Raw genomic sequence first — 44602 nt, 5'->3', positions numbered from 1 at the left:
TTTCTTGTAACGGCGGGTTTGATGATATTTGTACCGAAGCTGATGCCCTTTCTATCGTCTATGCCCCGATGGCTGGCCGGCACGGTGGGGGTGACATTAGCTGCTCAACTGGTGTCCTTCCCGCTTACGATATATTATTTCAATCAATTTTCCCTGTTATCTATATTTGCCAACTTACTGCTTGTTCCCCTGATCAGTCTGATCGTACTGCCAATGGGTATGATAGCAGTGATTGCTTCGACCGTGTGGCTGACAGGTGGTAAATGGATAGCTGTGCCTATTGAGTGGCTAAATTCATTCACTTTTTCGATTGTAGAGTGGATGAATAATTGGGCGAGCTCTCTTACCATATGGCCTTCGCCGAAGCTGTGGTGGATTACCGCTTATTTTATTCTTTTATTCATGCTGCTGGATCGGGGAAGCAAGCGAAGACAGGCTATGCTCGGTACAAGGAAAAATCCTGACGATACAGTCCCGTTATCCGGAAATGATGTATATCGTAAGCCGGAAGATAGAGAGTATATCGCTTCACCTGAGCTTAGTTTTTCAGAGCGACTCAGATCATTAGGCCTCTACCGATTAGCTGATCTATGGGAGAGGTTTGGAGACCGAATGGCAGCAACAACACTTGCCGGTTTGTTCTTACTCTTGCTCTTTGCCGGATATCACGGGCCTGCGAAGCAGGGGAACGGCTGGGTACAGTTTCTGGATGTGGGCCAAGGTGATTCTATTTTGGTGTCTACGCCTGAAGGAAAGCATATATTAATCGATGCCGGAGGGACGACAAGCTTCAGAAAAGAGAAGGATGCGTGGAAGGAACGCAGCCAGCCGTTCGAAGTCGGTGAAAAGGTAGTTGTGCCCTTACTGAAAAAACGCGGAGTACACTCGCTTGATATGGTCGTGATTACTCATAATCATCAGGATCATAGCGGAGGGCTGCAGGCAGTTTTGGAGCAAATTCCGGTGAAATCAATCCTTTTTAATGGGACATGGACAGAATCGAAGGCATTTGAGCAATTGATGAAAACGGCTGTTGTTCAGGATATCCCTATATATCAAGCTTACAGCGGAACGGTTTATCATCCCGATCCTTTTACAGAATTGCGGTTCCTGAACACAGGGCTGAAAGCGGAAGAACAGACGGTATTGCCTGTAGTGGAGAATCAGAATCATGAGTCTCTTGTATTTGAGCTGCGAATGAATGAGGCCCGGTTTCTCTTTACAGGCGATGCTGATGAAAAAGCAGAGCAGCGTATACTGACCGAACAAGCCAGGGGCATAACGAAAAATCACGACGACGACGACGAAGAAATCCGGCCGCTTGATGTGCTTAAGGCAGGACATCATGGAAGTAAGACTTCTACATCGGAAGAATGGCTTAAAGCATGGAAGCCAGGAGCCGCGGTCATATCCGCCGGTGTCAATAATATGTACCGTCATCCTCACCCGGATGTCGTCAATCGCCTGCAGCGTTATGGGACTCTTGTTTACCGTACGGATTTGAGAGGCGAAATTCAAATGAAGGTATCTCGCAAAGGAAAAATAGAGGTGCGTACAAAATTAAGGACTGATGACGGAATCAGATAAATTTGGTATAGTTAGATGAAGTTTCCTCAAAATTATTAGGAAACATTTTGCAACATATTAATCATATCAATCGTCTGTATGTATGCAGGGAGAGGGGGATCCACTGTGGTGGAGCAGGGACTCATCAGAGCCGCTCAATCGGGCGATCGCGACGCTCTAATTACCCTATTGCGAGAGATCGAGCAACCAGTGTATCGAACTGCTTATTATATTCTGAACAATGAACAGGATGCTTTAGATGCCTCACAGGAAGCATTGATTCGTATTTATACGAAGATCACTTCTTATGAAGAAAAGGCCCAGTTTAAAACATGGGTGCAGCGGATTGTGACTAACATTTGTATTGATAAGTTCCGGAGAACGAAACCGACGGTCTCTATCGATGAGCACGATCTGGATTTTCAGGATCGGCAGGATGTAGAGAAAGAAGTGATGACAGGGTATCTGGCTCAAGACATTCAAGATGCGATCAATCAATTGTCAGATCATCACCGCACTGTTATTGTACTGAGATATTTGCAGGATTTGTCTTATAACGAAATAGCTGATTGTCTGAACCTCCCTCTGAATACGGTGAAGTCATACCTATTCAGGGCTAGACAGCAGCTTCAGAACATGCTCCATGAGCATCAGAAGGGTGGTGTATCAGGATGAATTGTCAAGAGGTGGAGGAATACATGCAGAGGTACTTGGATCAGGACCTTGATTCAGAGGAAACTGCGCAAATGTACCGCCATGTTGCGGTTTGTCCGGCTTGCGCGGAGAAATTCAATATTTTGAAATCTCTCTCGAAGGATTTGGAAGAGCTTCCGCCCGTCACACCGCCTTATAGTTTAGTTGATGCGATACTTCCGAAACTTGAAGCCATTGATCAAAGTCGAATGGAAAATACTGAGGAAGTCGACTACCGCGGACCGGCAGTGATGGTACCTGAGCTTCAGCGTAAAGGACGCAAATCAAAATGGTGGAATACGGTAGCAGGCAGAACCGTAATGGGTACTGCAGCTGCAGCTTTCATTCTCGGGGTTGCTATTTTCACTTACAAACCGGAAGTGCTCTCTAATGCAGAGATGCCTTTTAAAGAAGAGGCAAGTATGCCAACAAGCAATGGGAGCAATGGAAGTAATGGAAGTAACGGGAGCATTGAAAGTCAGGAATTGACTGAAACGATGAAAACGGAAACGGACTCTGTTAATAATGATAGAGAAGTTTCGACAAAAGATGCCAATCAACCGTTGGCAGCTTCCGAAGAACCTGCAGAAGTGAAACCGAATAAGACCAGACCAGAGGAAACTGCTTCCCCTTCCAGGAAGCCTGTGGAATCGAGTGCTGCTCCCCAAAAGAAAGACGCGGTTAATGAATCGCAATCAAACGATGGGGCGGCTCCGGCTGACACTGGTTCAATGATTGGTAAAAAGGAAGAGCCTAACAATCATAATATAACGGAAAATTCTGTTCCTCCACAGGAAACACAGGATCAGAAGACCGTACCTCCTCAAGAGGTGCAGCAGAATCCCCAGGCTCCGGCAGATGTCCAAGACAACCAAATAGCTAGTGAAAAGAAAGATGTAAATGTGGATAGACCAGAAGAAGAGGCGGGCATAATAAATATATATAGAATTTCTAGAATGGGACCGCCCCGATGGTCGTCACCTGACGGCCTTTACAGCGCATCGCTGGAAATCGACCAATTGATCATATATCGTTTTTCTCCAAATATAGATCAATTGCCCGAGATGATTAAGTCTCTTCGGCTGGAAGGGGAATGGTTAGGAGGGGAATGGTCCTCCGATAGCAAGGTCTTTACGTATACGGTTCTCGTTGATCAAAAAGAGGTTAAGCATGAATTTAAAGTGGATCAGCCTGTTGAAGCAACTGAACCACCGGTTGGATCGACCCAGAATGGCGAGACCGTCCCAACGAAGCCTGCAGCCAAACCATAGTAAAAACTTAGTCATCGAAGCACAATGAGCAAGGCATATGAATAAGCTGATTGTAGATAAAAGTGTTATATAACTAACGACCGTCGTATGACCGGCGGCGGAGTGTTTCTAGAGCACTCTGTCCGGCGTTTATATAGATGTGTTGGGACAAAAAGACCTCGTTGTTAACATGACGAGGTCTTTTTGCTGTCGGATAATCAACAGTTTCCTCGCCCCGGAGCTGCTTTTTTGGTATAGTGGTGTACGAAGATGAAAAGGGGGACTACAGAATGGATGCCAAAACGGCGGCTAAGGCGGTCAAGCAGGGGCAGGTATCCCCGGTTTACCTGTTATACGGTAGTGAGAAATATCAAATGAAGGAATTCGCTGCGCTGCTGGAATCAGAGCTTCTTACCAAAGAAGATAAAGATTTCGCGCTTATTCATATGGATTTAGGCGAAACACCTATTCAGTCTGTGGTTGAAGAGGCTGAAACGGTGCCTTTTATGGTGCCGAGAAAGCTGATCTTTGCAAGAGATACTTCCTTGTTTACCGCGGGTAAGGATAATAACAAGATAGAGCATAAGATTGAAGCTCTGCTTGATTATTTGGAGAATCCGGCCGATTATAGTGTAATTGTGTTTATGGTCCAGTCTGAAAAGCTGGATGAACGAAAAAAAATAGTGAAAGCTGTTAAGAAAAAAGGAACAGCACTTGCGTTCTTGCCTCTGAACGGTGATGAATTACTGAAATGGGTGGAGAAGAAGGCTTTGAAGCAGAACTGTTCTTTCGCTCCGGGAGCTGCAGATGCTCTTGTACGAAATGCAGGTACATCACTTCAGACTTTGTCCGGGGAAGTAGACAAGCTGTGCTTATATGCTGGAGCTGGCGGGACCATAGACGAGACCACAGTGAACCGTATGGTAGCCAGGAGTACAGAGCAAAACGTGTTTGTACTTGTTGAGGATATCGCGAATCTAAGAATTGATAAAGCATTAGCCATCTACTATGAACTCCTGAAGCAGCGGGAGGAGCCTATCAAGATTGCAGCTTTAATTACGAGACAATTCCGGATCATTCTTCAAGTAAAGACGCTGTCTAAGCAAAGTTATTCCCAGCAGCAAATCGCTTCTCAGCTTGGAATTCATCCGTATGCCGTAAAAATTGCCGGAGAGCAGGCCAGAAAATTTGAAGCGTCCCGCCTGGAGAATATTCTGAATCACCTTGGGGATTTGGATTATAAGATGAAGACAGGCGGAGTGGACAAGGCTCTCGGGCTGGAGTTGTTTCTGCTTCGGCTTGGGGCTTAAACCCCGGCCCTACCGCTATATAAATCAAAAAACCCTGATCAGCAAAAGCTGTTCAGGGTTTTCCATTTCTTATTCAGAAACGCTTCTTATGCTTGGGAAGAAAGAGCGTTCAGTTTTTTCGCCAGACGGGACTTCTTGCGGGCAGCCGCATTTTTATGAATCAGGCCCTTCGTAACGGCTTTGTCAAGCTTTTGCGAAGCAGCTTGGAAAGCAGCTTTAGCAGTTTCAACTTCCGTACCAGCCAGCGCTGCGTCAGCATTCTTAACTGCTGTACGAAGTGCGGATTTTTGAGAAATGTTGAGTGCATGGCGTTTGTCGTTTGTTTTGACGCGTTTCACCGCGGATTTAATGTTTGGCATTACATTCACCTCCTGTAAGGCATTTCAATAGAGCGAAATGTTTCACAACTTAAAATAGTTTAGCATGGGGGGTTACAAAAAGCAATACTAAGAAAGAATGACTGCAGGGCTTTTTGTATACTTTTGTATAATCTTTCCCCATCTCCAGCACACTAGCTTTATTACGATGCAGGAGAGTGAATGAGCATGGAATTGGATTTACGGCATTATTCGATTCGTACCGACCTGGCAATTGAATCGAGAGAGCTTGCTTCGGGTCCAGAGAATCCGGTTATTCCCGGGGTTTTGGAAGACATCAAGCAGGAGGATGGAATCAAGATTACTCGACTTGATGTTCAGAATGAAGCTGCATCACAACGAATTGGGAGAGTTAAAGGAAATTATGTCACTCTTGAGGTTCCCGATTTGCGCAAAGGAGATACAGGGCTGCAAGAACAGGTAGCAACGGTGTTCGCACGCGAGTTTGAAGATTTCATTCAGCGAATTGGTATAGGGAAAAATGCATCCATTCTGATTGTTGGGCTCGGCAACTGGAATGTAACACCCGATTCGCTCGGCCCGCTCGTTGTGGAGAATGTGATGGTGACAAGGCATTACTTTGAATTGATGCCTGACCGGGTGGCGCCCGGATATCGCCAGGTAAGCGCTGTAGCCCCAGGGGTGCTTGGCATAACGGGAATTGAATCCAGCGAAATCGTGCATGGCATTGTTGAACGGACACGGCCGGATGCGATTATAGCGATTGATGCTCTGGCTTCGAGGTCGCTTGAACGCGTGAATACAACAATTCAAATTGCGGATATCGGTATTCATCCGGGGTCCGGGATCGGGAATAAACGCAAGGGGCTTACAAAAGAAATACTTGGAGTCCCCTGCATAGCTATCGGCGTTCCGACAGTATGCTATGCATCAACCATTGTGAACAATGCCATTGAGATGATGAAGAGCCATTTTGGCCATGGGGCTCCCGAGACGGGTCAAATCATGGGCATGCTTCGTGATATTCCAGAGAATGAGCGCCTCGCTTTGGTGAAAGAGGTATTGGAACCGCTTGGACATGACCTCATCGTGACACCGAAAGAAATTGACGAGTTCATTGAAGATATCGCCAACATTGTTGCCAGCGGCTTGAACGCTGCACTGCATGAAGCGGTTGACCCTGGTAATGTCGGTGCATATACTCACTAGACTCTAATATACGACAGGCTGCTCTTGAAGTCTTGGATAGACACAGAGAGCGGCTTTTTTTTGTTCTATTATTTTCAAATGAAATTCTTTTATTTGTTCTATCGATTCTTAGCGGCTCATAGATTTGAAATATACGAGATTACAGAGTTGCTTTGGACAAGCTGTTTTGAAGTGACTGAACGATCCGCTATTGAAGGAGGGCACCGGTATGAATAACCGTAAATTTCGCATTTGGAACATAGCCAGATTAAAAAGAAGAGTGATGGAAGGATTAAGCATGGGGCGTACCTTAGTGCTGTTGATGCTTGGTTCCCTGCTGTTTTTTCTGCTTCTTGGGTTTGGGGGCATGGCGGAAAAAGGACTTAATACCTCGCCGGTATCGTCCATGAAGGGCTTAGCCGCATCGTTATCCAGCCGTTTTTTTGTTGATATGATCGGAATGGAAATGCCGCATATGGCCCCGGAAAAGGAAATCTTAACACTTTCTGCTGAAAAAATGACGCCGTTCGTATTTGAGCTTCTGACAAGTGTAAATCCGAGAGATCCGAAAAGCCTACTGGCCAGCGAGGTGCCGGGGATGAAGGGGAATCAGCCTGTTCCGCTTAGAACCGCTTCGGGCAATGAACAGGGGGAAGCACCCGCGGATTATCGTCCGGACCCTTCGACACCTGCCGAACCGAACGATCAGTTAGGAATACAGCCTGGTGAATCACAGAATGATCCGGTCTCGCCCCCTTCCGTTAACCAACCGGGAAGCACGACTAAGGATGGGAAGCCGGAGAAGACGCCTGCGAAGAAAAATGTTTTAATCTACCATTCCCATCCGCAGGAATCGTTCAATCCTTTATTGGGGAAGCAAAGCAGTAATCCGGGTTCTTCTTCACCGAACAAAAATATTATGCTTGTAGGCAGTATGGTAGCCAAAAGACTTGAAGCAAAAGGCGTAGGAACAGTACATGATAAGAGTGACTATCAAAGCACCGTACCGAACTATAACTGGAATTTTTCATATAAATATTCGCGTCAAGCCGTCAAGGCGGCACTTGCACAGAATGAAGACCTTACATATTTGATCGATATCCATCGGGATTCCCAGCGTCATGGCAAAACAACAACGAAGATCAACGGAGTCAATTACGCTCAAGTGTATTTTATCATTGGTCACGCGAACAAGAATTGGCGGCAGAATGAAGAGTTTGCAAATAAAATCCATCAGCTGATGGAAAAATCGTATTCGGGTGTATCCAGGGGAGTATGGGGGAAGTCTGCAGATCAGGGAAATGGTGAATACAATCAGTCATTGTCTCCTAACAGTATTTTAATAGAGATCGGGGGCATTGATAATACGAAGGATGAGTTGAAGCGTACCGCTGATTTGCTGGCCGATATGATTGCGGAGGTTTACTGGCAGGATCAGAAAGCTCAGAAAGCCAGTGCAATGAAAGATACAACGAATGAACACAAACAGGGCGGAAATAAGGACGGCGCTGCCTCATAGAATTATAGATATATCTGATGTACGAAGAACGAGGAGGGGGAAGTAGAGATGTACAAAGCCGGAAAAAAGCTGGCTGCCATAATCATATGGGCTGGAATCGGTGTGCTGATAGGAATGCAGCTGGGAGGTACAGACGACTCTCCGGTTCAGAACGGCCGGTTATTCGGACAAATGGTGCAATCCACACAGCAGCAGCGTCAAAGCAATGCCTATGCTTCTCCTGAACCTAAGCAGGAGAGTGCTCCTGCAGCTTCAATCGTGGAAGAAGAACCCCGGTTTGAACCGATCCCGCGTGACATTTTGCTGCCTCAAGGGTCGAAGCCGCCTGCAGATGTACTTGCAGATAAAACAGCCGGCCTCCTGCAGCAGCTTTCCAATCAAAGCATTCGCTGGGTCGTATCGATCTTCGGATCTATTACGGATTGAACCGGAATGTATGTTCATGCCATTGCTGTGCACTCAACCAACTGTTATAATAAATTGATTCAAACATCTGGTGGTTGTTGGGGGTAAGGCATGACTGACGTACAAGCAAGACAACAAAAAATTCGTAATTTTTCTATCATTGCACATATAGACCATGGTAAATCGACATTGGCAGACCGGATTTTGGAGTATACCGGAGCGCTGACTTCCCGTGAAATGCAGGAGCAGGTACTGGATCAGATGGATCTGGAAAGAGAGCGCGGTATCACCATTAAACTGCAGGCGGTTCGTCTGAATTACAAAGCCGACGACGGCGAGGAGTACATTTTGAACCTGATTGATACTCCGGGACACGTCGACTTTACGTATGAGGTATCCCGAAGCCTGGCTGCCTGTGAAGGCGCGCTGCTTGTCGTGGATGCTGCTCAGGGAATTGAAGCACAGACACTCGCCAACGTATATTTGGCGCTGGACAATGATCTGGAAATTCTGCCTGTCATTAACAAAATCGATCTTCCAAGTGCCGATCCTGAACGGGTGAAGCAGGAAGTGGAGGATGTCATCGGGCTGGATGCCAGCGATGCTGTACTCGCTTCCGCGAAGGCGGGAATCGGGATCAAGGAAATCCTGGAGCAGGTCGTTCAGAAAGTGCCTGCACCTACGGGCAATCCTGAAGAGCCGCTGAAGGCGCTGATATTTGACTCCCATTATGATCCGTATAAAGGTGTCATTGTATATGTGCGCGTAATTGATGGCAGCATCAAAGCGGGCTCCAAGATCAAGATGATGGCAACGGAGAAGACGTTCGAGGTGATCGAGGTAGGAGCGTTCAAGCCGCGTATGACTATCGTGGACGAGCTGAATGTCGGAGATGTTGGCTTTATCGTGGCAGGCATCAAGAGCGTTGGCGATACACAGGTCGGTGATACGGTAACGGATGCCAAGCGCCCTACGGCAGAGCCGCTCCCGGGTTACCGCAAAATCAACCCGATGGTGTTCTGCGGACTGTATCCTATCGAAACGTCAGACTATAACGATCTGCGCGAGGCGCTTGAGAAGCTGCAGCTTAATGATGCATCGCTCACTTTCGAGCCGGAGACTTCCAGTGCACTTGGATTCGGTTTCCGCTGCGGATTCCTGGGCCTGCTCCACATGGATGTTATCCAGGAGCGGATTGAGCGCGAGTTTAACATACCTCTGATTACGACTGCGCCGAGTGTAATATATCGTATTACGCAGACGAATGGAGAACAGATCCAGATCGATAACCCTTCCCATTTTCCTGAGGTAGGCAAGGTCGATTATGTTGAAGAGCCTTTTGTTAAAGCAGCTATTATTGTCCCGAACGATTATGTCGGAGCAATCATGGAACTTTGCCAGAACAAACGCGGCGAATTCGTCAACATGGAGTATCTCGATACGACACGTGTTACGATTACGTATGAAATCCCGCTGTCTGAAATCGTGTATGATTTCTTTGACCAATTGAAGTCCAGCACCAAAGGATACGCTTCGTTTGATTATGAACTGTCAGGTTACCGGACTTCAAATCTTGTCAAAATGGATATTCTGCTTAACGGGGAACAGGTAGATGCCTTGTCCTTTATCGTACACCGTGACAGAGCATTCCATCGTGGCCGGTCAATCTGTGAGAAGCTCCGCGGGTTGATTCCGCGCCAAATGTTCGAAGTGCCGATCCAGGCATCTGTAGGAACCAAGATTGTGGCACGTGAAACGGTTAAGGCAATGCGCAAGAACGTTCTTGCCAAATGTTACGGCGGCGACATCTCGCGGAAACGGAAGCTGCTTGAGAAGCAGAAAGAGGGTAAGAAGCGGATGAAGCAGGTCGGAAGTGTTGAAGTACCGCAGGAAGCGTTTATGGCTGTACTGAAAATCGACGACTAAGCTAACGTGAATTAATATAGTGAGGAAATAACTGTGAGAGGAAAGCCGTCCATGGCTTTCCTTTTCTTTCATGATTGAGAAGTTGATAAGGATAGTCCAAAGATAAGAAGAATGCTTATAAGTAAGGCTAAGCAAGGAGGAATTTTATGACGACGCCTATGATAAACGGAGACAGCAAACGTACGGAAGCTGTATATATTCACATCCCGTTTTGCACAAATAAATGTTTTTACTGTGATTTTAATTCGTACGTATTGAAGGATCAGCCTGTCATGGATTATCTGCAGGCCCTGGAGCGCGAAATGGAACTGACCGTCAAGGCATCTCCTCCAGGCGTGATCAAGAGTATTTTTGTAGGCGGCGGTACGCCAACTGTATTAAAACCGAAGGAAATGGAATATTTCCTGAAGACAGTGAAGGATCATTTTACCGCGTGGGACGGTAACATTGAGTTTTCGATGGAGGCCAATCCTGGAACGACGGATCTGGAAAAGCTGTCTGTTATGCGTGAAGGCGGCGTGAACCGGGTCAGCTTCGGGGTGCAGGCATTTCAGAACAATCTCCTTACAGGTATAGGACGTATTCACAACACAGATGACGTTTATCGCAGTCTGGAAAATGCGAAGAAGGCCGGGTTTGACAACATGTCGATTGATCTCATGTTTGGGCTGCCAAACCAGACGATTGACATGCTATCGGAGAGTGTGACTAAAGCGCTGGAACTCGGCTTGCCTCACTATTCTATATACAGCCTGAAGGTGGAAGAGAATACCCTGTTCCATACGCTTTACCAGAAGAATCAGCTGCCTCTTCCGGATGAGGAAGCTGAGCTGAACATGTATCTGCTGCTCATGAACCGGATGAAAGAGGCCGGGTATAAGCAATATGAGATCAGTAATTTCGCCAAGCCTGGCTTTGAAAGCAAGCACAACATGACTTACTGGCTTAATGAAGATTACTATGGGCTGGGAGCGGGGGCTCACGGCTATGTTGGGCGTCAGCGTCATATGAATATTAAAGGAGTAAATCCTTATATCGAAGCTGTGAAAAAGGGTCTCCCGCGTCTGGAGAGCTTCCAGGTCTCAACAGAGGAAGCGATGGAGGATTTCTTGATGGTCGGCTTGAGAGTATTGGATGGAGTTTCCCGGAGCCGTTTTGAACAGCAGTTTAACGCTTCCCTTGATGTGATTTTTGCCCGTCCGCTCCACAAGATGGTTCATGCAGGATTGCTGGATGCAACCGATGAAGGCTATAAGCTGAGTGACAAGGGGATTTTATTCGGTAATGAAGTATTTGCTGAATTTATAGGCAGTCTGGCAGGTAAATAATCTATTGAACTTCCATACGCTCTGATGTATATTTATTCATAACATAACGGAGCGTGTAAAGGGGAGACGGAAGATATGCCTGCCGTATGCAGAAAAGCAAGGTTGGAGGATGTAGAGCCGCTATATCAGATGATTCAAGGTTATGCGGAGCAAGGAATTATGCTTCCCCGGTCGCGTAATGTGCTGGAGAAGCAGATTGAAGAGTTTGTGGTAGCTGAATGGGATGGAATGGTTATTGGCTGCGGATCTTTATGCCAGCTCGGCAATGATCTGGTAGAAATTCGGTCTCTCGGCATATCTGAAGGTTACAAAGGTAAAGGAATCGGTTCCATGCTGGTGGATTCACTTATGACTGAGGCCAAAAGACGTGAAATTCCAAAGGTGATGGCTTTAACATATGAAGTTTCTTTCTTTATAAAGAACGGTTTTTCGATAGTTAAGAAGGAAATTTTCCCCGAAAAAGTTTGGACGGACTGCATCTACTGTAAGAAGCAGCATGCTTGTGATGAAATAGCTGTGCTGAAATTATTGGATTGATTTGAATCAGAATAACTGCTCAGAAGATGCCAAACTGACTTGACAATACTCCGGTCGGTTTGGTATTTTTGTAATATCGGTTAGCACTCGTTGGCGATGAGTGCTAACGATTAGGAAAACTGCAGTTAGCAAGGAGGGAGCGACATGTTAACAGATCGTCAACGCATGATTTTAGGTGCGATCGTCGATGACTATATTCGGTCAGCAGAGCCGGTTGGGTCCAGAAGCATTTCTAAACGTGGGGATGTGGGCTATAGCCCTGCGACGATTCGTAATGAGATGGCTGATTTGGAGGAGCTGGGTTTTCTGGAGCAGCCTCACACCTCAGCTGGACGTATTCCTTCACATAAGGGATATCGTTATTATGTAGATCATCTTACGTCGTCGTTTTCACTGAATCCTTCCGAACTGCAAATGATGAAAGCTTTTTTTGCCGAGAAGCTGAATGCCATGGAGCAGATGATTCAGCATGCGGCAGGTATTTTGTCACAGATGACGAATTACACTTCCATCCTTCTCGGACCGGAAGTTTTTCATACGTCTTTGCGGCATTTCCAATTACTTCCGCTGGGAGATAATAAGGCAGTAGCTATTATAGTAACGAGTACCGGCCAAGTAGAGAATAAGACGGTTACAATCCCGCCGGGTGTGTCTGTATCGGAAATGGAGCAGGTGGTTAACCTTTTAAACAGTAAACTGGCTAATGTGCCTTTCTATAAACTGAAGACAAGGCTGTTCTCTGAGCTGGGTCAAGAAATGCAGCGGCATATTGATCACTACGAAGAGCTTATGAGTGTACTTGATGTGGTGCTCGGCAGTACCGATCAGGAACAGAAAGTGTATTTGAGCGGTACAACCAATATGCTGAATCAGCCGGAATTTAAAGATGTAGACAAGGTAAGGAATATCTTTGAGCTGCTGGAGCAGACGCCTACACTGATGAAGATGATGGCACCGATGCCGGGAGAAACAGGGATTCAGGTACGTATCGGTACAGAAAACGATCATGAAGCGATTGCGAACTGCAGTCTCATTACAGCAACGTATTCCGCAAATGGTGAAACTCTTGGAACCATTGGTATCCTGGGGCCGACCCGAATGGAATATGCTCGTGTGATCGGAATTATGAATGTGTTATCGCATGATCTCACAAAATTGTTATCACAATGGTACAGATAAGGAGTGAGCGTGATGAGCCAGGGACCACAGCAGCATGGAGACGGTGATGACCGCCACTCCACGCTGATCAATAACAGTAATGCGGTTCGGGCTGTCACTTCCGCCGTTGAAGGAACACTGGGCCCCAAGGGGCTTGATGTTATGCTCGTAGGGTCCCGTGGAGAGGTTGTAATCACGAACGACGGGGTAACCATTCTGGATAAGATGGATGTGTCCCATCCGGCCGCCCGCCTTCTTATCCAGGTAGCCAGAGCCCAGCAAGAAAAAATCGGTGATGGTACAACAACAGCTACCGTATTGGCGGGGGCTTTGGTCCAGGAAGGTGTCGCCCAGATCGTCCGTGGTGTTCCCGCGTCCAAAGTTGTGGAAGGTATGAGACAAGGCATAGAGATGGCACTTCGTTTTCTATCGGACAGGGTACGGGTAATAGAGGGGCTGGATGATCCCTTGCTTGAAAGGACAGCATTTGTGGCCGGGCGTGAACGGCGGGACGTCGTCGGGCTGGTCATGGAGGCTGCTGCCAAAGCGGGGATTGATCAGTTAAGAAATCCTTCGTATTCACTGGCTGACAGTGTTATCGCACTGGAAAAAGCAGAAAATGAGGTGTTTGAGGGAATACTGCTAAGACAGAAGCCTTTGTTAGCGAGGGAACAGCAGGTTTATAGCGACGCCAAGGTACTTGTCCTGCAGGACGCATTAGAACCGGACAATCTAGACGAAGAGCTGCTGACAACCGAAGCAGGTTTTGCAAGATATATGGATCTGCGCAGCGTATTTGCCTCTGACCTGGAACGTTTATCAGAGCTATCTGTGAAGCTGATCCTTTTGGAAAAAGGAATTCATCCGGACGCTGAACAGTTTTGTCTTGATCACGGCATTATGGTTGTGCCTCGTGTTGCACGGGTTGATCTTCGCCGGGTTTGTGACATGACGGGTGCGGTGCCTGTGCGTCGTACCGCGTTACATAAAGACCCGGAACAACTGCGGTCCGTTCTTGGGTTTACACCTCAAGCTGAATATGATGAGTCATTGGAGCGAGTTCGTCTTCAAGGCGGCAATTCCGGAGAACGTGTTGTTTCCATTATTATTGGTGCAAGCACATCAGAAGTTGTGGGCGAAGCTGCACGCATAGCGTGTGATGCGGCTTCAGCTTTGCAGGCTGCTGTTGTGGGCGGAGTTCTTCCGGGAGGCGGAACAAGCGAGCTGTCGGTATCGTACGAGCTTGAGCGTCACAGGGAGGTTCAGAAGGGGATGGAGGCTTTTGGAATCGAAGCTGTTTCTACAGCGCTTAGACGTCCGATGTCACAGATTCTGCTGAATGCCGGCTATAATCCACTAGAGAAGATGGAAGAGGTAAGGGCAGCTCAAATTCGCCTGGGAACTGATTCCATGGGCGTTGATTGTGATACGGGGGTAATTATTAATTATGAAGATAGAGGGATCGTAGACCCTGCTCCTGTAAAGCTTCATGGCTTACGTGCAGCCGGGGAAGTGGCAGCAGCCGTTCTTCGAATTCACCATGTGATTAAAATGCGCGAACCAGGCGGTACAGCCGGAGAGTAATTCTAAGGCAAACTGATATATATTTTATAAGGAGGTGGAAGGCATCTTGAATAAAGACCAAAACAAGGTTCAAGATACAGTAAATGAAGAAACCCTGGAGCATGCTGTTCCAGAAACCGGAGAGCATTCCGGCACGCAAGGGACTGACGAGCAGTCTTCTGTGAAAGAGAATGCGGAAGGAAGCCTTCAAGTTGAAGTGGAGAAACTGAAAAATGAACTTTCGGAGCAGCAGCAGCGCGCATTACGGGCTCAAGCAGATTTTGATAACTTCCGTAAGCGTACGCTGAAAGAGAAGGAAGAGCTCGCAAAATATGCATCTTCCAAATTAATTACGGAGCTGCTGCCGGTAATCGACAATTTTGAGCGCGCATTAGCAGCTACAGAAGAAAACCCGGAGTTTGAATCCTTCTCTAAAGGTGTTAACATGATCTTCCGTCAGCTTGAAAATATTTTGCAAGCAGAAGGACTGACACCAATGAACTGCGTCGGCCAACCTTTTAATCCGGAATTCCATCAAGCAATTATGCAGGTGGAAAGCGAGGAATATGAAGAAGGTATCGTCGTGGAAGAGGTTCAGAAAGGCTTCATGCTGAAAGATAAGGTGCTTCGACCGGCAATGGTTAAGGTAAGCATGTAACAGGCTTTATCCATCGCCCGCTTTAAATAAACTATTAGTTAATACGAGCCACACACCGCAGTTTATGTGTGTGTAATATGAAGGAGGATATTTTCTCATGAGTAAAGTAATTGGTATTGACCTTGGAACAACAAACTCCTGCGTAGCGGTAATGGAGGGCGGCGAGGCTGTTGTTATCCCGAATCCTGAAGGCGGACGTACGACTCCATCGGTTGTAGGTTTCAAGAAAGACGGAGAGCGTATTGTTGGTGATACAGCGAAACGCCAGGCGATCACGAATCCGGATCGTACAATCAGCTCCATCAAACGTCATATGGGTACTAACCATAAAGAAACAATTGACGGTAAGGATTACACACCTCAGGAAATTTCTGCGATTATTTTGCAAAAGCTGAAATCAGATGCTGAAGCTTACTTGGGCCAACCTGTAACTCAGGCTGTAATCACTGTTCCTGCATATTTTAACGATAGTCAGCGTCAAGCTACTAAAGATGCTGGTAAAATTGCCGGACTCGAGGTTCTGCGGATCGTCAATGAGCCAACAGCAGCAGCTTTGGCTTACGGTATGGAGAAATCGGAAGACCAAACGATTCTTGTATATGACCTTGGCGGCGGTACGTTCGACGTTTCCATCCTGGAACTTGGCGATGGCTTCTTCGAAGTTAAAGCGACAAGCGGTGACAACAGCCTCGGCGGTGATGACTTTGACCAAGTAATCATCGACTACCTCGTTGCTGAATTCAAAAAAGAACAGGGTATCGACCTGAGCAAGGATAAAGCTGCAGTTCAGCGCTTGAAAGATGCCGCTGAAAAAGCGAAGAAAGAATTGTCCGGTATTTTGACAACAACCATCTCCTTGCCGTTCATCACGGTAGCTGATGGCGTGCCTCAGCACTTGGAAGTGAACCTGACTCGTGCGAAGTTTGAAGAATTGTCCGCTTCTCTCGTAGAGCGCACACTCGGCCCAACTCGCCAAGCTCTGAGCGATGCAGGCATGACTGCAAATGATATTAACAAAATCGTTCTTGTTGGTGGCTCTACTCGTATTCCTGCAGTTCAGGAAGCAATCAAAAAGCTGACAGGCAAAGAGCCTCATAAAGGCGTTAATCCGGATGAAGTTGTTGCACTTGGTGCAGCCGTTCAAGCTGGTGTACTTACAGGGGATGTAAAAGACGTTGTTCTTCTTGACGTAACTCCACTCTCCCTTGGTATCGAAACAGCTGGCGGAGTATTCACGAAAATGATCGAACGGAATACAACGATTCCTACAAGTAAATCCCAGGTATTCTCGACGTATGCAGACAACCAGCCAAGCGTTGAAATCCATGTACTGCAAGGTGAACGTCAAATGGCAGCAGGCAACAAAACCCTCGGCCGCTTTATGCTTGGAGACATTCCTCCGGCTCCACGTGGCATACCGCAAATCGAAGTTACATTTGACATCGACGCAAACGGTATTGTTAACGTATCGGCAACTGATAAAGGTACAGGCAAGAGCCAAAAAATCACCATTACTTCTTCGAGCGGCTTGAGTGATGAAGAAGTAGAAAAAATGATGAAGGATGCTGAGCTTCACGCTGAAGAAGACCGTAAGCGTAAAGAGCTTGTAGAGGCTCGCAACAATGCCGATCAGCTCGTATACACGACTGAGAAAACGCTGAAGGATCTTGGCGACAAAGTGGATGCTTCCGAAATCGATAAAGCGAACGAAGCTAAAGAGAAAGTGAAAAAGGCTCTGGAATCCGATAACCTGGAGGAAATCAATGCTGCGACTGAAGCCTTGACAGAAATCGTTCAGCAGCTGTCCGTGAAGCTGTATGAACAGGCTGCTCAAGCTGAGCAAGCTGGCGGTGCTGGTGAAGCTCAAGAAGGCGCTCCTAAAAAGGATAATGTTGTTGATGCTGAATACGAGGTTGTTGACGAGGATAAGAACAAAGGTTAATCTGGATAAAATGGCTTAAAGGGAAAGTCAAAGCGCGAATCCCGCACTTTGACTTTCCTTTTGTCCAAACATATGAGTAATAAGTGAAGTGGGGGTGAGACCGTGGCTGAAAAGCGTGATTATTATGAGGTGCTTGGTGTTGGCAAGGATGCGTCGGATGATGAGATTAAAAAGGCGTATCGGAAGTTGGCGCGCCAATACCATCCTGACGTAAACAAAGCCGAAGATGCAGAGGCCAAGTTTAAGGAAGTAAAGGAAGCTTACGACGTATTGAGCGACAGTCAGAATCGTGCCCGTTACGATCAATATGGACATATAGATCCGAACCAAGGCATGGGCGGAGGTTTCTCCGGCGACTTTGGCGGCGGTTTTGGTGATATTTTTGATATGTTCTTTGGCGGCGGTGGCCGCCGGGATCCGAACGCACCACAGCGGGGGAACGATCTGCAATATACGATGACCGTAGAATTTAAAGAGGCTGTGTTCGGTAAGGAAATGGACATTACGATTCCGAGAACGGAAACTTGTGATACATGTGACGGGTCTGGAGCAAAGCCAGGCACGAAGCCGCAAACCTGCGGCGTCTGCCACGGCAGTGGACAGCAGGAGGTTGTGCAGAACACTCCATTTGGTCGTATGGTGAATCGCCGTGCCTGCTCCAACTGTAACGGAACCGGAAAAATCATCAAAGAGCGCTGTACGACCTGCCAAGGTAACGGTAAAGTCAAGAAGCAGCGCAAGATTCATGTTCGGGTTCCTGCAGGTGTCGATGACGGAGCTCAGCTGCGTATGAGTGGCGAAGGAGAAAGCGGACTTCGCGGAGGACCTTCGGGTGATCTGTATATTATTATCCGCGTCAAACCGCATGAATTCTTCGAACGCGAAGGCGATGATATTTACTGTGAAGTGCCGCTTACCTTTGCTCAGGCGGCGCTCGGAGACGAGATCGAAATTCCGACTCTTACTGAAAAAGTGAAGCTGAAGATTCCTGCAGGTACACAGACAGGCACGTTCTTCCGCTTGAAAGGAAAAGGAGTTCCGCGTCTTCGTGGTCTTGGCCAGGGAGATCAGCATGTGAAGGTGGTCGTTGTTACACCAAGCAAGCTGAGTGATGAACAGAAGGAGCTGCTGCGTCAGTTCGCATCCCTGGATGGTGAACAGACTCATGAGCATGAGCAGTCTTTTTTTGATCGTGTGAAAAAAGCATTCCGCGGTGATTGATTAGGAGTTTTCTCTTTTTAAAAAAAATAGCTGGACAGACAATACGCATGGTAGTGTTAAGGGGGTTATCCCTGCACTACCATGTTTTTTTGTTTGTTGAATGGGTATGCACGAAGCATCTGAAAATTCAGAATAATTCTGATCTAAATGAAACATTCTAAAACGAGTTCGGTTAGCGGATTTCTAACTCAGAAAATGTAATGAAGGTGATCATGATGGCAGAAAAAAATATTTTAGCGTACTTTAAATCTCCGGATGAAGCGCAGGGAGTGGCACGAAAGCTTGAGGCATTAAGGGTTGTGGATATGTCAATTGACCGGTTCAGTGCCTATCCAGGCGGCGAAGAGAATGGTATCATGCATCCGATTACCGGTGATATTGTAAGCTTGGCATCGATGACGCTGAACTCTTCACTCTCTAATCGATCAGCCGGGATATTAGGCGCAGCAGATCCTTCAGCAAGTGGGATGAGTGCCTCTGAGGATGGAACGCATGGACGAGACATTTTGCTAACGGTTGTTTTGGATGAGAGTGTGTTTCATCAAGCCTTAAACATTATTGAAGAGGCCGGCGGCCTTGTTTAATCAGACCAGATAAGTCAAAGGAGAGTAACGGATGCGTAGAGTGAAAAAAGGAAAAATTGCGGATAAGACAGAGAAACTGCTCGCGCTTCAATCTGCAAAAGCAGAAGATGTAGAGTTTTCCGCTCTTGAAGCTGATACAGATGATGTAGAGGCTCTGCGCCGCAGCGAGGCTGCAGATAAACGGCAGCTTAAAGAAATGTTTGATAACCATGAGCATGAGCACTAGCCTTTTCTAATGACTATAGAGTGTTGGCCGCTCAAGGTCCTTTCAGCGAAATGACGTTCCGCTGAGAGGGCCTTGTTTTGTGAAAAGAGACGATTAAATAATACTTAAATTTTGTAACAAGGGTCCTCTGTATAGTACAATGTTACCTATGTGAGCATTTTTGCATAATGCTGTTGTAAAAACGAGGAGGATCACGTAAAAAATGTTATGGCATGAATTAACAATACATACCACTGAGGAGTCGGTGGAGATGATATCCAATTTCCTGCATGAAGCAGGAGCCGGCGGAGTTTCAATTGAGGAGTCCGGTACATTAAATAAAAAGCGGAGCACCCCCCATGGAGAATGGTTTGGTGATGTTCCTTTTAATGATATTCCAGAAGGCCAAGCTGTAATCAAAGGATACTTTTCAGAAGATATGAATCTTGAAGAGATCAAGGATGAAATAGCTCCCCGGGTGGAGGAGCTTTCACTGTTTGGCATTAACACAGGGGAAGTTCGTTATGAACTTAAGACGGTGAATGAAGAAGAATGGGCAACCGCGTGGAAACAGTATTTTAAACCGATACGTGTCTCGGAACGGCTTACAATCAGGCCAAGTTGGGAAGAATATACTCCAGAATCTGCAGATGAGCGAATTATTGAATTGGACCCTGGAATGGCCTTTGGCACAGGAGCACATCCAACCACCTCGCTTTGTCTTCGCGCTTTGGACAGTGTTATTCAAGGTGGTGAGGAAGTCATCGATGTGGGTACGGGATCGGGGATTCTGTCCATCGGAGCGGTTCATCTTGGTGCCTCCAAAGTACTCGCTTTGGATCTAGACCCTGTTGCTGTGCATAGTGCGATCGAGAATACACAGTTAAATGGTATGGAGAATCAGATCGTTGTTAAAGAGAGCGATTTATTGACCGTGATCACAGACGGCGGCATGGAGGAACTTGGAGTTAAACTGCCGGTTAAGCTCGTTGTCGCTAACATTCTGGCTGAAGTTATTTTGCTGTTTACAGATGATGTTTACGCGGCTCTACAGCCCGGCGGTTACTATATTGCATCCGGTATCTATAAGAATAAAGTTGATGTTGTTGAGCAAGCGCTCGTATCTTCCGGGTTTGAGATTGAGAAGATACACCGTGAGGATGACTGGGTTGCGTTTGTGGCAAGGAAGAGGTAAGCATGGAGATTTTGGATCAATTATTGTTTTACCCGTTGGAACGACTTCCGTTTTACCTTCTTACCCTGATTATTGCGTTTACACTTCATGAGTTCTCCCATGCCTATTTTGCGAATAAATTTGGTGATCCAACAGCCAAGCTGTTAGGCAGGGTTACATTAAATCCTGCTGTTCACTTTGATTTTCTAGGGATTATCCTCTTGCTCTTTGCAGGCTTCGGCTGGGCGAGACCTGTGCCGGTAAATCGGGATAACTTTAGCAATCCGCGAAAGATGGGCATTATTGTCTCTATTGCTGGACCCCTCAGCAACTTTTTATTAGGGGTCGTGGGTTGTGTTATATATGCTGGCATGATTCAATTCGGGGTTATCGACGGTATTAGTAACGCTAAAGCAGTCCAAGGTATCCACTTCTTCTTTGATACCTTTATTGTACTCAATTTCTTCTTGTTCCTGTTCAATCTGGTTCCGCTGCCTCCGTTGGATGGATACCGGATCGTTGAGGATCTGGTTCCGCCGCGTGTTCGTGCGAAACTGCAGCAGTTCGAGCAATGGTCTATTATGATCTTTTTGTTAATTATCATTCTTCCAGGCTTCCAAAATTACACGATCAGACCACTGTATGATGGTGCATACAGGTTATCGGTCTACTTCTTAAAATCATTCAATACGATCTTTGGAGGATAAATTAAGGCTTGGTGCCACGGATTTTCTCTGGTCAGGTTGAATGAAAAGTTGTATGATGGGGTTTGGCGATTTTGAGATAGGTGAGGATAAGGATATGCAGCGATATTTCGTTTCACCCGAGCAGTTTAAGGAAGACCGCGTGGAAGTAACCGGAGAAGATGCGAGACATATTTCGAAAGTTATGCGCGGCAAGCCTGGAGATGCATTCATCGTAAGCGATGGTGTGTCCAGAGAAGCGCTGGTGGAGATTGAAAGTATAGAGCAGACAAGTGTTACTGCCGTTATTACCGAGTTATTGGAAATGAATCATGAGCCTCGTTTGAAGGTAACGATTGCACAAAGTCTTCCGAAGGGCGACAAGATGGAGACCGTTATCCAGAAGTGCACGGAAATCGGTGCAGTAACGTTTGTTCCGTTCATATCGGAGCGCACCATCGTTCAGTATGATGCCAAGAAGGAAGGCAAACGATTGGAGAGATGGCGCAAAATTGCCAAAGAAGCAGCGGAGCAGGCTCATCGCAATATCATTCCTGCAGTTGAACAACCGCTTGCGTGGAAACAATTGCTGGGTTCATTTTCTCATTACGACAAAGTTTGCTTTTGTTATGAGAAGGAGCATGGCTCCCAGCTTAGAGACGTTCTAAAGCCATTTACAGCACAGTCGTTACAGGAGCCGGGGTCTGCGGCCAGCCTGCTGCTGCTTGTCGGTCCTGAAGGTGGATTCACAGAAGAAGAGTGCAGAACGGCTGAAGAGGCTGGTGCAGTTTCTGTGGGGCTTGGACGCCGTATTTTACGCTGCGAGACAGCAGGGATGACTGCACTGGCATGCGCGTTATATGAATCTGGAGAAATGGGGGGAGTTTGAATATGCCATCCGTAGCGTTTTATACGTTGGGTTGCAAAGTCAATTTTTACGATACCGAAGCCATCTGGCAGCTTTTCAAGAATGAAGGCTACGAACAGGTGGATTTCGAACAAACCGCTGATGTTTATTTGATTAATACCTGCCATGTTACGAATACGGGGGACAAGAAGAGCCGGCAGATGATTCGCCGTGCTATTCGTCGGAATCCTGACGCGATTGTAGCGGTAACAGGCTGTTATGCTCAGACATCACCTGCGGAAATTTTGGACATACCTGGTGTGGATCTTGTTATCGGTAATCAGGATCGCGATAAAATGATGACTTATATCCACGAAATTGAGAAGTCAAGACAACCGATTAATGCGGTTCGTAATATTATGAAGACTCGGGCATTCGAGGAGATGGATGTGCCGGATTTCGCAGAGCGGACACGCGCCTTCCTGAAAATTCAGGATGGATGCAACAATTTCTGTACCTTCTGTATTATCCCATGGTCCCGGGGATTGTCTCGAAGCCGCGATCCGAAGAGTATTATTCAGCAGGCCGAGCAGCTGGTCAAAGCCGGTTATAAGGAGATTGTCCTGACTGGTATTCATACGGGCGGATACGGAGATGATCTGGAGAACTACCGTCTGTCTGATCTGTTATGGGATTTAGACCGCGTAGAAGGTCTGGAGCGTATTCGGATCAGTTCGATTGAAGCAAGTCAAATCGACGATAAAATGCTGGAAGTGCTTAATAAATCATCTAAAATGTGCCGTCATCTGCACATTCCGCTGCAAGCCGGGGACGATACTGTATTGAAACGCATGAGACGTAAATATACTACAGAAGAATTCCTGAACAAGATGAAGCTGATCCGCAAGGCCATGCCGGATGTGGCAATTACTACGGATGTCATTGTTGGTTTCCCGGGTGAAACCGATGAAATGTTCCAGAACGGCTATCAGCTTATGAAAGAGATTGGATTTTCAGAAATGCATGTCTTCCCTTATTCGAAGCGCACAGGTACACCTGCTGCTAGAATGGAAGATCAAGTAGATGAGGAATTGAAGAATGAACGTGTTCATCAACTGATTGATTTGTCGGAGCAGCTGCAGCTTTCGTATGCTGAGCAATTCGTAGGTCAGGTGCTGGATGTCATTCCTGAACGGGAGTACAAAGGTTCTCCGGATGGTGGTAAAATGCAAGGATACAGCGGGAATTACCTGCAGCTTGTATTTGACGGCGGTCCTGAACTTGAGGGACAAATTTGCCGTGTGAAGGTAACCAAGGCCGGTGTAAATGAATGTGAAGGCGAACTGGTTAGCGTTGGGGAGAACGGATTAGCGGCTGCGGCCCAATAGTACCGGAACAGCCCCTGATAATTGACAAGGATTTCATCTCCATTAATGGAGTGAAATCCTTGTTGCACATGAAGGAGGATACAGATATGAACCGAAAGGAAATTTCTGCGGGTGGTGTAGTATATCGCCATCAGAATGGAGCGCTTCAAATCCAATTAATTCAAGACCGTTATGGGAAAACCTCTCTAGCTAAAGGCAAAATGGAAGCCGGCGAAACAATCGAGCAAACGGCATTACGGGAAATCTGGGAAGAGACAGGCATCGTAGGCAAGATTATCTCTCCAGTCGATATTATTGCTTATAAATACAATCATCCCGAATACGGTGTGGTCGATAAAGAAGTCCATTATTATTTAGTTGAAGCTAAAGAAGGCAGCTTAAAGCCGCAGATTGAAGAAATTAACGCCGTAGAATGGTATGAGCCTCAAGCAGCCTGGAACAAGCAGCGCCAAAGCGGATACAGCAATAATGACATCATTTTACGAAAAGCGCTTGAGCTGTTAAAGATAGATGTTTAATGCGGGTCACTGGATGTCCTGCGCCATATTGGCAAATAACATAGGGGCAATGCGAGCAGGGAACATACAATATTAAAAATCGTCTGGGAATGGGCGATTTGACTGCCGGAATCTGAAGATAATAAGCCGGAAAGGGTAGTCAGGACGTTAATCAGAGGAGCAAACAGAAGAGCTCCTCCTATATTTAATCCCAGATGCGCCCAGGCTACAAATCTCCCCGCTCTCGTGCTGCCTATCGCGGCGATGAGGGCAGTTACACATGTACCGACATTAGAGCCGATTACGATGGCTACTCCAATAGCAGGTGGCAGGACACCGCTTACGGCAAGACTCATGGCCATTGCGATAACTGCAGCGCTGCTGTGTATAAGAGCTGTAAGTGCGGCTCCAGCCAGAATCCCCCATAATACACTCTGCGAGGCATATTGGAGGAACCATCTAAAGACACCAAGCTGCTGGAGATAGGGCCCAATGGACTGCATGATCCGGATCCCGAGCAGAATAAGGGAGAATCCAGCAAGGGCCAGACAGATGAACTGTGTTCTTTCAAGCCTGCTCCGCAGTTTAAATAGTCCAAGTGGAAGCCGGTCATTTAGAATGACGGCGGCCGCCCAGACCAAAAGCGAAAGGATAAACAGCGGTAGGGCAGCTTGACCGATTTGGAGACTGATCAACTCGGTTGTCAGGGTTGTGCCGATATTGGTGCCCAGTATGATGCCCAGTGTTCCTGCATAATTCAGGAGCCCGGCATTGGCGAAGCCGATCGTCAGTACCGTGACAGCTGTGCTGCTCTGAAGCAGAGCCGTAAGACCTGTGCTTGTTATCATTCCTTTTAGAGGGGTGGACGCCGCCTTATTCAGCCATTGATGCAGTTTTGGACCGGCAAATCGCTGTAGCGATACCTCCATTACCTTCATACCCAGCAGAAACACGACAAGGCCATATATGACCGGGAACCAGAGTCCAGAAATCATCAGATTCTCCTTTTATTGTTTTGAAATGACGACGTGAGTCGTTATTGTATATTAATTACGTATATGTTCCTGGAAAGACAAGCATGCATTGATTGTCACAGGGAAAGAAATCAGGGAGTGAAGTGAAGAATGCCATCGGTCATTTTAGATCGCAGCCGCAAGAAAAGATTAGAGCAGAGTCATCCATGGATTTTTAAAAGTGAAATCGCTACGGTTGAAGGAAATCCGGAGCCGGGTGAGCTGGTTCAGGTGAAGAATCACCAGGGCCGTTTTCTGGCAACCGGTTATTATAATCCCAATTCACAAATTACGGTAAGAGTTGTCTCATACCAGCCGCTTGAAAAAATGGACCGCCATTTTTTTGTGACCAGATTCAAAGAGTGCCTGTCTCACCGCGAGCGTTTTATCGGTGACGAAAATGCATACCGGCTTGTTTACGGTGAAGCGGATTTTCTCCCCGGCTTAATTGTAGACCGGTTTGCAGACGTGCTCGTTGTACAGCTGCTTACGCTTGGAATGGACAGCTGCCGTGACAGCATAGTGGAAGCACTGGTAGAAGTAATGAAGCCTGCCGGAATTTATGAGCGCAGCGATGTGTCTGTAAGGGAACTGGAAGGGCTTGAACAGCGCAAAGGTGTGCTGTACGGGGAGTGCCCTCGTCATGTTACGGTTACGGAAAACGGTTTGAAGATTAAGGTCGATATCGTGGAGGGACAGAAGACGGGCTACTTTTTTGACCAGCGTGAGAATAGAGCCTCCATTAAACCGCTTATGACCGGATGGGGGAGCCGGAGCGGCATTACGATGCAGGAGATTGAAGAGGAAGGACAAGCTCGTATTGTTCCGGTCAACAAGAGCGGGAAAGAGGTCACTTTCCCTTACTGGGACGGAGCTACGGTTCTTGAATGCTTCTCACATACAGGAAGCTTTACACTCCACGCCTGCAAATATGGTGCGAAGAAGGTAACCTGCCTGGATATTTCCGCGCATGCGATTGACAGTGCCAGAGAGAATGTGGAACTGAATGGTTTTCAGGATCGCGTTGAATTCGTTGTGGACGATGCATTTCAATTTCTCCGCACACAAGTCAAAGGGGTAGAAGAGCGGGAAGAGCGTGCCAGAGGTGAGCACAAAGTTGATACCTCGAAGCCTTTGACAGCTGGCGGCGGGCGTACCTGGGATGTAGTGATTCTTGATCCTCCTGCCTTTGCCAAGAGCAAGGGGGCGGTTAAGGGAGCCTGCCGGGGCTATAAAGATATCAACCTTCACGGTATGAAGCTTGTGAATGAGGGCGGCTACCTTGTTACAGCGAGCTGTTCCTACCATATGAGACCGGATCTGTTCCTGGAAACGATTCGAGACGCGGCTCAGGATGCGGGCAAAATCCTCCGCCTTGTAGAGTGGCGTGCTGCTGGTAAGGATCATCCTCAAATTTTGGGTGTGGACGAAGGCCATTATTTGAAATTTGCTGTGTTCGAAGTACGCAGTAAATCCACCCTTTAGAATAACTTTTTTATATGAGTATGACGGCTTGATTAAGCGATGGAATTACTGCTTAATCAGGCCGTTTTTCGTATACTTACATACTGCTGAACAGGGATTTCTTATATGTGTTTCTTATGGCAATGCAATCCAAACGTATGTTCCATAGCCAAGCAATTATGCTATACTTACAAGATACCGTCTTGTAATTCACAGTTAATTATTCGACTTTAACTTTTGATATAGATGTTTACATTTATCGAAATTCAGGCTAGAGGGCTGAGGAGGTATAAGATGTCGCTGCATTTTGTCATCGGGCGTTCGGGAAGCGGAAAGAGCACCGCCATATTTGAAGAAATTACGAAACGGCTGAAGGAGGATCCACAAGGTAATCCAATCATCCTAATTGTGCCGGAGCAAGCCTCCTTTCAGACGGAGAACAGACTGGTAAACTCAGGGGTTATTAAGGGAAGCCTTCGGGCTCAGGTATTGAGCTTTCGCCGTCTGGCCTATCGTGTCATGCAGGAAACAGGCGGAGCTGCCAAGATTCCAATTAGCGAGGAAGGCAAGCGTATGCTGCTATATAAGATCATTCAGCGGCGCAAAGATGAACTCAAATTGTTCGGTGCTTCCGGAGATCAGCTTGGTTTTGTAGGCAAGCTCAGTGATTTATATACCGAGATGAAACGATACTGCATTGATTCTACCTGTGTTGAAGACCAGCTTGCACATTTGATAGGCGAGTCAGGCAGCCCCCCAATGCTCAGACGGAAGCTGGAAGATGTATTAACGCTGTACCGGGATTTTGAGCACGAGTTATCCCCGCTTTATATGGATGAAGAAGATACACTGGTTACTCTTGCCGAAGGGATTAGCCGTTCTTCGTATATTTGTAACGCAGAGATTTGGATTGATGGTTTTCATGGTTTTACTCCGCAGGAGTATATCGTGCTTAGGGAATTGATACAGCATGCCTCGTCCGTAACGACAGCACTGACATTAGACAAGCCGTATATGAACGGCATGGTTCCGCATGAGCTGGATTTATTCCATCCTACAGCGGTGACTTATATTAAGCTTCAAGGTGTGGCAGAGGAACTTGGCGCTGAGACAACATATACACTGCTTCAACCAGATCGGCTGCCACGATTTAAGAATTGCGCTCAGCTGGCACATCTGGAACGGGGTTATGACAGAAAAATAAGATGGAAGCAATCGGACAGCGATGAGGCTGAATCCGCCTCGGGCTTGTCTATATATGCTGCCGCTAACCGCCGTGCAGAGGTGGAGGGCGCACTTCGCGAGATGCTCAGATTATCGCGGGAGGAAGGAGCAAGATATCGGGAGATGGCTGTGTTTGCTCGTAATCTGGGAGATTATGAGTCTTTAATCGGACCGTTGTTCCGGGAATATAACGTACCTTTCTTCCTGGACCAGAAGCGAAGTGAGCTTCATCACCCGCTTGTAGAATTCATTCGTTCAGCACTAGATGTAGTCTATCGGCGCTGGCGGTATGAGGATGTATTCCGCTGTGTAAAAACAGATCTCCTGCTTCCGCTGGACGGCTCGTTGTCCCGAGAAGATATGGATGCCCTAGAGAACCACGTACTGGCTTCCGGTATTCATGGGTCGCGCTGGACAGATGGCCGCCCCTGGAGGGGAATCCCGAGTCTCTCACTGGAAGATGCTGCAGGGGGAGAGGAGAACCGCCAGGCTAAAGGTCTGAGTCGCATTGAGGCGTGCCGGTCCGCTATTACCGGTCCGCTGTATGCTTTTGAGAAAAGGATGAAAAAGAGCACAACAGCACTTGATAAATGCACAGCGATTTACAAGCTTCTCCAGGAGGCTCATGTTCCGGAAAAGCTTGAGCTGATGAGCCGCTCATCACTTGAGGAAGGCAAACCTGAAGAAGCAAGAGAGCATCGGCAAATCTGGGGGGCAATCCTGGATCTGCTGGATCAGGTTGTTGAAATGATGGGAAGCGAGAAGCTAAGCACGGAAATATTTACAGGTATATTGGATACGGGGCTAACGGAGCTCAAAATGTCGCTTGTTCCCCCTTCACTTGACCAGGTGCTGGTGGGCAGCATGGATCATACTCGCTCAGGGGGCGTCAAATACGTCTTCTTACTTGGCGTGAATGACGGGGTTGTACCAGCCCAGTTTCAGGATGACGGAATATTGACAGAACAGGAGCGGGTCACGCTTGAGGACTCAGGAATGGAGCTGGCTCCTAATATTTCAAGAAGAATCCTGGATGAACGTTTTCTAATTTACATCGCTCTAACCAGCGCCAGTCATCAGCTGTGGGTCAGTTACCCGGCGGCAGATCATGAAGGCAAGACTCTTCTTCCTTCTGAGGTCATCAGGCATTTGAAGAGTATGTTCCAGTTGAAGGAGCAGGTGCTGTTAGCTCAGCCTCATGGAGAGCAGTCACATGAGGAACAGGGACGATTCGTAGCCGGAAGCGGAAAATCGCTTGCTTTTCTCGTTGCCAGACTTCGTGACTGGAGGAATGGGGAAAGCCTGCCGCCATTATGGTGGGAAGTATACAATTGGTTTGCAAGGAATGAAGAATGGAGAGGTCACCTTGGTAATATGTTGTCCTCGCTCTCATACCGTAATGAAACCAAGGGGCTTCGCAATGAGACAAGCCGGCGTTTATATGGCGGTAAGCTCCGGACAAGCGTATCGCGGATGGAGCGTTTTGTAGCTTGTCCTTTCTCGCATTTTGCGTCCCATGGACTGAAGCTGCGGGAACGTCAGCTTTACCGGCTTCAGGCTCCAGATATCGGGCAGCTGTTTCATGCTTCGCTAACCGACATGGCTGCAAGATTTAAGGAGCAGCACCGGAGCTGGGGCGATCTCAGCGCGGATGAATGTCTCCGGGAAGCGGAGGCTTCTGTAGACCGGCTTGTACCGCTTCTGCAAGGAGAGATATTGCTTAGTTCCAAAAGATACGGATATATATCCCGCAAACTTAAAAATATCGTCGGCCGGGCTTCTGTTATATTAGGTGAGCAATCTCGCCGGGGAAGCTTCGAGCCTGTCGGCCTTGAGCTGGATTTCGGGCCTGATAAGCCGATTCCGCCGCTTGTATTCGAGCTTCCGGGTGGGGTAACCATGGAGGTGGTAGGCCGTATTGACCGGGTGGATATGGCGCGTGGTGAGAACGGGATTTTACTGCGGGTTATTGATTATAAATCAAGCCAGAAGGATTTGAAATTACACGAGGTTTATTACGGATTGTCGCTGCAGATGCTTACTTATTTGGACGTGCTGCTTACATTTGCTGAAGATTGGCTTGGCGAGTCAGCCGAACCTGCAGGCACTTTATATTTTCATGTGCATGATCCGGTGCTTCAGTCCCCGAACGGGATGAATGCGGATCAGGCAGCAGAGGAGCTGCTGAAACGATTCAAAATGAAAGGTCTGCTGCTCGCTGACCGTGAAGCTGTCTCCTTGATGGATTCTTCGCTGGAAAAAGGCCATTCGGCCATTCTTCCTGTTGCGGTTAAGGCAGATGGGAGTTTTTACAGCAGCGCAGCTGTGGCCACGCCGGATCAATGGAAGACACTTCTGAGAGCTGTAAGAGAGAATATTGTACAGATCGGCTCACGGATAACCGGCGGAGAAGTAGCTATCGAGCCTTACCGGATCGGGCAAGAGACGGCTTGTACCCACTGCTCATATCGGTCGGTTTGTCAGTTCGATGAATCCATGGAAGGTAATCACTATCAGCTTTTAGGTAAGCCGGGTAGAGCGCAGGTGTGGGATCTGCTTGAACAGATGAAAGGAGAGAACAACGGTGAACGGAATCATGACTAAACCAGAAGGCAGCATGTGGAGCGATGATCAATGGAAAGCGATAGCTCTTAGCGGAGACGATATTTTGGTTGCAGCTGCCGCAGGTTCCGGTAAAACCGCCGTGCTGGTTGAGCGTATAATCCGAAGAATATCGGATGAGAGCGCTGGCTTTAGCGTGGATCGTCTCCTTGTTGCAACATTCACAAAAGCCGCTGCCGCAGAGATGCGTGAACGCATACGGGAAGCACTGGATAAGGAGCTGGACAAGGATCAGGATAATGAGTATCTCCGCAGACAGCTTGCACTGCTTGGACGGGCGTCGATCACAACGCTTCATTCTTTTTGCATGGAAGTGATAAGACGTTACTATCAGCTGATTCCTCTTGATCCAGGTTTCCGGATATTAAATGAGAATGAAGCTGAGTTGATGCGGCAGGACATCCTGGAGGAGCTGTTTGAGGAGAAGTACGGTGATGCCGAGCAGGGCGGATTATTCCTGCAGCTCGCAGACTGGTTTAGTGGTGAGAGAAGTGATGATGCATTGTATCGTCTTGTACAGCGGCTCTATAGCTTCTCCCGCAGCCATCCCTGGCCGGATCGGTGGCTCCGTGATATGGCAGCCGAATTTCAGGTGACGGATACTGCCGCTCTTGGGGAAACGGCTTGGGTACGAAGCATTCTGGCTGATGCCAAGCTGGCGCTTGCAGGAGCGCTTGGCTTGCTCGAACAGGCGCGATCTGTTGCCCTGCAGCCGGGAGGACCTGCTCCCTATGCAGTCAATATTGATGAGGACAAAGCTTTGGTTGTTTCACTGCTTGAAGCTGTGGACAGCAAACCGTGGGAACAACTGTATGAGGTGTTTCGGGATGTTACCTTCGGTAAACTGAAATCAGTTCGTAAGGATGACGTGCTGCCTGAGCTGCAAGAGCGTGTTAAAGAGCTGCGGGACGCCGTGAAAAAGACATTAAATGAGTTGAAAACAGCTCTGTTTGGCCGCCCTGCATCTGAATTTTTGAAAGAACTCCAAACAGCGGCTCCACTTATGAATGAGCTGGTGGAGACGGTTATTACGTTTGCAGATCGATACCGCGCGGCCAAAGCAGCCAAAAGCACAGTGGATTTTAATGATCTGGAGCATTATTGTCTTCAAATTTTGAGGCATCCCGACTCCGAACCAGGTCAGCTTATGCCTTCGGATGCAGCCCTTGAATATCGCCAGCAGTTTGATGAAGTGCTGCTTGATGAATATCAGGATACCAATAGTGTTCAGGAGGATATTGTCCGGCTGATTTCGAGGGAATCGCCGGGCAACCGGTTTATGGTGGGAGATGTGAAGCAGAGCATTTACCGTTTCCGATTGGCCGAACCCGGATTATTTTTGGATAAATACAAGAACTACGGGACTGAAGCCGATGAGAAAAATGCTCCCGGAAGCCCGGAACTCCTAAGTTCTTCTGGAGTACGGATTGATTTGGCACGAAATTTCAGAAGCCGCATGGAAGTTGTGGACGCTGTAAATATGCTGTTTAGACAGATCATGAATGAATCGGTGGCTGAAATTGCATATGATCAGCGGGCCGAGCTTGTATGTGGTGCTTCTTTTCCGGAGAATACAGCGGATAATGAATGCATGGCAGAGGAGGAAACAACAGGTTCAAACCTGAATAATCCGTATACCCCCGAGCTGCTCTTGATTGAGCGTCTTGGCTCTGAGGCTGAGGTGATTACAGAAGAGGACGGAAGTGAAACGGGCAGTTACTCTCCAGAAGCGGAACGGGTTGAAATGGAAACCGCACAGCTGGAAGCTCGCGCTATCGCTCGACGGATTCGGGAAATGACGGGGGAGAACGGCAAACCGCTTATGATTTATGATAAATCTTTGAAATCAATGCGGCCGGTACAATACGGGGATATGGTGATTCTGCTTCGTTCAGCTATGGTGTGGGCTCCTTTGATTATGGAGGAGCTCCGCCAGGAAGGAATTCCTTCGTTCGGTGAACAGAGCAAGGGGTATTTTCAAGCGATTGAGGTTGAAATTGTCCTTTCCTTACTGCAGGTCATCGACAATCCGCGGCAGGACATTCCGCTTGCTTCTGTCCTTAGGTCTCCTATGGTTGGGCTGTCAGAAGAGGAGCTTGCTCAGGTTCGTCTCTGCGCATCGGGAGCTTATTACGATGCACTTTGTGAAGCGATTGCTTTATATGATCCAGGCCTTCTTCATAATGAAACAGGATTGAATGCCGGTCGATGGCTCGAGGGATTTGAAACGCCCGGGATCGCTGAGACAGCGGCAGGATTGGCCGACTTCTCAGATTTACGCGGGTCCTTGAGAACAGCTTATCCGCATCGGACACAGGGGACTGAGCCTGCGATTTCCAAGGAACTGTTCGATAAGCTGAACAAATTTATGAGAAGACTGCAAAGCTGGCGTAAAGATGCGCGCCAAGGAAGCTTAAGTGACCTGATATGGCGGATTTACAGTGAGACAGGCTATTTGGACTGGGTCGGCGGTCTTCCGGGAGGTACACAGCGCAGAGGGAACTTAACAGCGCTGTATGACAGAGCTGTACAGTATGAACAGGATACCTCATCCAGAGGCTTGTTCCGCTTTCTGACCTTTATCTCCCGTTTGCGTGATAATGGGGGAGATTTGGGAGCTGCGAGCGCTGCGGAGAGCCAGGGGAATGCCGTGCGTCTGATGACCATTCATAAGAGTAAAGGACTGGAGTTTCCAGTTGTTTTTGTTGCCGGTATCTCCAAAAACTTTAACCAGCAGGACCTGAACGCTCCCTTCTTGATGCATAAAGAACTCGGCTTCGGTCCGAAATATGTGGATGAGAAGCTTCGGGTCAGTTATCCAACTCTGCCGAATCTTGCGATCCGCCGCCGATCTCAGCTGGAACTGCTGGCTGAAGAGATGCGCGTTCTCTACGTTGCGCTTACGAGACCTAAGGAGAAACTGGTGCTTGTGGGAACCGTGAAGGATCTCCCCAAAAAAATAACCGCCTGGTCACAGGCAGATCATGTGCTTGAACTGCTCCTTCCGGATTATCTGCTTGCACGCGGACGAAGTTACCTCGATTGGATCGGACCTGCGATTATTCGTCATCCGTCTGCGGCTGTATTGAGGGAGGCTGCAGGCCTTGAGCCACTTGAGCATAAGGCTCTTTCTACAGACAGCACGAGCTGGATTATCAGAGTGAATACTTCCGATTCCATAGCTGGGACGGCACTTGTTCAAACGGAAGAGGGAAAAGATGAGAGCGATAGAACGGATAAGGAATCGGCACTGCGAAAGCTTGATCCGGTTACCGACATCGGCTGGAACGGCGAGGGAAGTATTCAGGAGATGAGACAAGATATTTATCATCGACTTAACTGGTCATACCCTTATCAGGCGGTGAGCGGAATATCTGCGAAAACCTCTGTATCCGAGATGAAAAAACTTCTGGCTATGCAAGATCAGCCTTCACTAGACTTGATTGAGGAGGCTGCAGTTCGTAAGGAACAAGAAGAGAAACCGTGGGCGAGCGGCCAATTTACGTTTCATTTGCGGAGACCTAAATTTATGGAGGAGCATGCGCTGTCTCCGACAGAACGAGGAACTGTATATCACACGATCATGCAGCACTTACCGCTTGACCGCAGAACGGATCTTGCAGTAATCGAGCACACCATATCCATTCTTATTGACAATGAGACGATTACAAGGACGCAGGCTGAGGCTGTAAAACCGGAAGAAATATCAGGTCTCTTCCAATCCCCTGTTGGATTGAAACTAATTGAGGCACAGCAGGTTTGGCGCGAGATGCCTTTCTCCTATGGCCTTTCTGCTGCAGAAGCTTATAAGAACTTATCCTTTCTCGGTACTTCCGAGAAGGCAGGAGATTCCCTCGATAAGGGTGGTCAATTGCTTAAGGATGAGATTGTATTGATTCAAGGGGTTGTAGACTGTCTGTTTCGGCATGAAGGACAATTGGTATTACTGGACTATAAAACAGATCGTGTACTGGAGCACCGCGGAGGTATTGAACGGTTAACCGAACAGTATCGCTTCCAGTTAGAGCTGTACAGCAAGGCGCTGGAGGATATTCTTAGCGAGCCGATCATCGAGCAATGGCTCTATTTCTTTGATAGCGGGCAAGCCGTACTCTTATAGCTTGATTCTTGGCATAAATGAACATCCAATGCTCCTTGGAACCATTATGGTCTCAAGGAGCAACTTGTAGTATGGAAGGAGAAGAAGGAGTTATGCGGATTTTGCATACAGGTGACTGGCACTTGGGGCGAACGCTTGAAGGGCGGAGCCGTTTGGCGGAGCAGGAGGCTTTCCTGGATGAACTCGTAAGAATGGCTGACGATCAGCAGGCGGATCTCATTTTAATGGCAGGTGATGTATATGACTCCGTCAATCCGCCAGCAGCGGCAGAGCAGCTCTTCTACGATGCTGCCGCCCGGCTGACAGACGGTGGTCGTCCACTGGTCGTCATAGCCGGTAACCATGATCAGCCTGAGAGGGTATCCTCTGTGACGCCATTAGTGGCCAAACGCGGAATGACGCTCATCGGTCTGCCTGTAACAGAAGCTGTTACAGTTACAGCCTCCAGAACAGGAGAAATTGCAAAAATAGCGGCTTTGCCCTACCCGTCTGAAGCAAGGCTGAACGAGCTGCTTGCTTCAGATGGCGGCAGTGAAGATGAGCTTCGCCGGGCCTATAGCGAACGGGTTGGACAGCTGATGCAGATGATGGCACGTGATTTTTCCCCTAAGACCGTTAATCTGGCTATGAGCCATATTTATGTGCTTGGCGGATTGGAGTGTGAATCTGAACGGCCGATTCAAGTTGGCGGAGCTTATACGGTTGATCCATCAGCGCTTGCTGTTGGCGCCAGCTATACAGCTTTGGGTCATCTTCACCGTCCACAGGTGGTTAAGGGTGAGGGAATTATTCGATACAGCGGATCGCCACTGGCCTACAGCTTCTCGGAAGCAGGCCAAGCAAAGTCGGTGACGATGGTGGATGTTTCACCCGGCGGCACACCTGTCATCGAGGAACTGTTTCTAAACTGCGGTCGTCCGCTGGTACGCTGGAAGGCAAAGGGCGGGCTTCAGGAGGTGTACCGATGGCTGGACGAGGGGCGTGATCCCCGCGCTTTTATTGATCTTGAAGTTTCGTTAACAGAAGCGATGGGACTGTCAGATATTCACCGCCTCCGGAAGAGTCATGATGGAATTGTTCATATTCGGCCAATCTATCCTGAAATGGAAGCAATGGAGCTGGAGATGGAACGTGTAAGGATTCCGCTGCCGGATCTGTTCCGCAAGTTCTACCAGCGTCAGACCGGTGGCGCAGAGCCGGAAGACAGCCTGGTCGATCTCTTTTTGGAACTTGTGGATGAAGACGAAGCGGAAGAGGTGACGAAATGAAGCCTGTATTACTGAAATTAGCCGGACTTCAAAGCTACCGTGAGCCTCAGGAAATTGATTTTGAAAGACTGTGCGAAACTGGATTGTTCGGGATATTTGGGCCGACGGGAAGCGGAAAATCGACACTTCTTGATGCGATTACATTGGCCATGTACGGAAAAGTTGAGCGGGCGGTAAATGGTACTCAGGGGATTATGAATCATTCTGAAGACAGCTTGTCCGTTTCGTTTACTTTTGAGCTGGCTGCTCCAGCAGGACCCGAGCGCTACAGGGTTGAACGGCGTTTTAAGAGAGTGAATGAGCTCTCAGTAAGCAATACGATCAGCCGTTTTATTGCAATAACCGATGAAGGTGAAACCGTTGTTGCGGACAAGCTTGCGGATGTGACTCGGTGTGTAGAAGAGAAAATCGGGCTGAAAATGGACGATTTTACGAGAGCAGTTGTACTTCCGCAAGGGAAGTTTGCCGAGTTTTTATCATTAAAGGGCAGTGAACGGCGGCAAATGCTTCAGCGTCTGTTTCATCTTGAGCGTTATGGTGATCAGCTTGCGTTAAAATTGAGCCGCAGAGTGAAGGATAATGAGGGAGCTTTAAAATCGGTTGAGGCTGAACAGCAAGGTCTTGGCAATGCCGGCAGGGAAGCCGTAGATGGAGCTGAGAAGACCTTGCTGGAAGCGGCAGCACATGCTGAGCAATCCAGACGAAACTTGCAGGCTGCTGCCGAACGCAGTGAAGCCATGAGCAAGATCCGTGAGCTTGATTTAGAACAGCGGCAGCTGCGAAGCAAGCTGGAGGATTTATCCTCAAGAGAGGAAGAGATACAGAATTATGAGCGGAAGCTGGAACTTGGTGCAGCAGCCAAGCTGCTTGTTCCGGTTCTGGACTCTCTTCGGGAATCCGTGAAAACTCAAATGCAGTTATCAGACAAGGCTGAACAATTATCCAATCAATCGAATCAGTTGGAAAAGACAGCTGAAGATGCTTGCAAGGCGGATGATACGGCCCAGGCAGCATTATCAGCTGAAGAGCCTAAGCTGCTGCAAAGGACGGAACAATTGGAACAGGCCGTCGTACTGCAGCGGGAACGTGATGTCCTTCGCCGTGAACTTGCCTCGCTGGATGAACAGCGTACGAGTGCCAGAAAATCGCTTGGTGAGTTGAATGGGAAGCTACAAAAGGAACAAGAGTTGCTGGATAGAGGACAAAAACGCCAGGAAGAGCTGCAGCAGTCCTTGAAGCAGCTTGAGACACGGGCACAGGATCGTCAATTGCTGCATGATGCAATGCATAAGCGGCAATCTGTCCTTTTGGCTGAAGAACAGGCGGCGAAAGCCGAGGTCGAATGCAAAGACCAGCTCGTAAAACAGCAAAAGGCGGAGGCCGAACTGACAGAGACTCTAAATATTGAAAAAGAAGCCCAGCAGGAACTGGCAAAGCTGGCCCATGAGGTTGAAAGGTTTAGACATTCAGCTTCTGAAGCAGTGAAGTTCGCAGATGAGGGAGCTGTTCAGGCTGCCTCAATATTGAATGCTATGAACGAATCTTTGCGGGAGCAGCAGCTGCACGCTTTATCCATTTCATTGGCAGACGAGCTTCGTGATGGTGAGGCATGTCCTGTCTGTGGAAGTGTGCATCACCCTTCGCCTGCTCAGTCCGAGACAATTTCTTCGGAGTCAGCGAAGAAACAGCTGGAGCGTTTCAGACAGGGACAGGAAGAATTACAAGAGCTTCGTTTACTTTTGCGCCAGCAGTTGAACGAGATTTCTTCATTATCAATTCATGGCACCGTGAGAGAACAGCTCGATACTAGTCCTGTCGATACTCAAGATAACTCTTTCTCAAATGTCAATGCTGAAGCAGCGGCTGGCCTTCTCAACGAACTCTACTCTGATCTTCCCGAAACGAAGCTTGAAAAGCTGAAGGAATTCGTATCTTCACTAAGTACGATTCAGATTAATCAGGCCGCAGCTCTCCTTCAATGCCGAGAAAAGGAAGCTATGTTACAACAAAGACTTTCATCGATACAGCAGGAATTGGCTAAGCGAACAGCTTCTTCTGAAAATGCCCGGGCTTATGCCGAGCAGCTTGGAAACAAACTAGCTGTTGTGAAGGAGAATGTCCGAGTACTGAAGCAGAGTTGGGAAGAAAGCAATCTGGGCTTTGGCTTACAGGACATTGAGCTTCGTTTTAAGGAAATGCAAGAACGTGATGCTAAGGCGGAAACGGTGAAAGATGGGCTCGAACGCAGTGTTCCTTTTCTGGAAGAGAAGAAGAAGAATGTATCAAGCTTTGAGAACCAGGCTCGGGAACTGGAGAAGCAGCTGATTCAATGGGATGCTCAGCATCTTGGAAAACAGGAATTGCTGCAGGAGAAAGAGGAAAGGCTTCATGCGTGGATCGGAGATCGTTCGGCGGAGGAGTTGCTGCAGGAATGCAGGCAGCGGCTTATGGCAATTAAATCGACTGCTGAGCGCTCACGTGAAGAACGGCGTAAAGCTGAAGAAGCGAAGCAGCAAGCGATTAAGGAAGCGGCTATCGCCAAGCAGGCTGCCGATTCTGCGGCAGGTCATGCCAAGGCTGCTGAAGAACGCTGGCTGAAGCAATTAAGAGAATCTCCTTTTGCATCAGAAGAAGGGGTTATAGAAGCTTTTATTACCCCGGAAGAGTCGGAAGTATACACCAATCAAGTCCAGGCTCATCGTGAAGGACAGCGTGAGTGCTCTTTACGACTGAAGGATGTTGAATTAAAGCTGAATGGTGGAAAATTCAATGAACAAGAATGGCAGAAATGCAAGGAGATGCTTGATCAATATCGTCAGGCAGATGAATCGGCAATTCAGTTTAAGGCTCGTGCTGAACGCGATCTGGAAGACCTGCGGAAGCGTCATGTTCGATTTATGGAGCTGGAAGAGAAACGCTTGACGCATGTTACAGAAGGAGAGCGATTGACTAAATTACAGTCCTGTCTGCGAGGAAATGCATTTGTAGAGTACATTGCTGAAGAACAGCTGATGCAGGTTAGCCAATCGGCATCACAGCGGCTGAGATTTCTTACGAAACAGCGCTACTCTTTGGAAGTGGATTCCGGCGGCGGATTCGTCATTCGGGATGATGCCAACGGAGGTGTTCGCAGACCTGTTTCAACCCTGTCCGGTGGAGAAACCTTTCTTACCTCCCTATCCTTGGCGCTGGCGTTATCTGCCCAGATCCAGCTGAGAGGACAATATCCGCTCGAGTTCTTCTTCCTGGACGAAGGTTTCGGCACATTGGATCCGGAGCTGCTTGATACCGTAATTACTTCACTTGAAAAATTGCATAACGATCAACTTACTGTAGGCATTATCAGCCACGTACCTGAACTCAGGGCGCGTCTAGCACGCAAGCTGGTTGTACAGCCGGCAGGACAAGCTGGTGGCGGCTCACAGATCATTTTGGAAACCCTATAGTCTGCATTTGCAGCGTGACATTTTTCACAGATACAGTTACATGCGGCTGTTATAATACAGTTAAGCCGACATTCTTAGTAGAAGTACCCCGGCGGAAGTATGGCAGAGAGCAGTATTGCTCTTGTATCATACTTCCGCTTGCTGGACAGCTGAGTTCCAGCTGACCCGGGTGCTTCTATTTTTTTTTTTTTTTTTTTTTTGCCAATTGGACGGGTTTGCCGTTTTTCTTGTATGATGGGAGCAAGTTAAATGATCTGAGATTTGAGGAGGTAATATGATGGATTGCTTGTTTTGTAAAATTGCGAATGGAGATATTCCTTCCAAAAAAGTGCTCGAGAATGATCAGGTACTTGTGTTTCATGATATTCAGCCTGCTGCCCCGGTGCATGTTCTTATCATTCCGAAGAAGCATATTGCTTCAATGAACGAAGTCCAAGGAACGGATCTTGAACTGGTTGGAGAGATTCATAAGGCTGCACAAGAAGCTGCGGCTGAACTGGGTATTGCAGATAGCGGTTATCGCCTTATTAATAACTGCGGCCGTGATGGAGAACAAACCGTTCATCATTTGCATTATCATCTGCTTGGAGGCGCACGTCTGGGTGCCCTGACTGGCATCTCATCCTCCCACTCTTCATGAGTTTTGAAGCAAGCCTGTTAATAAGTTCAAAAAAACACACTCAAGGTTGACACCATATTTCTGTTTGCCCTATAATGAAGAATGATGAACCGTGTTATTGCTCTTGGACGGTCTGGTCGGAGGGAGGGAAAACTGGTGTCTGAAACGAAAGTTCGCAAAAACGAGACAATTGATGCTGCACTTCGTCGCTTCAAACGTTCCATTGCTAAAGATGGCGTCTTGGCAGAGGTGAAGAAACGTAAGCATTATGAAAAGCCAAGCGTAAAGCGCAAGAAAAAGTCCGAGGCTGCTCGTAAGAGAAAGTTTTAGGAGGAAATGAACTAGCATGAATCTTAGCGAACGATTGAACGAAGATATGAAGCAAGCGATGAAGAGTAAGGACAAGTTCAAACTCTCCACTATTCGAATGGTTCGTTCGACGATTAAAAATCTTGAAATAGATTTGAAAAGAAGTTTGGATGACAACGAAGTGCTTGATATTATTGGTCGTGAAATCAAACAGCGCAAAGATGCCCTCCAAGAATTTGAAAAAGCAGGTCGTGAAGATCTTGCCGCAGATGCTAAAGCAGAAATTGAAATACTTAGCGCCTACCTTCCAGAACAGCTTTCTGAAGAAGAAATTAAAGTCATTGTACAGCAGACCATCCAGGAAACCGGTGCTTCTTCAAAAGCCGAGATGGGTAAAGTAATGAGTGCTCTCATGCCGAAAGTAAAAGGGCGTGCAGATGGAAAGCTTGTCAACCAAGTTGTTCAACAATTTCTGTAACAACATAAGCGAAACACTCCTTGATTAAATCAAGGGGTGTTTTTTCATTTATACCCGGCATAGGACGTATTTTTTTGAAACGTTTTATAAAGTTAATCGTAATAAATACTATATGATCATAAGGCTCTACATAAGTTATTCTAATGGCAGTACGCATCGTTTATAATGACGGGTAAGTGTTTTGCTGATGTACCATGTCGTAAAGGAGGGGGATAAATGAAATTTAAAGGCTCATGGGTAAGACGAATTGGGACTATTATAGGAGTACTTGCACTTATTCTGATATCTGCTGGGATGTGCTTAAGCCCGATGAATAAAGCTGTGGCAGCTAATAGCGGCTCAGTGTATGTCATACCAGTAGAACATCAGATCGAGCGTGGATTGACCAGCTTTATGGAACGCGGTTTTAAAGAAGCAGAGAAGATGGAAGCTGGTTTAATCGTGCTGGAGATTAATACACCGGGAGGCCGGGTGGATCAGGCTGAAAAAATCGGGAACCTGATCAAGGGTACTAAAATTCCTACGGTTGCGTTTATCCGTGGGGATGCCGCATCGGCAGGAAGCTTTATTGCACTGAATGCAGACAAGATTGTAATGGCAAAGGGAAGTATGATTGGCGCCGCATCCATGGTGGACAGTATGGGTAATCCAGTAGAAGATCCCAAGCTGATCGCCTGGTGGAAGAGCAAGATGGCAAGTGCTGCTGAAGCAAATGGACGCCCGAAGGAAATTGCTCAAGGCATGGCAGACCTTAATATGAAGGTGGAAATGCCCGAGATCGGAAAAACTAAAGAACCTGGCGAGATCATCGCCTTAACACCAGATGAAGCTTTAAAGGTTGGATATGCGGATAAGATGGCGGACAGCACGAATGAAGCCATTGAATGGATGGGATATTCGACGGATGATGTGTTTCGTATGGAGCTTACCTTCTCAGAGAAATTGGCAACATTTTTGACGAGTCCTGGTGTGATGACACTGCTGCTCTTTATTGGTATTGCAGGGGTCATAATAGAGGTGATCGTTCCGGGGTTTGGAGTTCCCGGCATACTTGGAACCGCCGCTTTCATCTTATATTTCTTCGGTAATTCTGTTGCCGGATTTGCAGGGTCTGAGACATGGATGCTGTTCATCATCGGTATTGCCATGCTGCTGATGGAGCTGTTTGTACCGAGCTTCGGAATTCTAGGAATTGTAGGTTCTGCAAGCTTGATTGTGGGCGTAGTCCGCGCAGCTTACAGTACATCGCATGTGGCACTGTCCCTCGGAATAGCGGCTGCTTGCGCGTTGGCTGCTATCGTCGTTGTTGCTATTGTGTTTAGGGAACGTGGAATATGGAACAAGTTCGTTTTACAGGACAGCCTCACTAAAGAAAAAGGGTATATCCCGACTGAGGATCGTGACATTATGATCGGCCTCGTGGGCAGAAGTATTACTCCTTTACGTCCATCGGGAACGGCAGAATTTGATGGCCGCCGGTTAGATGTGGTAACGGTAGGAGGCTTTATAGAATCAGGCCGTGCTATACGTGTATTAAAAACGGATGGAACCCGGATTGTGGTCGAGGAGATTGAAGCGTAAATGCGGTCCGGATGTTGATTAACTTGCTTTCTCTGGTAAGATAAATATAAGAAAAAATGATATGGAGGATGATTAATAAGATGGAAGGATTAATTCCTGTTCTACTGATTGCAGTTGTTGCGATCATTGTGCTGAGCGTGTTCTTTAGCTTCTTCCCGTTAATGCTCTGGATTTCGGCACTCGCATCCGGCGTTCGCATCGGTATAATAACTCTTGTAGCAATGCGTCTGCGCCGTGTTACACCTAGCCGTATCGTAAACCCGTTGATTAAAGCAACGAAGGCCGGTCTAGGCTTGAATATTAACCAGCTGGAAAGCCACTATTTGGCTGGCGGTAATGTAGACCGCGTTGTAAATGCACTGATCGCAGCACAGCGTGCAAACATTCCGCTTGAATTTGAGCGGGCTGCTGCTATCGATCTGGCTGGTCGAGACGTGCTTCAGGCTGTACAGATGAGTGTTAACCCGCGCGTTATTGAAACGCCGGTTGTGGCTGCTGTAGCGAAAGACGGTATTGAGGTTAAGGTTAAGGCTCGTGTTACGGTACGTGCTAATATTGACCGCCTTGTCGGTGGTGCAGGCGAAGAAACGATCATCGCCCGTGTCGGAGAAGGGATTGTTACAACCGTCGGTTCGGCTGCTTCACATAAGGATGTGCTGGAGAATCCGGATCTGATCTCAAGAACGGTTCTTTCTAAAGGCTTGGATGCCGGTACGGCATTTGAAATTCTGTCTATCGATATCGCGGATGTGGATGTAGGTAAAAATATCGGTGCTTACCTGCAGACAGAGCAAGCAGAAGCAGATAAGCGAATCGCACAGGCGAAGGCGGAAGAGCGCCGTGCAATGGCGGTTGCACAGGAACAGGAGATGAAAGCACGCGTCGTAGAAATGAGAGCACGCGTTGTAGAATCCGAATCACAAGTGCCTTTGGCTATGGCAGAAGCGCTTAGAGATGGTAAGCTTGGTGTGATGGATTATATGAATATTAAGAATATCGAAGCGGATACTCAGATGAGAGGATCGCTTGGCAAGATGGGCGAGAATACAGATGGGCCTGACGCTCCCAAAAATAATAAATAATGATGGGGTGAGCCACTGATGCAATGGATTTTTGATAATATCTCCATCGTGGCCGTCATTGCTTTTTTCATCCTCTCCTTTTTGGGGAAAATGGGCAAAAGTACTAGTGAGGATAAACCGAACCGGATGCCTACATTTGGAGGCGGCGGTGATCCGGCCAGACAAGGACCGAAGCCCGTAAAGTCGGAACACTCTGGTCAGCAGTTCCGCCCTGTTCAGTCCCGACCAGGAGCACCTGCTTCAATGGATACACCGTCAAATGACCTTTCGCTGGAACGGGTGGATGATCCGTATGCTTATGAACAAGAGAGAACGATAGACAATTCTTTTGATCATGATGGTCACATTGAAATGTACTCCGAGCTGGAAGATCCTCATGAGGAGCGCGACAGTATGGAGAAGCGCAAGCGGGATATGCAAGCTGAGCTTGATCTGATTCATAAGCAATTAGACCGAATGACCTCTCACATACCTGAAACGACTCTAGAGGTTACAGATACCGATGGCAATACCAAGAAACAACAATCGCAATTTGCAAAACAGGCTGTAAACGGGATTATCTGGTCTGAAATTTTAGGCCCTCCTCGTTCCAAGCGTCCTATGGGGCGTAGGTCATAAGCACAGCTTCATTTATACTAAAAGGCCGAAGAAGGACTCTACAAGAGTTCATGTCTTCGGCTCTTTGTTTTTTTATGTGCAAGTATTGCAGGCGGTGCCAGGGGATTCATTCTCTGCACCGTCATTTTTGGCTTTTGGTCTATTTTGCTTTCTTCAGCAAACTGTGGGCGTGCGAGGGGACGAATCGGTTCCGGAGAAGCGGCAGCGGTCGCTTAAAAGCTTTCCAAAGGAAAGCTACATCGGAAGCATAAGCTTTGTAGTCCAATTTCCATCCTTGCTAAAACCATTCAGGAAATTGGAGTACAACAGCGATAGTAGGAATGATTCGTACCCGTAGCGCCTCAGAACAGAAAAAAGCACGCAAGGAGGCCCCCTTACTACTTGCATAAAAAGGGCTTTTCGCTCATAAGGTGTACAGTACAGGAAGGGGGAAGGCCTTCATATGTCCCGCATCAGCCGCAAGCTGCAGAAATGGACTCAAGAAATGCTTGATTTGCCGCAGGACCTGCTGTTTGACTTGCCGCGGTTGACCCTGATTGGCAATAAGGAGCTTCATATTGAAAATCATCGGGGAGTCCGCCATTTTTCGGCGGAAAAGCTTATATTGTCCCTTGCCCAGGGTTCAATGGAAATATCCGGTTCCGGCCTTTCCATTCGGGCAATTCAGAGCAGTGAAGTAACGATTGAAGGGATAATCCATCATATTGAGTATATAGGAACGGGGGAGAAGCCTTGAACATTCCGACAATGATATCCATTCGTGGTTATTTAAAGCTTA

At 47.6% G+C, this 44602-nt stretch carries 37 protein-coding genes (1 of these 37 running past the window's edge); 35 read left to right on the top strand and 2 right to left on the bottom strand.

Annotation, left to right across the window (positions count from 1 at the left end):
* The 4 genes from BN1234_RS10910 to holA all read left to right on the top strand — a co-directional run.
* The coding region (locus BN1234_RS10910; RefSeq protein ID WP_156337194.1) for a ComEC/Rec2 family competence protein at positions 1-1587 on the top strand (1587 nt) is incomplete at its 5' end.
* Positions 1588-1692: 105 nt separating this feature from the next.
* Positions 1693-2241, top strand: a complete 549-nt coding sequence (locus BN1234_RS10905) for an RNA polymerase sigma factor (RefSeq protein WP_054956692.1) — start codon at positions 1693-1695, stop codon at positions 2239-2241.
* Complete coding sequence (locus BN1234_RS10900; protein ID WP_054956691.1) at positions 2238-3530, top strand: anti-sigma factor family protein; 1293 nt, start codon at positions 2238-2240, stop codon at positions 3528-3530. The genes BN1234_RS10905 and BN1234_RS10900 overlap by 4 nt, the downstream gene beginning before the upstream one ends.
* A gap of 269 nt (positions 3531-3799) precedes the next feature.
* A complete protein-coding gene (gene holA / locus BN1234_RS10895; protein WP_054956690.1) occupies positions 3800-4819 on the top strand; it encodes a DNA polymerase III subunit delta in 1020 nt (339 codons plus the stop codon).
* An 86-nt stretch (positions 4820-4905) separates the two neighbouring features.
* Here holA and rpsT read toward each other — a convergent pair whose 3' ends face one another.
* Complete coding sequence (gene rpsT / locus BN1234_RS10890) at positions 4906-5178, bottom strand: 30S ribosomal protein S20 (protein WP_054956689.1); 273 nt, start codon at positions 5176-5178, stop codon at positions 4906-4908.
* Positions 5179-5364: 186 nt separating this feature from the next.
* Here rpsT and gpr point away from each other — a divergent pair, with 186 nt between their 5' ends.
* The 18 genes from gpr (at position 5365) to BN1234_RS10800 (ending at position 24001) form a co-directional block, all read left to right on the top strand.
* Positions 5365-6366, top strand: a complete 1002-nt coding sequence (gene gpr, locus BN1234_RS10885; RefSeq protein WP_054956688.1) for a GPR endopeptidase — start codon at positions 5365-5367, stop codon at positions 6364-6366.
* Between the two features lie 208 nt (positions 6367-6574).
* Entirely contained in the window at positions 6575-7864 is a 1290-nt protein-coding gene (locus BN1234_RS10880) for a stage II sporulation protein P (RefSeq protein ID WP_054956687.1), read from the top strand.
* 48 nt (positions 7865-7912) lie between these two features.
* Positions 7913-8290: a hypothetical protein gene (locus BN1234_RS10875; RefSeq protein WP_054956686.1), complete on the top strand. Its 378-nt coding sequence runs from the start codon at positions 7913-7915 to the stop codon at positions 8288-8290.
* 90 nt (positions 8291-8380) lie between these two features.
* Positions 8381-10195, top strand: coding sequence for a translation elongation factor 4 (gene lepA, locus BN1234_RS10870; protein WP_054956685.1), 1815 nt, complete (start codon positions 8381-8383; stop codon positions 10193-10195).
* Positions 10196-10341: 146 nt separating this feature from the next.
* Positions 10342-11523, top strand: a complete 1182-nt coding sequence (gene hemW, locus BN1234_RS10865) for a radical SAM family heme chaperone HemW (RefSeq protein ID WP_054956684.1) — start codon at positions 10342-10344, stop codon at positions 11521-11523.
* 75 nt (positions 11524-11598) lie between these two features.
* Positions 11599-12060 (top strand): N-acetyltransferase, encoded by a 462-nt coding sequence (locus BN1234_RS10860; RefSeq protein WP_054956683.1) that lies wholly within the window; start codon positions 11599-11601, stop codon positions 12058-12060.
* A 144-nt stretch (positions 12061-12204) separates the two neighbouring features.
* Positions 12205-13239, top strand: a complete 1035-nt coding sequence (hrcA, locus tag BN1234_RS10855; RefSeq protein WP_054956682.1) for a heat-inducible transcriptional repressor HrcA — start codon at positions 12205-12207, stop codon at positions 13237-13239.
* A 12-nt stretch (positions 13240-13251) separates the two neighbouring features.
* Complete coding sequence (locus tag BN1234_RS10850) at positions 13252-14802, top strand: TCP-1/cpn60 chaperonin family protein (protein ID WP_054956681.1); 1551 nt, start codon at positions 13252-13254, stop codon at positions 14800-14802.
* Positions 14803-14848: 46 nt separating this feature from the next.
* A complete protein-coding gene (gene grpE, locus BN1234_RS10845; RefSeq protein ID WP_370733894.1) occupies positions 14849-15439 on the top strand; it encodes a nucleotide exchange factor GrpE in 591 nt (196 codons plus the stop codon).
* A 97-nt stretch (positions 15440-15536) separates the two neighbouring features.
* Complete coding sequence (gene dnaK, locus BN1234_RS10840; RefSeq protein WP_054956680.1) at positions 15537-17381, top strand: molecular chaperone DnaK; 1845 nt, start codon at positions 15537-15539, stop codon at positions 17379-17381.
* Positions 17382-17483: 102 nt separating this feature from the next.
* A complete protein-coding gene (gene dnaJ, locus BN1234_RS10835) occupies positions 17484-18602 on the top strand; it encodes a molecular chaperone DnaJ (RefSeq protein WP_054956679.1) in 1119 nt (372 codons plus the stop codon).
* A 215-nt stretch (positions 18603-18817) separates the two neighbouring features.
* On the top strand, positions 18818-19186 hold the full coding sequence (locus BN1234_RS10830; RefSeq protein WP_054956678.1) for a hypothetical protein: 369 nt from the start codon (positions 18818-18820) through the stop codon (positions 19184-19186).
* Between the two features lie 31 nt (positions 19187-19217).
* The gene (locus BN1234_RS10825) at positions 19218-19412 is read left to right on the top strand and encodes a YfhD family protein (protein WP_054956677.1); all 195 of its coding nucleotides are present in this window, start codon (positions 19218-19220) and stop codon (positions 19410-19412) included.
* Positions 19413-19614: 202 nt separating this feature from the next.
* Positions 19615-20586: a 50S ribosomal protein L11 methyltransferase gene (gene prmA / locus BN1234_RS10820; protein WP_054956676.1), complete on the top strand. Its 972-nt coding sequence runs from the start codon at positions 19615-19617 to the stop codon at positions 20584-20586.
* Positions 20587-20588: 2 nt separating this feature from the next.
* A complete protein-coding gene (locus tag BN1234_RS10815; protein WP_054956675.1) occupies positions 20589-21272 on the top strand; it encodes a site-2 protease family protein in 684 nt (227 codons plus the stop codon).
* Positions 21273-21366: 94 nt separating this feature from the next.
* Entirely contained in the window at positions 21367-22137 is a 771-nt protein-coding gene (locus BN1234_RS10810) for a 16S rRNA (uracil(1498)-N(3))-methyltransferase (protein ID WP_054956697.1), read from the top strand.
* 2 nt (positions 22138-22139) lie between these two features.
* Entirely contained in the window at positions 22140-23483 is a 1344-nt protein-coding gene (mtaB, locus tag BN1234_RS10805) for a tRNA (N(6)-L-threonylcarbamoyladenosine(37)-C(2))-methylthiotransferase MtaB (RefSeq protein WP_054956674.1), read from the top strand.
* Between the two features lie 86 nt (positions 23484-23569).
* Positions 23570-24001: an NUDIX hydrolase gene (locus tag BN1234_RS10800; protein WP_054956673.1), complete on the top strand. Its 432-nt coding sequence runs from the start codon at positions 23570-23572 to the stop codon at positions 23999-24001.
* Here the strand turns inward: BN1234_RS10800 and BN1234_RS10795 are convergent.
* On the bottom strand, positions 23998-24975 hold the full coding sequence (locus tag BN1234_RS10795) for a Na/Pi cotransporter family protein (protein WP_054956672.1): 978 nt from the start codon (positions 24973-24975) through the stop codon (positions 23998-24000). The genes BN1234_RS10800 and BN1234_RS10795 overlap by 4 nt on opposite strands.
* Before the next feature lie 129 nt (positions 24976-25104).
* On the opposite strand from BN1234_RS10795, the gene BN1234_RS10790 reads away from it, so the two are divergent.
* The 13 genes from BN1234_RS10790 to yqfD all read left to right on the top strand — a co-directional run.
* Positions 25105-26478, top strand: coding sequence for a class I SAM-dependent rRNA methyltransferase (locus BN1234_RS10790; protein WP_054956671.1), 1374 nt, complete (start codon positions 25105-25107; stop codon positions 26476-26478).
* Positions 26479-26751: 273 nt separating this feature from the next.
* Positions 26752-30285: a helicase-exonuclease AddAB subunit AddB gene (gene addB / locus BN1234_RS10785; protein ID WP_054956670.1), complete on the top strand. Its 3534-nt coding sequence runs from the start codon at positions 26752-26754 to the stop codon at positions 30283-30285.
* Entirely contained in the window at positions 30266-34423 is a 4158-nt protein-coding gene (locus tag BN1234_RS10780) for a UvrD-helicase domain-containing protein (RefSeq protein ID WP_245640147.1), read from the top strand. The genes addB and BN1234_RS10780 overlap by 20 nt, the downstream gene beginning before the upstream one ends.
* A 92-nt stretch (positions 34424-34515) precedes the next feature.
* Positions 34516-35691: an exonuclease SbcCD subunit D gene (locus BN1234_RS10775; RefSeq protein WP_054956695.1), complete on the top strand. Its 1176-nt coding sequence runs from the start codon at positions 34516-34518 to the stop codon at positions 35689-35691.
* A complete protein-coding gene (locus BN1234_RS10770) occupies positions 35688-39137 on the top strand; it encodes an AAA family ATPase (RefSeq protein WP_054956669.1) in 3450 nt (1149 codons plus the stop codon). Before BN1234_RS10775 ends, BN1234_RS10770 begins: the two co-directional genes overlap by 4 nt.
* 277 nt (positions 39138-39414) lie before the next feature.
* Complete coding sequence (locus BN1234_RS10765; protein WP_054956668.1) at positions 39415-39777, top strand: histidine triad nucleotide-binding protein; 363 nt, start codon at positions 39415-39417, stop codon at positions 39775-39777.
* A gap of 135 nt (positions 39778-39912) precedes the next feature.
* Positions 39913-40086: a 30S ribosomal protein S21 gene (gene rpsU, locus BN1234_RS10760; RefSeq protein ID WP_005547957.1), complete on the top strand. Its 174-nt coding sequence runs from the start codon at positions 39913-39915 to the stop codon at positions 40084-40086.
* Between the two features lie 16 nt (positions 40087-40102).
* Positions 40103-40543 (top strand): GatB/YqeY domain-containing protein, encoded by a 441-nt coding sequence (locus BN1234_RS10755; protein ID WP_054956667.1) that lies wholly within the window; start codon positions 40103-40105, stop codon positions 40541-40543.
* A gap of 216 nt (positions 40544-40759) precedes the next feature.
* Positions 40760-42124 (top strand): NfeD family protein, encoded by a 1365-nt coding sequence (locus BN1234_RS10750; RefSeq protein ID WP_054956666.1) that lies wholly within the window; start codon positions 40760-40762, stop codon positions 42122-42124.
* A gap of 80 nt (positions 42125-42204) precedes the next feature.
* Positions 42205-43206, top strand: coding sequence for a flotillin-like protein FloA (floA, locus tag BN1234_RS10745; RefSeq protein ID WP_082423161.1), 1002 nt, complete (start codon positions 42205-42207; stop codon positions 43204-43206).
* Between the two features lie 18 nt (positions 43207-43224).
* Complete coding sequence (locus BN1234_RS10740; RefSeq protein ID WP_054956664.1) at positions 43225-43824, top strand: YqfB family membrane protein; 600 nt, start codon at positions 43225-43227, stop codon at positions 43822-43824.
* Between the two features lie 442 nt (positions 43825-44266).
* The gene (yqfC, locus tag BN1234_RS10735; RefSeq protein WP_054956663.1) at positions 44267-44560 is read left to right on the top strand and encodes a sporulation protein YqfC; all 294 of its coding nucleotides are present in this window, start codon (positions 44267-44269) and stop codon (positions 44558-44560) included.
* Positions 44557-44602, top strand: partial view of a sporulation protein YqfD gene (gene yqfD / locus BN1234_RS10730; RefSeq protein ID WP_054956662.1) — the beginning only. 1148 nt of this gene lie beyond the right edge of the window; only the first 46 of its 1194 coding nucleotides appear in the window; the start codon lies at positions 44557-44559; the stop codon falls past the right edge of the window. The genes yqfC and yqfD overlap by 4 nt, the downstream gene beginning before the upstream one ends.

The sequence above is a fragment of the Paenibacillus dakarensis genome (assembly GCF_001373415.1).
Lineage (GTDB): Bacteria > Bacillota > Bacilli > Paenibacillales > Paenibacillaceae > Paenibacillus_AQ > Paenibacillus_AQ dakarensis.
Note: the sequence above shows the minus strand (reverse complement) of the source record. Positions and strands in the feature narration are given on the sequence as shown.

Bases quoted from the DNA above. Each gene is read 5' to 3' on its own strand.
- hemW (WP_054956684.1), top strand. From the start codon at position 10,342: ATGACGACGCCTATGATAAACGGAGACAGCAAACGTACGGAAGCTGTA.
- BN1234_RS10825 (WP_054956677.1), top strand. From the start codon at position 19,218: ATGCGTAGAGTGAAAAAAGGAAAAATTGCGGATAAGACAGAGAAACTG.
- rpsT (WP_054956689.1), bottom strand. From the start codon at position 5,178: ATGCCAAACATTAAATCCGCGGTGAAACGCGTCAAAACAAACGACAAA.
- BN1234_RS10795 (WP_054956672.1), bottom strand. From the start codon at position 24,975: ATGATTTCTGGACTCTGGTTCCCGGTCATATATGGCCTTGTCGTGTTT.
- BN1234_RS10790 (WP_054956671.1), top strand. From the start codon at position 25,105: ATGCCATCGGTCATTTTAGATCGCAGCCGCAAGAAAAGATTAGAGCAG.
- yqfC (WP_054956663.1), top strand. From the start codon at position 44,267: ATGTCCCGCATCAGCCGCAAGCTGCAGAAATGGACTCAAGAAATGCTT.
- BN1234_RS10900 (WP_054956691.1), top strand. From the start codon at position 2,238: ATGAATTGTCAAGAGGTGGAGGAATACATGCAGAGGTACTTGGATCAG.
- BN1234_RS10850 (WP_054956681.1), top strand. From the start codon at position 13,252: ATGAGCCAGGGACCACAGCAGCATGGAGACGGTGATGACCGCCACTCC.
- BN1234_RS10775 (WP_054956695.1), top strand. From the start codon at position 34,516: ATGCGGATTTTGCATACAGGTGACTGGCACTTGGGGCGAACGCTTGAA.
- gpr (WP_054956688.1), top strand. From the start codon at position 5,365: ATGGAATTGGATTTACGGCATTATTCGATTCGTACCGACCTGGCAATT.
- BN1234_RS10815 (WP_054956675.1), top strand. From the start codon at position 20,589: ATGGAGATTTTGGATCAATTATTGTTTTACCCGTTGGAACGACTTCCG.
- floA (WP_082423161.1), top strand. From the start codon at position 42,205: ATGGAAGGATTAATTCCTGTTCTACTGATTGCAGTTGTTGCGATCATT.
- BN1234_RS10770 (WP_054956669.1), top strand. From the start codon at position 35,688: ATGAAGCCTGTATTACTGAAATTAGCCGGACTTCAAAGCTACCGTGAG.
- mtaB (WP_054956674.1), top strand. From the start codon at position 22,140: ATGCCATCCGTAGCGTTTTATACGTTGGGTTGCAAAGTCAATTTTTAC.
- addB (WP_054956670.1), top strand. From the start codon at position 26,752: ATGTCGCTGCATTTTGTCATCGGGCGTTCGGGAAGCGGAAAGAGCACC.
- holA (WP_054956690.1), top strand. From the start codon at position 3,800: ATGGATGCCAAAACGGCGGCTAAGGCGGTCAAGCAGGGGCAGGTATCC.
- BN1234_RS10810 (WP_054956697.1), top strand. From the start codon at position 21,367: ATGCAGCGATATTTCGTTTCACCCGAGCAGTTTAAGGAAGACCGCGTG.
- BN1234_RS10880 (WP_054956687.1), top strand. From the start codon at position 6,575: ATGAATAACCGTAAATTTCGCATTTGGAACATAGCCAGATTAAAAAGA.
- BN1234_RS10765 (WP_054956668.1), top strand. From the start codon at position 39,415: ATGGATTGCTTGTTTTGTAAAATTGCGAATGGAGATATTCCTTCCAAA.
- dnaK (WP_054956680.1), top strand. From the start codon at position 15,537: ATGAGTAAAGTAATTGGTATTGACCTTGGAACAACAAACTCCTGCGTA.
- BN1234_RS10860 (WP_054956683.1), top strand. From the start codon at position 11,599: ATGCCTGCCGTATGCAGAAAAGCAAGGTTGGAGGATGTAGAGCCGCTA.
- BN1234_RS10755 (WP_054956667.1), top strand. From the start codon at position 40,103: ATGAATCTTAGCGAACGATTGAACGAAGATATGAAGCAAGCGATGAAG.
- BN1234_RS10875 (WP_054956686.1), top strand. From the start codon at position 7,913: ATGTACAAAGCCGGAAAAAAGCTGGCTGCCATAATCATATGGGCTGGA.
- BN1234_RS10800 (WP_054956673.1), top strand. From the start codon at position 23,570: ATGAACCGAAAGGAAATTTCTGCGGGTGGTGTAGTATATCGCCATCAG.
- BN1234_RS10750 (WP_054956666.1), top strand. From the start codon at position 40,760: ATGAAATTTAAAGGCTCATGGGTAAGACGAATTGGGACTATTATAGGA.
- BN1234_RS10830 (WP_054956678.1), top strand. From the start codon at position 18,818: ATGGCAGAAAAAAATATTTTAGCGTACTTTAAATCTCCGGATGAAGCG.
- hrcA (WP_054956682.1), top strand. From the start codon at position 12,205: ATGTTAACAGATCGTCAACGCATGATTTTAGGTGCGATCGTCGATGAC.
- BN1234_RS10740 (WP_054956664.1), top strand. From the start codon at position 43,225: ATGCAATGGATTTTTGATAATATCTCCATCGTGGCCGTCATTGCTTTT.
- lepA (WP_054956685.1), top strand. From the start codon at position 8,381: ATGACTGACGTACAAGCAAGACAACAAAAAATTCGTAATTTTTCTATC.
- prmA (WP_054956676.1), top strand. From the start codon at position 19,615: ATGTTATGGCATGAATTAACAATACATACCACTGAGGAGTCGGTGGAG.